This window comes from Hymenobacter frigidus (assembly GCF_014640435.1).
In the GTDB taxonomy this organism is placed as follows: domain Bacteria; phylum Bacteroidota; class Bacteroidia; order Cytophagales; family Hymenobacteraceae; genus Hymenobacter; species Hymenobacter frigidus.
Map to the genome: position 1 here is coordinate 1 of NZ_BMGY01000037.1, position 41,512 is coordinate 41,512.

Genomic DNA, 41,512 nt, shown 5'->3' on the forward strand with positions numbered 1-41,512 from the left:
GTCCTAAAGTGGGCGTAGTCAAAACCACAAACTTAACCAGACGAATTATTGTTTTTTAACCACTAGGGCTAAAAACCCGGAATGTGCGTCAGCCCTGTTTAAGAAAGCCTTGGTCATCTTTGGCCAGCCGACCCGGTGAGCACCTACCAGCGCAGGTGCCCATCTGCAAACCTCGTCCCAACTACGTCCGGCGTAGCTAGACCACCTCAATGGCCTACTTTAATTTCTGTGTGAAATTTGGATGGGCCTACGCCCCGGCAATTACTCCACTGCTAAGTACTGTATCAGTGAGCCGTAGCGCAGCAGATACATCCCCGCAGGCAGTCCGGTCAATGGTAATAAAACTTCAGTAGCTGCATCTGAAACTGCTTGAGTACGCACCAATCTGCCCTGCGAATCAAATACCTGATATTCTGTCACTGGTACGGTAAGTATCCGCCCAGATACCTTCACCGAGACCTTATCATGGGCCGGATTAGGATAAGCCTGCAGTTGCGAGGTAGCGCGAGCAGCGGTTTGGGTCACTGTTCGCACGGGCGAATAGGAGATGGTAGCGTCAAGGTCCGTCTGGCGCAGGCGGTAATACAGCGTTTTATGGTTGGCGGGTAGCTTAGCATCAACCCATTCATAGGCAATGGGGCTGCTGCTAGTGCCTGCTGCTTTTAGGATGCCCAACGATGTAAATGCCTGCCCGTCGGTGCTGCGCTCAACGGCGAAGCTGGCGCTGTTCCGTTCCGAGGCAGTAGCCCACGCCAGGTGTACGGCGTCGGGGCCTGTGGCAGTGGCCATAAACTTGACCAATACCACGGGTAATGGTGCTTGATTGGCTGTGATGGACATATTTCCGGCCGATACGGTAGGAGCGGTTTGGGAGCTCAGGGCAGCACTGCCTGTTGGCATGACCCACGACGACGCTCCGCCCCCACCCGCAGTGCCGACGAAGTCGCTGCTGCCGCCACCGCCACCGTAATAGCCGCCGCCGCCGCCGCCGCCGCCACCGGCGTTGACGCCAAGGGCTCCGCCGCTGCCCCCGTTGCCCTGGTTGCCCGGTGCACCCACCCCCACGCCGCCAGCAACGCCGCTGGCGATGTCGCCGCCCGCACCCGCCGCAGTCTGCGTGGCGCCGTAGCCGCCGCTGGTGCCGGTTCCATTGCCGCCGTTGGCTAGATGCAGGCCCGCTGCCCCACCTGCGGAGCCGCCGCCGCCGCCACCGCCGCCCGCCGCCACCAGCATCGCATTGCGGCTGGATAAGTAATCACCGGTGCTATTCGCGCTCGGGCTGTCCCGCCGCAGGTCAGTGGCACCGCCACCGCCACCTTGGTTGTTGTTACCAATCGCACCGCCATTGTAGCCTCCTGCTGCTGTAGCTCCTACTACCCCGGCGGCACCTGCGCCACCAACAAGCACGGTGAGAACTTCACCGGGCACAACGGTCATGGTGGCCTTCACCTGCGCACCGGCTACGGCTACGGAGCCCGAACCGGTACCGCCGGCGCCACCGGCGGCCACCACTGTTATGCTGTACATACCCGTCGGCACAGTGTAGGTCTGGGCGCCGCCGGTGTAGATGAAGGTTGTGGTCGTCTGGGCCAGAGCTGCCGGGGCTAGTAACAGCAACAGCAGGAATTCCGGCCGTACCCGCGGAGCACAATCCCGGACAAGCCGTATGGAAGAACACGCCATCTTATTTAGCTGAGCCCGGTGCAATAATGCCTCGAATTTGCTTGACACTTTATGACAGAGTATTGAATTAATCATTGTTTGATATGAGAAAAGAATAAGCTGTAATTTCCCGGTACAAAGTTAATTTCAAGCCTTGTGCGGGACTATGAGCCTACTCAAGTGGCAAGTTGATTATCGTCAAGTCCATGTCCTGCGAGTTTATGTCAACCTTTAGTTGACCAGTATCTCGTATGAGACATTGGACTTTCGTTCGCCCAACTTATGCGCACCTCTCCGTTTTCGCACTCTTTGACAGAAGTGCTCATCAACCAAGCTCCCGAATTTCTGGGCATCTATGATGCTAGGCAGCAGTCGTTCACGCGCATCAGCACCGCCGGAGTGAAGCTATTGGGCTTTGAATCAGAGGAGGGTTTTTTGTCTGGGCCGGACCCGCAACTGCGCACACCGCATTTTTCGGTGGCCGACTGGACCGCTTTGCGCACCGCTGCCCGTCTGCACGGCCGGCAGGATACCAACACGGACGTTGAGTGCGTTGATGGCAGTGTCTTTTCGGCGTGCATCGAATTGACTTATTTTGAGGAGCAGGACACTGCTTTTTACCTCGTTCGCATCACCAAGCAGACCTGCTTGCTCGAGGTTGAAAACAAACTGGCGCAGAGTGTGCGCCGCTACGAAGCCGTAATTGCCAACGCTACAATTGGTATAATTGTCTGCAGCAGGGCAGGTATCATCGTGTCGGCCAATCAAATGGCGCATCGGCAATTTGGCTACCCCACGGAGGAGCTGAATGGGCAGCTTATTGAAGATTTGGTGCCCGGCGCTACGGACCATTACGAGCGGCTGCGCGATAATTTTGTGACCAGACACCAAGTGGATGCAATGAATGCCCAACGGCACGAAACGCAAGCCCGACACCGTGACGGTATAATGTTTCCGGTTGAAGTAAGTTTGTGCTGTTTTTCCCTCGACGACGAATTATACATCGTGTCTTACGTATTGGATACTACCTCAAAAAAAGACAGCGACCAAGCCCTCGTGGCGCACCGCCTCCGGGTAGAGCGCCTCAACATCGAGCTGGAGCAGAAGGTGGCCGACCGCACCGGTGCCCTAACCACCACCTTGGCGGAGCTAGCCAAAGCCCTGGCGGCTGAGAAGAAGTTGGGAGAATTAAAGTCGCTCTTTGTGTCCTTGGCCTCGCACGAGTTCCGCAGCCCGCTCACCGTCGTACTCTCTTCGGCGTCACTGCTTGAGCAATACCCAACCTTTGAGCAACAGCCACAGCGACAGCTCCACGTCGACCGCATCCGCCAGTCGGTACACCACCTGAATAACATTCTGGAAGAGTTTCTCTCGGTGGCGCGCATCGAAGAAGGCCGAATACTGGCTCACCCCAAGCGCGTTAGCGTAGCGGCGCTGCTGCTCGATATCGTGGCCGACGTACAGGGCCTTCTCAAAACCGGCCAAACCATCGTCCGAGAGATAAACTGTCCCGAACCAGTTTGGCTCGACCCTTCGCTGCTACGCAAGATTATCGTTAACCTGCTGTCCAATGCCCTCAAATATTCGGGCGAAAACTCCGTGGTAACCCTGCGAGTCGACTGCAGCAACAATACACTTACACTCAAGGTAATAGACCAAGGAATTGGCATTTCGGCGGCTGACCAGGCCCATTTGTTTGAGCGTTTTTTTCGGGCCCGCGATGTGGCGTATGTATCTGGCACGGGCCTCGGGCTCTACATCGTTGCCAAATACTCAGAAATGATGGGCGGCACCATCGACCTGCAGAGCACATTGGAGGTTGGCACAACAGTCACCCTGCACATTCCTTATGAAGACCATCTTACTTATTGAAGACAACGCGCTGATTCGTGAGAATACCGGTGAGATTCTTGCGCTGGCCGGCTACGCCGTGCGAATGGCCGAAAACGGGAAGATTGGTATTGAGCAAGCCTTGGCGAACAAGCCCGATTTAGTAGTGTGCGACATCATCATGCCGGTGCTGGACGGGTACGGGGTACTGCAGGCCTTCAATCTGAATCCGCTTTTAGCTGGCATTCCGTTCATTTTTCTTACGGCCAAAACTGAGCAATTCGATTTGCGCCGCGGCATGGCGCTGGGGGCCGATGATTTTCTGACCAAGCCTTACGAAAACAGCACGCTACTAAGCGCCGTGGCCGGGCGACTCAACCGGTTTCAGCACCTGCAACCTGAAAGCGAGCGGCCCGTTGACAATCAACATAACTTTGTGGCCGGCGCCAGCAGAGTTGGCCCACTCACTGGCCTTGATACGAGCCTTAAGCCGTATCCAGTGCCGCGCAAGCACCGCATTTATGCGGAAGGCGACGAAGCCACTCTCCTGTATTTCGTGCAGGCGGGACGGGTCAAAACTTGCCGTAACACGGCCACTGGCAAGGAATTTATTACGGCTTTCTACCAGCGTGGGGAGTTTTTTGGCTACCAAGCCATACTGCAAGGCACCGTTCACCGCGACTCGGCCGTTGCAACCGAAGATTCTATCCTGCTACACACTACTGCCGATTACTTTCGGCAACTCATGCTGTACAACTCCGAAGTCAATCAGCAGTTTGTGCGCATGCTCGCTAACCGGGTTGGCGAATACGAGGAATCGCTGCTGGGCCTGTCTTATCATTCCCTGCGCCAACGCGTGGCCAGCGCGCTGCTGCGTTTCAACGAACAACGGCGCACCAATACTCCCTCGAATCCACTCATTGTGCTTGCACGCGAAGACCTTGCCGCCATCATTGGGACGGCCCCGGAGTCGCTAAGTCGCATCCTGAGCGAATTCCAACAGAAAGGCATAATCGAACTGACCCGCAAGTCGATTGAGCTACTACAGCCGGAGCAGTTACGCCTGCTCAAGTAAACGGTCCGAACAGCAAAAGAAGCCTTTTGGAAGAAGTGCTCCTTTGCTGCCGCAGACTGTTTTTACAACAAAGTGATGCGTTTTACAATCCTGCCCACTGGCGTTTCGATTACCGCTAGGTAAAGACCTGCCCGGCAGTGAGTCAACGGTACAATTAGCTCATCTGCCGTAACCGATGGCACCAACGCAGTGGCAATCAGACTACCGATAGTATTATAAATGCGCACCTGCTGAACAACAAAGTCCGCATGACGCCAGCTAATGGTAATCTTATCGTGGGTGGGGGTTGGGTAAACCGTAACCGCCTCGTTTAGCGGCAAGGCACGAACGGTGAACGTTTCCCCCGACTGTCCTCGGCCTCCGGCACCGGCCGCAGTCCATGCTCCCGTGCTGGCGCCACGGGGGACTACTGCTTCCACGCTCGTGGCCGTGGCTCGTAAAACGCGGGTAGCTTGCCCTCCCAATAGAATGGTGTCATTCAGCCCCTCCTCTCCAAAGTTGCGCCCGGTGATGGTAACCGATGTGCCAACCGGTCCGTGAGCAGGACTGAAACCTGTGATAACTGGGACCGGAATAATATGCAAGGCCGTTGCCGTAGTGGCCTGCCCACCGGGCGTTTGCACCTGAACGGGGCCGGTTTGCGCGGCCATCGGCACCTTCACTACCAGGCGCGTGGCCGAAGCTTGTAGCACCTGGCCTACATGTCCTCCCCCGAACGTAACCACGTTGCGCGAACTGCTACCGGCGAAGTTGGTCCCCGTCAAGGCTACGGTGGCGCCGGTGCGTGCCCGGCCCGGCACAGTGCTGCTTATGGCAGGCGGATACCAGACCATGAAGGACTGCGCGCTTTCCACCTGCCCGCCCAGGGTTCGAATGCGGATTTTGCCGAGGGTGGCGCCCATTGGCACTTCTACTTGCAAGCTGTTCGGGGTGGCCTGGAGCACCCGGGCCGGAATCCCGTTGAAGGTAACGGTGTCCTGCGCGGCTACAGCCGAGAAGTGCGTACCGGCTAAGACTACCGCGGAGCCGGGTTGTCCCTCGCCAGGGGTTACGCTGGCAAGCGTAGGGGGTTGGAACACGGTGAAGTTGGGACTACGCGTCCCGCCGTCAGCCGTTGTCATGGTAAGCGCGCCGGTGGCGGCACCGGCAGGTACCCGCACCGTGAGGGTCGTACTGGTAGCACTTTGCACCGAAGCCACGACGCCGTTGAACGCGACATGGTTGTTCGTTGCGGTTGGGGAAAATCTGCGACCCGTGAGTGTCACTAAGCTGCCAAAACGGCCCTGGGCCGGCGCCATGGCGGTGATGAAGGGCGAGGCCAGCACATCCGGGTACTGGAGGGCTACGGCCGGCACCACGCTCAGCGGCATGTCATAGATGCGATTGGTGGTGGTGTTGGTTCGGACGGGTTCGTTGTAATCAAAGAAAATGTCGGCGAAGTTGTCGATGCGCGTACGGGCCGGCAAGGCCACTTTGGGCGTGATGCTAAACTGCACAAAGCCGTTGCTGCCCGCCGGATTACTGGCACTATCCGGCAGCATAATATTGTCGAACATGAACGTGAGGACTGGGCGCCGATGGCCGGAAAGGGTCATCCGGTACGGGTGTGACACCGCCCCGACCTGCAGCGTGCGGAGGTCCAGGTCGGCGGACAGCGTATCCACTACCGCCACTCGGTACGCGACGTCGTTGCCCGTATTCTGGAACCGTACCTGGTACCGAAGCGGCTCCCTGGTGGGCGTGTAGCGCTGCGCCGTGCGCCCCGTCGGCACCACTTGCTTGTCGTTGGGGTCGTACGAATCGAGAATCGGCTGGCAGTCTTCCGCCACTTCCGGTTGCGGGTCACCGGGCGGCATCGACCGCATGGCCGGGCTGGGCAAGGTATTGGCCCGCAACGCGGGCAGCTCGACGGTGGCACTGGCTACCGGACCGTACGGATGGTTGGCCGGCTGGTCTACTTCTACCCGCACGACCGGCCCGGTAGCCGTCCAGCGCAGGACCAGACTGTCGCCAGCGGCCAGGGAAATATTGCGCATCATCGCCAGCTGCGCATCCTGAAAAATGCGCAGCCCCAGGCTATCCGTGGTAGGGCCGCTACCCTGGTTCCTTGCCACGAAGCGCACTTGGCTGCTGCCCAAGACTTTGCCCGTGACGACCATGGATGCCCCGTTCCAACCCGCCGGCGCAGGGAAGGTGTTCACGGGCCGAATCCAGGCGCGGGTGCATACGGTAAGGCCGCGGATGGCGGGGTTGCCGCACACCACCGAGTCCTGAATGGTGATAATGCCGCGCTGGTTTGGCTGCAGGGCCCCCACCTGAAACACGTAGTCGCCCGCCGCGTTCCGGGTGTGCGGCACATCGGCCCGTACCAAAACCACTTCCGGCGGCAACGCCACGGTCACCGTCGCATTTGGCGCGGCCGCGAAGCCGGTGTTGGCGTAGCTCACGGCCGTGGTGTTGCGGAAACAGCGTCGCCGCCGATTCGACGCCACGCTCACCGTGAGATGAGGCGCGGTGCTGACCTGGTTGCCAAAATTCGGTCCGCTGACCACGTTGCCGTACGAGCGGAAGGAAACCGTCGTTGGGCCGGAGCAGAGCTGCTGCACCTGCCGGCCCGGCTGCGGCGATGGCAGCAATTGCTGCACGGTAAACCTACCGGTATCCACGGCTATCGTGTAGTGGCCATTTTCATCGGTCAGGCTGTAATTACTGCTTGGCTCGGCCACCACCACTGTGTTCGGCAGCGCCGGCTCGTTGGCTTGCTGCACGCAATCGTTGTTCAGGTCATTGAATACCTTGCCGCTAATCAGGTTTTCGGGGGGGCTGGTAGTGGGCACGTAAAACCGCAGCGCATCGTGCGCCCACATGGCGCTAGTCAGCCGGGTACCGCGTTGATTGATGGTAATGACCGCAGGATTAGCCCCCACTGCCAGCTTCACTTGTCGGGTGCTGTTGCCCTCAAACATGGTGATGTAGTTGTTCCTTCCGATGCTAGCGTAGACGTTGCCGGCCCCATCCACGGCTAGGCCAGCGTCGACGGGAGACAGAGAAGGAGAGCCTTGAAAAGAAGGCGGAAACACCGAGAGGAACTCGCGTAGCACCTGGCCGCTGGGACTAAATTTTTGCACGCGGTGGCCGGCGCCGTCCTGTACGTATACGTTGCCACGATAGTCCAATACCACCCCGCGTGGCGCATAGAACTGCCCCGGGCCGGGGCCACCACTGCTGCCGCCCGCCCCAATCAGCTGCAGCAGTTGTCCCTGCGCATTGTACTTGCGGACGGCGCTCCAGTAATCGAGCACGAACAGGTTGCCGGCCGCATCCACGGCCAGGTCCATGGGCCAGTAGCCATTGGAGTTGGTCTGCGGATTGGGCAGCAAGACTTTGCTGACAAATCGCCCCTGCGGGTCAAACTTCTGTACACGAGGCGGGAAGCTCATGCCTTCCAACCCGTACACGTTGCCCTGCAAGTCGAGGGCAAAGCTTGTTAGCCCGCCGAATTGCCCATCGGCCTGGCTAGACGCGCCAATCACGGCGATTTGCTGGCCCGCGGGGTTTATCTTGACGATGCGCGGCTGGTTTTGGTCGATATAATAAATGTTGCCCGCTTCATCCTGTCGCATTCGGTTGCCAAACACCAATTCGTTGCCCCATTTCTTAAGCAACGCCCCACTGGCGCTCAGCTTGCGAATCGTGCTAATGCTTTGGTCCCGGTCAGAGGCGTCGAGGACGTACACATTGCCACCACCATCCAGAGCCAGGGCCGCGTGCGCGCCGTTGAAGGGGCCGCTGCCTGCACCAAAAGCGCCCAAATGCACTCCCTGGGCATTGTAGCGCTGAACAGCATTTAGCCGCGAACTGACGACGTAAAGATTATTGGTCGCGTCGATTTCTAGCCCTATTGTTTGGCCAAAAGATGTCGACCCCGGGAAGCTCAGTGAGAGCGTATTGAGCAGTTGCCCGGTGATGCTGAGCCTGACCGCGGTAAAGTTTTTATTCAACACGTACACGCTGCCGTCGGGCGCGAGCTTTACATCCGATGGCTGCACCAAGGCCTGGGCGCCGCCGGGGGCGTACACCCACTGCACCTGCCCGCTGGCACTTAGTTTTTGCAGGCGGTTATTTCCGGTATCTGCCACGTAGATGTTGCCCGCGGCATCGACTGCCACCCCTTCGGGCTGCTGAAACTGTCCTGGGGCCGTGCCCGCCCCGCCAATCTGCGTGAGTGAGTCGCCGCCCGCGCTGTACTTGCGCACAAAAGACGCCGCCCGGTTCACCACAAAGACATTGTTCTGCCCATCCAAGGCCAGGGAACGGTAATCGGGCGTGCGCGTTGCCGAACGCAACGGAATAGTTTGCAGGTAGCGCCCCGTTGCATCGAGCTTCACCAACCCCACGCGGTCCAGCACGTGCATGACCCCGGTGGCGCTCACCTGGATGTCCTGCGGAAAGTCGACCGGCGTGCCCATCATCCGGTCGAGCCGGAAGTTGCGCAGCTGAGCGGACGCCGAGGTAACCGTGGCCAGCAAACAGGATAGCAGTAAAAGTTTTCTCATTCGGGGATTTAAAGCTCCTGTAGAAGCTTCGCACTTGCGCCAAGGAGTGTGTAGGCGGGCGAAGGCAGGCTCGTAAGGCCTTGTTATTGACCTATGAGCAAATGTAGGGGAACCGCATTATTGAGCACGGGGTCAAGCTAGACGAACCACTAGCGCGGTTTCGGGAGAAACATTGGCAGCAGCGAGGGGGGCTAGAGATACGCTAAGTAGTATTCAAATTGCCGGCTGCGCACGGTTAGTTTGCAGGAGGTGCGTTTTTCGAAGCGAATACGTTGCTGCTGCACCTCTGGCGAGTTGCTGGGACTGCGGTTCAAAACTACAAAGCACGATTTAATGGGCAGCGGCAGGCGCAACAGGGCCAAAGTGCTTTCCAATTGTTTGAGGGCATCGGTGAGGCGGTTGCCTTTCAACTCGACATACAATTCTTGTTGCACTGCCGAAACGCTAAACACGTAATCGCACCGATGTACACCGGGGGCGGCAGGAATAAACGTCTCAGGCCGCAGTTCTTCTACTTCGTACTGTTGAGGGTTGTGCAAGATAAACTTGCTGGCTCCGCCTAGCGAATCGGTGGCTACGATGGTACGGTCGGTACGCACCCGGCGGTGCTGGGCGGGAATTTTCATGAATGAATAGCGGGGTCCAAGGCCATTAGGTCGCCAAACTGGTCGGCGGTCACGTCGGATACGCTGTCGAGCGAATCCGCCCGCAGTAGCCCCGTTTCTTCGTCAATCATCAGTGTGGCCCGCCCGTTTTCCAGGCCGTACACCCGGAAATCGGCTAGGTGCAGCCGCAGCTTTTTGGGTACAACGGCATCGAGCTTGGCCAAGCCCGCCGCATCGTCGTGGAGGGTGTCGGCGAGTTGGCCGGCATAAATGAGGTTGTTAAAGGCGGTGAGTAGGTAAGGGGTGTGAGTGGTAAGAAATAGTTGCAGCGGCGCGGTACGGACATTGTACACAGCAGCCATTAGTTGTGCCAGGGTATTTTGGGCTGTGGGGTGCAAGTGAGCTTCTGGCTCTTCAATGATTGCGATTTCAGGTTCCGTTCGGGCAGCTAATGCTAGGTAGCGAAGCGCCAACACAACAGGTAATACTTCCTGCTGGCCAGATGAGGATACAACCAGTGGTGTTTTAGTGCCCTGTGCTTGGATAAGAAAGTCTTCCTCGTTCTCACGTTTGAAGTCTGCTTGCAGAACTTCCTTTGTAAGGGTATCAACCAACGAATTGCGCAAATCTTGGCGAGTGAATGGTTCACTGCGCTTAAAGGTGCTGTAAAACTGGCGAAAATTGTTTAGAAAAGGGTCCGTAGAAAATGGACCATCCGCCTGTGGTTCGGTCGCCAAGGAATAGGTGGCTCGACTCGCTGGAACGAACATTAGTGTACTAGTTCCAAAGGGCCCCAATGCTAGCGCCGCCGCTTGCTTGAAACGCATGTATAGGGCCGTATCTAAGAAAGCAGCTTCTTCTGGTGAGGAGCTGACGGGCGATGAAACCGCTTTGCGTGCTTGGTCAAACAGGGCGGGGTAAAAGTTGGAAAAAGTGACGTCCAACTGTTGCTCATTGCCGGTCAATTGAATAAAATTATTTCCATCGGTGTAGCGTAAAACAGTGTTCTCCTGAAATGCTGTCCGCTCAAACATCATAGAAAAGCCGGCCGTGAAAAGCGCTTCTAAGTCTGCAACTACAAACTGTGGCCGAAGTGCTTGCCGAAGCAAGCTATTGATGCAGCCTTTGAAGAAATACAGGCACTTCACGCAAATACTTTTTCCACTAGCCTGCGCTCCGATAAAAATATTAATGCGCCCCAATTCAATATCGATTTCATCGATACCAGCGAAATTTCGGATAATCAGACGTTCAGCCATAGCTATAAAAGTAAGCGCGTTTACTCCCCCAGTTTTCCCAGAATCTCCAGCGCGGCCGTGGCGATGACCGTGCCCGGGCCATACACGCCGGCCACGCCGGCATCGTAGAGAAATTGGTAGTCCTGGGCCGGAATCACGCCGCCGGCTATCACCAGAATATCCTCGCGGCCGAGCTGCTTGAGCTCCGTGAGGAGCTGGGGAAGCAGGGTTTTGTGGCCGGCGGCGAGGCTGCTCACGCCCACCACGTGCACGTCGTTGTCGGTGGCCTGGCGGGCTACTTCGGCGGGGGTTTGGAATAGGGGGGCGATATCGACGTCGAAGCCCACATCCGCGAAGCTGGTGGCGATGATTTTCGCGCCGCGGTCGTGGCCGTCCTGGCCCATTTTGGCTACCAGCATGCGGGGGCGGCGGCCTTCGCGGGTGGCAAATTCCTCGGCGGCGGCGCGGGCCTGTTCAAAGGCGGCGTTGTGGCTCATTTCCTGCGAGTACACGCCCGAAACGGTGCGCGTGGTGGCCTGGTGCCGCCCGTACTGGGCTTCGAGGGCGTCGGAAATTTCGCCGAGTGTGGCGCGGGCGCGGGCGGCGGTAATGGCCAGGGCGAGGAGGTTGTGGGACGGAACCTCATTCTCCTGGCCCCCCTCTCCCGCAGAGAGAGGAGGGCCAGACGATGCTGACGTGGAATCGGCAGGCACCCCCTCTCCGCGGGAGAGGGGGCCGGGGGGTGAGGTCCCCAAGCGGATTCCGGCCGCTTCCGTAATCGCGGCCAGGGCCACTTTCACGGCCGTGGTGTCGCGGCTGGCGCGGATGCTTTTCAACCGCGCAATCTGGCTTTCGCGCACGGCATCGTTGTCGATGTCGAGCACTTCAACCTCGGTTTTCTCGGAGGTCTGGTACTTGTTTACGCCCACGATGATTTCCTTGCCCGAGTCGATGCGGGCCTGCTTGCGGGCCGCCGCTTCCTCAATGCGCAGCTTGGGCAGGCCAGTCTCGATGGCCTTGGCCATGCCGCCCAATTCCTCCACTTCCTGGATGAGCGCCCAGGCCTTGTCGGCCAGCTCGTGGGTGAGGGTTTCCACGTAGTAGGAGCCGCCCCAAGGGTCTACCACCTTGGTCACGTCGGTTTCGTGCTGAAGGTAGAGCTGGGTGTTGCGGGCAATGCGGGCCGAGAAGTCGGTGGGCAGGGCAATGGCCTCATCCAGCGCGTTGGTGTGCAGGCTTTGGGTGCCGCCGAGCACGGCCGCCAGCGCCTCAATGGCGGTGCGGGCCACGTTGTTGTACGGGTCCTGCTCGGTGAGGGAGTAGCCCGAAGTCTGGCAGTGCGTGCGCAGGGCCAGGCTTTTGGGGTTGGTGGGGTTGAATTGCTGCATGAGCTTGGCCCACAGCAGGCGGCCGGCCCGCAGCTTGGCAATCTCCATGAAGTGGTTCATGCCAATGGCCCAGAAGAAGGACAGGCGCGGGGCGAATTCGTCAATCTTCATGCCTGCGGCCAGGCCGGCGCGCACGTATTCCAGACCGTCGGCCAGGGTGTAGGCCAGCTCCAGGTCGGCCGTTGCGCCGGCTTCCTGCATGTGGTAGCCCGAGATGGAAATGGAGTTGAATTTGGGCATGTGCGCCGCCGTGTAGCTGAAAATATCGGCGATGATGCGCATGCTCGGCGCGGGCGGGTAGATGTAGGTGTTCCGCACCATGAACTCCTTCAGAATATCGTTCTGAATGGTGCCGGCCAGCTTCTCGGGGCTCACGCCCTGTTCCTCGGCCGCCACAATGTAGAAGGCCAGCACCGGCAGCACGGCCCCGTTCATGGTCATCGACACCGACATCTGGTCGAGCGGAATCTGGTCGAACAAGATTTTCATGTCCTCCACCGAGTCGATGGCCACGCCGGCTTTGCCCACGTCGCCCTGCACGCGGGGGTGGTCGGAGTCGTAGCCCCGGTGCGTAGCCAGGTCAAAAGCTACGCTCAGGCCTTTTTGCCCGCCGGCTAGGTTGCGGCGGTAGAACGCATTCGAGGCTTCGGCCGTGGAAAAACCCGCGTACTGGCGGATGGTCCACGGGTTTTGCACGTACATCGACGCATACGGCCCGCGCAGGTACGGCGCTTGCCCGGCGCCGAAATCCAGGTGGTCGAGGCCGGCCACATCGTCTGCCGTGTACACCTTCTTAATAACGATACCCTCGGGCGTAGGCGCGGCGGTCGTTTCCGGCACTGTGGAAGTTGTCGGGGCAGGAGCGGCGTTGTAGGGAATCGAGGAGAAATCGGGCTTCATGGGATAATTAAGGAGTAAAACAGCAAGTCATGCTCAACTGCGCGGACGCCAGATGAACTTGACGTTCCTTTAGAAGCTGTTTGAGTTAGCTAAAATCATTCTAAAACGGTCATGCTGAGCGCAGTCGAAGCATCTCTACCGCTTCGCTTGAGCCGGTGCAACGAAGCGGTAGAGATGCTTCGACTGCGCTCAGCATGACCGTTTTATTAACTTAAACATCTTCTTAATGACCTGGCAGGTTACCGCCCTTGCAGGCGGGCCAGCACCTGCTCCGTAGTGTAGCCCTGCACCTTCATTTCTTTGAAGCCAAACACCCGCACGGCCTCCTGCATGGTAGCCAAATCGGAGCTGAGTAGGGCGGGGGGGATGAATACCTGCTTCTCTTTTGGAATCAAATTGATGAAGCGGGCGAAGCGCTGGAACTGCTCGGGCGTGGCGTACATCAGCGTGGCTTCCTCGGCCGAGGAGTAGAGTAGCGACAGCGTGCCCGGCGGGTGGCTGGCGGCCAGCTCGGGCCGCTCGTTCTCCTTCAGCATTTGCACAAACGATTCAAGAATCACCTGGTTGGTGTTGGCCCCGAGCAGTACCACGGCGGCGCGCTTGCTCTTGCGCTCGCGGCGCTCAAAGTGCAGGGCCGTGGCCAGGCGCAGTACTTCGGTGGGATAGGCAGCGCGGGTCACATCAAATGAGGCCGAGCGCAACAGCTTTTTGGGGTGGAAGGAGAACTGTTCGGTGTGGTCCTGGAAGCGGTTGGTGCCCACCACCACTTGCTGGCCGCTGGCAATGCGGCGGAACGTCTCGGTGGTCACGGCCTTTATTTCTTCAAACATCTGGCCCCGCATCTGGGGCAGCCCCCCAGCCGCCTCTATGCGCTGAAACACCTGCCAGGCCTCCTGGGCCAGCTGGTCGGTGAGCGTTTCGATGAAGTAGGAGCCCGCGGCGGGGTCCTGCACCCGGCCCAGGCCCGCCTCCTCGCGCAGCAGCACCGAGAGGTTGCGCGCCAGTCGACTCGAAAACTCGTTGGCTTCGGCAAATAAGTAGTCGAAGGGCGCGACCGACAGCGAATCGGCCCCGCCCAGCACGGCGCTCATGGCCTCGGTGGTGTGGCGCAGCAGGTTGTTGTGCGGAGCCAGCGTGGTCTGGGTCCACGATGAAGTCAGGGTGTGAATGCGCAGCCGCTCGTTGAGCTCAGCCGGCAGCCCGAAGCTGTGCAGCAGCGTGGCCCACAGCCGGCGCAGGGCCCGCAGCTTGGCTATTTCCAGGAAATAGCCGGGCATCACGGCCACGTGCAGGTGCAGGGCCGCGGCTACTTGGCTGGCGCTCACTTCCTCGTCGGGCAGCTCGGCCAGCAGCGTGGCGGCCGTGTTCAGGCTGAAGGCAATTTGCTGGGTGGCCGTGGCCCCGCGGTTGCCAAAAAAAGCCCCGTTCACGGCCAGCGCCCGGAAATCGGGCATGCCCGTGGTCAGGCTCACGCAGCGCCGCAGGGCCCCGCGGTAGTCCGAAAGCTCGGCTCCTTCGGGCATTGTGTTGGGGGCAAAGCGCAAAAAGCCGCGCAGCGCCGTGCCGGGAGCAGTTTCTATCAGCTGGCCCAGCAGCGTGTCTGGGGTTTCCGTCACCGTATAGCCCACGAAGGTGCGGGCCAGGGGCAGCAGCTCGGCCAGGTAGTACACGGCAAACGTGGCAGCGTCGCTGATGTTGAAGTGGATGCCATCGGCCCCTAGCGCCAGCGCGGTGGCCGCCAGCTCAATCTGCTCGCGGCCGTCGCCGTCGGCCGGTACGTTCAGCGTGGGCACGTTCAACCAGGGCGTAACCGGGTGGGGCTGGGGCAGTGGCGCGCCACCCAACGCCGCCAGGGCCTCGCGGTGGTAGAAGGGCTCCAGGGCAAAGCCGTCGGGCAGGGGCCAGCGCAACGTGGCGGGGTCCTGGCCTTTCAGGTCGCGGGCCAGGCGGGCCTGCCAGTCGGCCGTGGTCACCGCCGGAAACTCAGCAAAGGAAACGGACGAAGCCGCGGAAACATCGGACATAAATTCTGGGCGCTTTAGCCAACGAGTGCGACAGTGCCGAGCCACCATGGGCCCCGAGCCGCAAACAGGCCGAAAGATACGGCCGGGCCCCGCATGACGCGCACACAAGGCCTAGCCATATCCAGGACCCAAGCCAGTGGCGTAGCTTTGAGCCCCGGTAGCGGGATTGGGCTATTTTTAAATTCTTTTCATGCGTTCTGTTCGATTTATCTCCTTTTGGGCGGTCCTGGCCGTTGCCACCACTGCTGGCTGCCAGCGCGCCGCCTACCAGCCCAAGGCCACGTTTGCGCCCCTCACTAGCCAGCCGGTGGGCAAAGCCCAGGCCGAAGACCCCGCCGCCGCCGCCCTCATCGCTCCGTACCACGACAAGGTGACGGCCCAAATGACGGAGGTACTGGGCAACGCCCCGGCTCCCCTCACCAAAAACCCCGGCGAGTCGCCCCTGGCCAATTTCGTGGCCGACCTGCAGCGGGTGCGCGCCAGCCAGGTGCTGGGCGAGCCCATCCCGCTGGGCGTGATGACCAACGGCGGCCTGCGGGCCGGTTTCGCCGCCGGTCCCGTCACCCTGGGCTCGGTGTTTGAGCTGATGCCGTTCGAGAACGAGCTGGTTGTACTCGATGCTCCCGGTGCGGTAGTGCAGCAGCTGTTCGACTTTGCTGCCCGCAGCAAAATGGCCGTTTCGGGCGCTACCTACGCCATCACCTTCGACGGCCAGGCCAGGGATATCCGCATCGGCGGGCAGGCTTTCGATGCTAACCAGGACCGCCTCTGGCCCATTGCCATTTCCGACTACCTCGCCACCGGCGGCGATAACATGGGCTTTTTCAAGGCGCTCCCGGCCCGCCACACCAACGTGCTGCTCCGCACCGCCATCGCCGACCACATCCGCAGCCTCACCAAAGCCGGCCAGCCGGTCACGGCCAGGGTCGAAGGCCGGGTGAAAAGCAATTAGAAATTAAAAATTGAGAATTAAAAATGAGCAAAGGCCCAAGGGTTTTGGTCTCAGATTACACTTCGATTTTTAATTCATAATTTTTAATTCAAACCACATGAAGCGCCGCGAATTCCTCCGCAATTCCCTCCTTGGCACTGCCGGCCTCACCACGCTGGGCAGCTTGGCCAGCTCGGCCGAAGCCGCTACCGCTGCTAAAGCGCCAGTGAAGCTCACCATTCTGCACACCAACGACATGCACTCGCGCATTGAGCCTTTCCCCGACAACGGCGGGCAGTGGGCCGGGCTGGGCGGCATGGCGCGGCGCGCGGCCCTCATCAAGGACATTCGCAGCAAGGAGGCCAACGTACTGTTGCTCGACTCCGGCGATATTTTCCAGGGCACGCCGTACTTCAACTTCTTCGGCGGCGAGCTGGAATACAAGCTCATGAGCCAGATGGCGTACGACGCCAGCACCCTCGGCAATCACGACTTCGACAACGGCCTGGAGGGCCTGCAGCGCCAGCTGCCCAACGCCACTTTCCCATTCCTTATTGCCAACTACGACTTCTCGAAAACCTCATTGGCTGGCCGTTTCGCGCCTTATAAGGTGTTTGAGAAGCAGGGCATTCGCATCGGCGTATTTGGCTTGGGCATTGAGCTGAGTGGCCTAGTGGCCGATAAAAACTTCGGCCAGACCCTGTACCTCGACCCCGTAGCCAAGGCCAAAGAAATGGTTGCTCAGCTGCGCGGTACCGAAAAATGCGACCTGGTTATCTGCCTCTCGCACCTCGGCTACAAGTACGAAAATCCCAAGCTCGACGACCGCAAGCTGGCGGCGCAGGTTTCGGGTATCGACCTCATCCTGGGCGGGCACACCCACACATTCATGGACGCGCCGGAGCCCATCACCAACCTCGACGGGCCGCCCACTTACATCAACCAGGTGGGCTGGTCGGGCATCAACCTGGGCCGGCTCGACTACGAGTTCGCGCCCGGCACCCGGCACGGCGGGCTGGTGCGGGCCCACGTGCTGCCGGTGGGCGATATTGGATAAGGACCGGGTGGGGCGGGGCCGTTATTTGTCGAGCTTAACGGTTAAAAAACGATGTGGGCCGCATGGTTTGCCCTCCTGCTAGAACTAGTGAAAAAGCAAGGCAAAAGCAGCTTTTTTTCTCGATAAGTTTTCCACAATTTTGTCCCCCCTTAAGGAAAATCGGTGGTCGCGGGGCAGCCTGTTTCCTTCCCTTTTCCGCCCCGGCTCGGTGCCGATTCTTAATTAATTCCACTCATGCTCAAAGATTTTCGCACGGTTTGGGCTGGCTGCTTGCGCAGCATCTCGGCGGAAATCGGCGAACAGAGCTTTCGGACGTGGTTTCAGCCCATCGTGCCCGTGGAGTTGAAGGGCAACGTGCTGACGATTCAGGTGCCAAGCGCGTACTTCTACGACTGGCTGGAGGAGCATTACGTGGACGAGCTGCGCCGGGCGCTGTTTCAGGAGCTGGGCTCCGAAGGCCGCCTCGAATACAGCGTGGTGGTAGACCAGGGCAACGAGCAGACGCCGCCCCGCGCCCTGCACCTGCCCCCGCCCCGCAAGCAGGCTGCTCCCGACCCGCGCGACGCGCCCCAGACCATGCCCACCGCGCCGACGATGGGCAACCCGCTGGCCGGCAGCGCCCGCGCCGGCTCGGCGCGCTACGTGGCCTCGGGCACGGTGCGCACCACGCCGCGCGGCAACAATTTTGGCAACAGCGCCGGCAATGCCGATACCCTGGCTCCGCCCCGCAACCCCTTCGATACGGCCCGGCCGGTGGACGGCAACCTCGTGCCGTCGCAGCTCAACGGCTCGTACACGTTCGATAACTACATCGAGGGCGACTGCAACCGCCTGGCCCGCTCGGCCGGCCTCGCGGTAGCCAACAAGCCCGGCACCACCAGCTTCAACCCGCTGATGGTGTATGGCGGCGTGGGCCTCGGTAAAACGCACTTGGTGCAGGCCATCGGCAACCATATCAAGGCCACCGCGCCCGAGCGGTTCGTGCTCTACGTTTCGGCTGAAAAGTTTACTAACCAGTTCATCGACAGCGTGCAGCGGGCACAGGTGCAGGACTTTGCGAATTTCTATTTGCAGGTCGATGCCCTGATTTTGGACGACGTGCAGTTTCTGGCCAATAAGGGCAAGACGCAGGAAATGTTCTTCCACATCTTCAATCACTTGCACCAGTCGGGCAAGCAGATTGTGATGACCTCCGACCGGCCGCCCAAGGACCTGCAAGGCCTGGAAGACCGCCTGCTGAACCGCTTCAAGTGGGGCCTCACGGCCGATGTGCAAAGCCCTGACTTTGAGACGCGGGTGGCCATCATCCGCAACAAGATGGAACAGGACGGCATCGACATTCCGCCGGACCACGTGGTGGACTACCTCGCCAACTCGGTGCACACCAACGTGCGCGAGCTGGAGGGCGTAATCGCCTCGTTGGTAGCCCAGAGCAGCCTCAGCCGCCGCGACATCGACCTGGAGATGGTGAAGCAGGCCCTGCGCCACATCATTGAGGAAGTGGAAGCCGAGGTGAACCTTGACTTTATTCAGAAGACCGTGGCCGCTTATTTCGGCATTTCGGTGGAGCTTCTCAAGGATAAAACCCGCAAGAAAGAAGTGGTGACGGCCCGGCAAGTTGCCATGTACTTCGCCAAGCACCACACGGCGCACACGCTGAAAACCATCGGTTTCCACTTCGGTGGCCGCGACCATACCACCGTCATGCACTCGGTGCAGACGGTATCAGACTTAGTGGATTCGGACAAGAAATTTCGTGACCAGGTGGACGAGCTGCGGAAAAAATTTGCGAAGAACTAGCGCTCCACAACGGGGAAGTTCAGTAGCATTTCCATAAAAAGAGGACGGGGGTGAAGACGCACATTAGCATCTTCACCCCCGTCCTCTTTTTATGGAAATGCTTGTTTAAGCGGTTGTAGTTGGCGCGACTTCCTGCAAGGGTAGGTTGTACTTGGCGGCAAACGCCCGCACTTGCTCGCGGAAGCGGGTTTTGCGCATTTTGCCTTTCACCTCGCGCAGGTTCAGGGCGTAGATTTCGCCATCTTTCTGGCGTACTCGCAGCACGGCGGGCTTCAATTCGAGCGCCGAGATATTTTCGGCGGCGAATACTTGCTTTGGACGAAACAGGCCATTTTTGTGCACGATGTAGCCGGGCGTGAACTCCAGGTAGCTCTGGGTGCCAAAGATGGGGGCGTTGTTGACCAGCACGTAGCCCAGGTACACGAAGGTGAACACCAGAAATACCCAGTGCAGGAAGTGGTAGTCCTGCGCGCCGTAGTCGCTCCACATCCCAAATAATACGTAGGCGAGCCAAAACAGGCCGATGGCGAGCTGGCCCCAGAACGGGACACGGGAGGTGTTGGCAGGGCGAAGACGGATGCGGGTGGTACCAGTGGGCATAGGGCAAATTTAGGACGAAGTTTTTACTGATTGCGCGTGCTGGCGCAAAGTCTAAATAAGAACGTCATGCTGAGCGCAGCCGAAGCATCTCGCCTGGGGTGGTAAATCTTTTCTTGCGATTGGATTACTACTCCGAGCGAGATGCTTCAGCTGCGCTCAGCATGACATTCCTTATATATTGTCGAGCAAAAACTAGCCGACAAATTTCGCGTCCAGCGTCATTTTGGGTACGGCGCTCAGTGCTTTCGATACGGGGCAGTTGGCCTTGGCGTCTTCGGCGTGCTGCTGGAAGTCCTCGGCTGTGATGTTACCGCCGCTCACGTGGCCTTCGGTGCTCACGTGGATGTGCTCGATGACGGGGTGGCCGTTGTTAGGGTTCATCGTCACGGTGCTGGTCGTGTTGATGGTGTGCACCGTGTGGCCATGCTTGGTGAGCACGCTGGTCAGGTACATGGTGTAGCAGCCGGCGTGGGCCGCGCCGATGAGCTCTTCCGGGTTGGTGCCCTGCTTGCCTTCGAAGCGGCTGCCAACGGAGTAGGGAGCGTTCAGCGTGCCGCTTTCGGTGCTGAGGATGCCGCTGCCTTTGATGTCGCCGGTCCAGGCGGCGGTGCCTTTGTGGTCTGCCATGATGGGGGAGTTGGTGGTTTGGTGGGTTGGTGAAGTAAGCTTTCGCCGACCGGTGTACGGACGGCTACAAAGCCTAACGGCGGCAAGCTACTCAAGTTGCTGAGCGGTGCGTTCGCAAACTCGGCCAACGTACCTTCGCCGCCCCTTCAATGGCGTTTTACTTCGGATTATGGGATTGAAATCGGCCCTGAGCCGGCCGCTGGCGGCCTACGTGGTGCACCGTGACCAGCAGTGGCAGTGCGACCCCGTAGGTACCCAAACGCGACTGCTGACCAAGCTAACGGCCACGGCCGCCGGCACCGCTTTCGGCCGCGCCCACGACCTGGGCGGCGTGCGCACCCCCGCCGACCTGGCCCGGCAGGTGCCTGTGCGCGACTATGAGGCGCTCAAGCCCTGGTTCGACCGTACGCAGGCCGGGGAGGCCGACGTGCTCTGGCCCGGCCAGCCGCTGTACCTGGCCAAAACCAGCGGCACCACCTCCGGCACCAAGTACATTCCGATAACCAAGGAGAGCATCCCGAACCATATCAACGGGGCTAAGGATGCGCTGCTGCACTACATTCATGGCACCGGCCGCAGCCAGTTTCTCGATGGCAAGCTCATATTCCTGTCCGGCTCGCCGGAGCTGGAGCGGCACCACGGCATCCGCACCGGCCGGCTCTCGGGCATTGCCAACCACCACGTGCCGGCCTACCTGCGCCGCAACCAGCTGCCCAGCTACGCCACCAACATCATCGAAGACTGGGAAACCAAGCTGGAACGCATCGTGGACGAAACGCTTGGGCAGCAGATGACCCTGATTTCGGGTATCCCGCCGTGGGTGCAGATGTACTTCGACCGCCTCACGGCCCGCACCGGCCGGCCCATCAAGCACCTGTTTCCCGATTTCAACCTCTTCGTGTACGGCGGCGTCAACTTCGAACCTTACCGCGCCAAGCTCTTCGAGAGCATCGGCCGGCCGGTTGATAGTATTGAACTGTTCCCCGCCTCCGAGGGCTTCCTGGCCTTCCAGGATGAGCCCGGCAACCCGGGCCTGTTGCTGCTCCTGAACAGCGGCATCTTCTTCGAATTTGTGCCCGCCGAGCGGTTCTTCGAGCCCGACGCTCCCCGCCTCACCATTGCCGACGTGGAGTTGGACCAGCAATATGCTGTCATTCTCACCTCCAACGCCGGACTGTGGGCGTACTCGCTCGGCGACACCGTGCGCTTCGTGAGCTTGCGGCCGCACCGCGTGGTGGTCACGGGCCGCATCAAGCACTTCCTCTCGGCTTTCGGCGAGCACGTCATCGGTGAGGAAGTAGAACAGGCTCTGCGCGAAGTCATGGCCCAATCCCTAGAAGTCGAAGTCATCGAATTCACCGTGGCCCCGCTCGTGAGCGACGACCCCGCCACGCCCTCACGCCACGAGTGGCTGGTGGAGTTCGCCCGCCCCCCGCAGGATGCCGCCGCTTTCGCCGCCGCGCTGGATGCTGCCCTGCGCCGCCGCAATTCCTACTACGACGACCTTCGCAAAGGAAATATCCTGGTGCCGCTGCAACTCACGCCGCTACCGGCCGGGGCTTTCCAGCGCTACATGAAAAGCCTGGGCCGCTTAGGCGGGCAGAACAAGGTGCCGCGGCTGGGGAACGACCGGAAGGTGGCGGAGGGGCTGACTAGCGCCGGTTAAAATCCGTAACTTTAGCCATGCTTCGTCTCGATAAAACCGTTACCCGCAAAACAACTTTACACGCCGACCAAAATGCGGAGGACCGGGCTCACTGGCAGAAAATGTCTTTTGCTGAAAAGCGGGAAGTAGTAGAACATCTGCGCCATCAGGCTGAAACTCTTCGGGCCCTCCGTGAACTGGGCCGCCAGCAAGACTTTAGCAGAAACGCAGTTGACTTAACGAATAGTGAGTTGTCACACTGAATGCGATTCGCTTTCGACCTCGATAACACGCTCATCCGTTGTGGCCACGACTTCCCGTTGGAAAATCCCCAACGCCGCATCTGGGCCAAGCTGCTGGGCGGCGAACGGCTTCGGCAAGGAATCAAGCCATTAACCGACCACTGCCGCCAGCATGGCTGGGAAGTATGGGTATACACTACGTCCTACCGCAGCACATGGCACATCCGTAAGCTATTGTGGCTGCACGGCATCCGCTTGGATGGCGTGGTAAACCAGCAGCGGCACGACCGCGAAGCGCGGGTCCGCTGCACCAAGCATCCGCCCAGCTTCGGCATCGACTTGCTGGTTGACGATTCGGAAGGCGTGCGCATTGAGGGCGAGCGGCACGGCTTCCGAGTGTTGGTGGTAGGGCCCGAGGATACGCAGTGGACCGAAAAGGTAAAGGCCGCGCTGGAATCCCACTAACTTAGCCCGATGCCCAAGCTTCTTCTGCTTCTCAAAATCTTTAATACGGTAGCTGGCGGGGTGATTTTTGCCGCCGTAGCATTTCTGGCTTTCGCCTTCTACTTAGGAAACCGAGAAACCCACCAGCTTCTAAAAGAGCATTTGGTAGAAAATTTCTTGCTGCGTTTCGGAGCATTTGTTCTGTTTGGTTTTGCTTTAAGCCTTGTTCCAATCCTTATCAATGTGCTGGTAATTTGGTTTACTCCTCTGCCTTTCATCAATGCGCGCCGGTTCGCACTTAAAGCTGCAACACTGTCTATTATCGGTGCTTTGGTAGGGACGGTAGTTTTCTTTAGCCACTAGACTTTCATGAATTCTGCCAAACCCGCCCTCCACGTCCTCTGCCACGCCTTCATCGAGCAGCGCATCGCCGCCGCCCGCACGGCCATGCAGGCGGCTCAGGAATCGTCCAGTTCCGAAACCAAGAGCAGCGCCGGCGATAAGTATGAAACCGGCCGCGAAATGGCCAATGCCGAGCGCGACCGCAATGCTGCCCACATGCAGCAGGCCCAGCAGCTGCAAGCCGAGCTGGGCCGCATCAGCCCCGACGCTCCGTGCGATACCGTGCGGCCCGGTGCGCTGGCACACACCAGCCTGGGGTTTTTTTACATCAGCATCAGCGCGGGCAAGCTGGAGGGGCACGACGTATTCGCCGTATCGGCCGCCGCGCCGGTGGCGGTGGCGCTGAAGGGGCTGCGGGCCGGGCAGGAAGCCGCGTTCAACGGCAAGGCGGTGCGGGTGCTGGCAGTGGAGTAGGGGCGATTCTGCGCGTCCGCGCGTGAACGATACCTGAACTACCTCCTAACGCCTCCATGCGCGGACTCGCAGAGTCCACGCTACAGCTACTTCCACTCGCCGCCGCCGTCGGCGGGCCTGTCGGCGTCGGGCTTGAGGAGGCGGAACTCGACGCGGCGGTTCACCTTGGCGTCGGCGTCGGTCAGTTCATCTTTCAGCGGCTTGGAAGAGCCGTAGCCGAAGCTCTCGATGCGGTTGGGCGCGAGCTTACCCTTGCGCTCGATGTAGCGGCGGATTTCCTCGGCGCGGTCTTGCGAGAGCTTCTCGTTCACGTCGGGGTCGCCGCTGGTGTCGGTGTGGCCCGAGATGCTGAGCCGGAACGTGGGGTGGTCGACCAGAAACAGCGAAATGCGGTCCAGCGTGGTGTGCATATTAGATAGCACCGTGGCCTTGCCCTGCTCAAACTCCAGGTTCTTGAAAATCAGCGGCAGCTTGTAGTTGATGCTGTTTGTGAGCAGCGTCATCACCGTGTCGCCTTTCAGCGCAAACTGCTTCTCCACTGAGAAAAAGTCGTTGCTCTGAATCAGCATGGCGTAGTGCGAGCCCTCAATCAGCTCAAAGTCGAACGTGCCGTCGGGCCGGATGAACTTGCTGGCCACCTCAATGCCGTTGTCGGTATCGATGATGCTCACAATGCCCTTCAGCGGCTTGCTGCTCACCGAGTCGATGAGCGTGCCCTCCACTTTAGTAGTGGCCAGCGGCTGGGCCTCCATCGGCAGCGGGAAGGAATAGAGGTCGAGGTTGTTGATTTCCTGGGCCTCGGAGCGAGCGTAGTAGAGGTTCTTGCTTTCGCGGTCGATGGTGAAGTAGTACTCCGAACCTTTACCGTTCACCAACGGGCCAATGTTGCGCGGCTCCTGCCAGCGGCCGCCCACGCGGTAGGTTTTATAAATGTCGAAATCGCCGAAATTCAGTAGCTGCCCGCGCGAGCTGAAGTACAGCACGTGGTAGAGCGGGTGGTAAAACGGGCTCACCTCGTTCTCCCGGGTATTAATAACCGGCCCGATGTTCTCGGCCGGGCTCCACTGCCCGTTGCGCAGCTTGCGGGTGTAGTAGATATCGGACAGCCCGAAGCCGCCCAACCGGTCGGAGGCAAAATATAGCGTGTCCTCATTCTGCGAAAGCGTGGGCTGCGAGTCCCAGGCCGGCGAATTCACCTGGTTGCCCAGCGACTTGGGCGTGCTCCACTTCCCGTCCTTACCCCGCGTGGCTGTGAACAGGTCGCAATTGCCGTGGCAGGTGGCGCACTCGCAGCGGGCGAAGAAAATGGTGCGGCCGTCCTTGCTCAGGCACGCCGAGCCCTCGTTGTTGGGCGAGTTGATGGGCTTGGGCAGCGGCTCGGCATCGCTCCAGCTCACGCCTTCCTTGCGCGAGGTGTACAGGTCCTCGTCTACCACGCCGGTGAGGCCACGGCGCTTGCGCTTGCTGCTGAAGATGATGAGCGAGTCGTTGCCGGCCAGCGCCGGGCCGTAGTCGGGGGCCTTGCTGTTGATGGCGTCGCCCATGCTCGTGTACACGCCCTTGGGCGGGTGAAACGTGTTGAGGTTCTTGCGGTACTCCACCAGGTCATAGTACGTTTTCAGGGGCACGTACAAGGCCTGATTTTTCTGTTCCAGCGAGTCGTAGTAGAGCTGAATGCGTTTGATGTCGCTGCGGCTGTGCTTGAGGGCCAGGCGGTAGTAGGCCTTGGCTTTCACCGTCTGGCTGTCGCGCTCCAGCAGCTGGCCCAGCCGCCAGAGCATGTCGGTATTCCTGGCAAAGTTGGTGGGCCCGAACCGGGCCACGTAGCTTTCCAGCAGCACCCGGGTCTGGTGGTACTGGCGGCGGCGCTCGGTCTTGGCAATGGCGCGCAGGGCCTTTTTATCCTCAAAATAGGGGTAACGGTTAATGTCTACGAAGTCGGGCGTACCATCGGGCCGCAGGCGCAGCTTGCGGCTCGTGCGGCTGTTAAGGCCGCGCACGCGGTAGGTGCCGGCTGGGCTGGTCGGCCGGGCTGCGGGCGCGGGCTTCGTAGTCTTATTGGCAGGCACGGCCGCCGCTTTTTTGGGCGCGGCGGAGGCCCCGCCGCTGGTGGTATCGGCTGAGGGCGAGGCGGCGGCCGGAATGCGTTTGGTGGGCCGACGCTGGGCCTGCGCACTGGGCACGGTCGCGAGCCAGCCGGCCGTGCTCAACAGCAGCAATAGGAGGCAACGACGTACTAATGCCGACAAGAGTAGAGTTTTGGACATAGAATAGTGCGCAAGTTGCCAACAAATTAGGGAATTAGCCAAAGCGACGCGTTGGCCGCCCGGTCCAATGCGCCGCTTTGGCGGTTCTGGCCCCCTGGCACGGCCCTTGACGCACAAACGCGCCGCCAACGTGTATCTTGTAGCCTCCTACCCGGAGGACTGTAAGCTGCCAATCTGGCACCTGTGGCCCACGCTTCTGCTTCATTCCCGTTCATGCATTTGGCAACTTCCTATTCATCCGCTAAAGCGTCGTTTCGGACGCTTGGCAACACTAATTCTCAGCCCGAAGCCATTGCCATTATGGCCGCCGACCCCGACCACCTCCTGCGTAGCGACGATGCGCCGCCCACGCTGCCCCTACTGCCCGTGCGCAACACCGTGCTGTTTCCAGGTGTGGTGCTGCCCGTGACCGTAACGCGCAAGAAAAGCGTGAAGCTGGTGCGCAAAGCCTATGCCGCTGACAAGCTGCTCGGCGTGGTAGCCCAGCTCAACCCCGACGCCGACGAGCCGACCACCGACGAACTACATCCCGTGGGCACCCTGGCCCGCATCCTGAAGCTGTTGGAGCAGCCCGACGGTCAGATTACCATTATTTTGCAGGGGCAGGTACGCTTCAGCATTGAGGAGCAGCTGAGCTTCGCGCCCCTCACGGCCCGCGTCAGCTATTTCTCGGAAGTGGCGCTGAACCCCGAAATTCCCGGCGAGTTTGGCCTTTTGCAGGCCCTGCGCGAGGCTGCGGCCAAAGTGCTGGAACTCACGCCCGAGATTCCGATGGAAGCCCGGGCCATGCTCGACGGTATTCAGTCGCCGGCTTTCCTCACGCACTTTTTGTCGAGCAATGTGCAGCTCGACCTGCCCGCCAAGCAAAAGCTGCTGAACCTGGCCGACCCCGAACAGCAGGCCCGCTTGCTGCTCGAAGCCCTGCTGAGCCAGGCCGAGCTGCTCGAAATTAAACAGGACATTCGCTCTAAAACCCATACCGGGATAGATGCCCAGCAGCGCGAGTACTTCCTGCGCCAGCAGCTCAAAACCCTGCAGGATGAGTTGGGCCAGGACGGCCCCGACGAGGACGTGCACCGCCTGCGGGCCCGCGCCGAAACCAAGAAATGGCCCGAAGCCGTGGCGCTCCACTTCAAGAAGGAAATGGAGAAGCTGGCCCGTACCAACCCCATGGCTCCCGACTATTCGGTGAGCATAAACTACGTTGAGTTTCTGCTCGATTTACCCTGGGGCGAATACACCAAGGATAAATTCAACCTCAAGCAGACCAAAAAAATCCTCGACGCCGACCACTTCGGCATCGAGAAAGTGAAGGAGCGGATTCTGGAGTACATCGCCGTGCTCAAGCTGAAGCAGGACCTGAAAGCGCCAATTCTGTGCCTGTACGGCCCGCCCGGCGTGGGCAAAACCAGCCTGGGCCGCAGCATTGCCAACGCCATGGGCCGCAAGTACATCCGGATGAGCCTGGGCGGCGTGCGCGACGAAGCCGAGATTCGCGGGCACCGCAAAACCTACGTGGGGGCCATGCCCGGCCGCATCATTGCCCAGATTAAGAAGTCGGGCAGCTCGAACCCGGTCATCATCCTCGATGAGATTGACAAGGTGAGCTCGGACTTCCGCGGCGACCCCAGCTCGGCCCTGCTCGAAGTGCTGGACCCTGAGCAAAACGCCACCTTCACCGATAACTATCTGGAGGTGGAATACGACCTGAGCAAGGTCCTGTTCATTGCCACGGCCAACTCGCTCGACACCATCCAGCCCGCCCTGCGCGACCGCATGGAAATCATCGACCTCACCGGCTACACCCAGGAGGAAAAGGTGCAAATTGCCCGCAAGCACCTCTGGCCCAAGCAACTGAAGGAGCACGGCCTGGGTGAAGCCGAGGTGAAAATCACCGATGCCGCCCTGCACCGCGTGGCCGACGACTACACCCGGGAATCGGGCGTGCGCGGCTTGGAGCGCAAGCTGGCCGCCGTGACCCGCAACCTGGCCCGCCGCAAGGCCGGTAAAGAGCCCCTCCCCGCCGTGATGGAGCCCGCTGAAATTCGCAAAATTCTCGGCGCGGCCATTTTCGACCGCGACCAGTACCAGGACAACGATACTGCCGGCGTGGTAACGGGCCTGGCCTGGACCAGCGTGGGCGGCGACATTCTCTTCGTGGAAAGTCTACTGAGCCGGGGGCGCGGCAAGCTCACGCTGAGCGGCCAGCTGGGCGATGTGATGAAAGAGTCGGCCATTACGGCGCTGTCCTACCTGCGCTCGCGCGCCGATGAGATTGGCATCGATTACCGCCTGTTCGAGCAATACGACCTGCATATTCACTTCCCCGAGGGAGCCGTGCCCAAGGACGGCCCCAGCGCGGGCATCGCCATTTTTACCAGCATGGCCTCGGCCTTCACCCAGCGCCGGGTGCGCCCGCGCTTGGCCATGACCGGCGAAATCACCCTGCGCGGCAAGGTGCTGCCCGTGGGCGGCATCAAGGAAAAGCTGCTGGCCGCCCGCCGCGCCGGCATGAAGGACATCATCCTTTGCCCCAAAAACCGCAAGGACATCGAGGAAATCCAGGAGGACTACCTCAAAGGTCTCACCATTCACTATGCCGACCGCGTGGACGACGTGCTTCGCGTGGCCCTGCTCGATGAGTTGGTGCCGCACCCACAAAAGCTGCCCGTGCGCGACGAGCCCGTGCCATTGCCCGGCCCCAGCGTGGAGGTGCAGTAAAGAACCCGATTGCTCGTCCCAAGCGACCATTTACCCGTTCGGAACGAGTAAATGGTCGCTCTGGGGTACTTTTTGACCATGCAGGTGCGTTGGGAGCGGCAGGAGGCCCTTCTTCTCGCTTATCTTAGATTAATGAAGCACTTTTCCGCTTGTCGCGTCGCTGGTTTTGGCCTGTTGTTGGGAGTATTGGGCGCCCGGCCCCTTGCCGCGCAGCAGCTGGGTGGGCGCACCGTATTTCCATTCCTGGACTTGCCTACCGGCGCCCAGCAGGCGGCTCTGGGCGGCATGAACGTGTCGGCCCGCAACAACGACCCCACCATGCTGTTTGCCAACCCGGCGCTGTTGAATCCGGAAATGGATGGCCGCCTGGCTCTGAGCTACGTGGCCTACGTGGCCGATATCAAGCAGAGCACCGCCGCCTACGTCTTCAATACCCAGAAGTACGGGCGCTTTGGCGTGGGCGTCACCTACCTCAGCTACGGCAACTTCGAGAGCTACGACGCGGCCGGCAACAGCCTCGGCACGTTTGGCGTGAACGAGTACACCGTGGGCGTATCGGACTCCTACACCAAAGGCAAATTCACCTTCGGGGCCACCACCAAGCTAGCCGTATCCAGCATCGCCGGCAGTCGCTCGCTGGCCGGCGTGGGCGATGCCGGCGTGGTCTACAAGCATCCCACCACGGATTTTACGGCCGGCCTGGCCGTGAAAAACGTGGGCTACCAATTCTCGCCCTACCCCGGCACCGAGCGTGGTCCCCTGCCGCTCGATGTACAGCTTGGGGCTACCATCAAGCCCGAGCACATGCCGGTGCGCTTCTCGCTCACGGCCCATCACTTGCAGCAGTGGAACATTCAGTACCTCGACCCCAACGCCCGCGGCCAGCTCGATGCCAGCGGCAACGAGAAGAAAGCCACCAGAAGCTTCGGCGATAACCTGGCTCGGCACTTCACCGCCAGTGCTGCCCTGGTGCTGGGCAAGGGCTTGAACCTCCGCGTGGGCTACAACCACCTTATGCGCCGCGAGCTGCGCCTCGACAACACCAGCGGCAGCGCCGGCCTCAGCTTTGGCGTGATGCTTAAGATTAGCACCTTCCAGATTGATTACACGCACGCCACCTTGCAGGCGGCTGGTTCCAGTGAGTATTTCACGTTGTCGCGCAATCTGGATTCGCTGTTTAAGCGGAAGGAATAGTCGCACCGCACTGTTTCTGATTTGAAAAGAACTGTCATCCTGAGCGTAGTGAAGGACCTTATTACCGTAGAACTGTTTGCAGTAATCAAAACGGTGCAAGCGCGATAAGGTCCTTCGCTTCGCTCAGGATGACAGTTCTTTTGCCCCCAACCCATCTATCCACTTACCCACCCCATGCTCAACGACACCTTTCTGACCCCGGCCCAAATCGTGGCCGAGCTTGATAAGTACATCATCGGCCAGCACGAGGCTAAGCGCCACGTGGCCATCGCCCTGCGCAACCGCTGGCGCCGTCTGCACGCTCCAGCCGACATGCAGGCCGAAATAGTGCCCAACAACATCCTCATGATTGGGGCTACCGGCGTGGGCAAAACCGAAATTGCCCGCCGTCTGGCTCACCTCGCCGATGCCCCCTTCGTGAAAGTAGAGGCCAGCAAGTTCACCGAAGTCGGCTACGTGGGCCGCGACGTGGAAAGCATGGTGCGCGACCTCGCTGAGCAAAGCGTGAGCCGCGTGAAAGCCCGCCGCCAGGAAGCTGTGAAAGCCCAGGCCGCCGACGCGGTGGAAGAGCTGATTCTCGATGCCCTCATTCCGGCCATCAGCCAGCCTGCCGGGGCCAAAACCGGCGTCGGCTTCGGCAGTGGGGGAGGGGACGACATGCCGCAGTCCGACGCCGAGCTCAACGAGCGCACCCGCGAGCGGTTTCGCCAGAAAATCAAAAACGGCGAGCTCGAAGACCGCAAAATCGAAATTCAGGTGGCGCAGGCCGGCCCCAGCGTGGGCATTATGGGCACCCCTCCCGGCATGGACGAAGGTACCCTTTCCGGCCTGCAGGACATGCTGGGCAACATGATGCCCAAGAAAACCCGCAAGCGCAAAGTGACCGTGGCCGAAGCCCGAAAGCTCCTCCTCGACGAAGAGGCCGCCAAGCTCATCGACATGGACGACGTGAAGGATGAAGCCATCCGACAGTGCGAAAACGCCGGCATCATCTTTATTGATGAAATCGACAAAGTAGCCAGCAGCGGCGGCAAAAGCGGCGGCGGCGGTCCCGACGTGAGCCGCCAGGGCGTGCAGCGCGACCTGCTGCCCATCGTGGAAGGCTCGGCGGTGAGCACCAAGTACGGCATCGTCAACACCGACCATATCCTGTTCATCGCTGCCGGCGCGTTCCACGTCAGCAAGCCCAGCGACCTTATTCCCGAACTCCAGGGCCGCTTCCCCATCCGCGTGGAGCTGCAAAGCCTGACCAAGCACGACTTCTTCCGTATCCTCAAAGACCCCAAAAATGCCCTGACCAAGCAGTATGAGGCCTTGCTGAAAGCCGAAGAGGTAGCCCTCACCTTCGACGATGCCGCCCTGGAGCGCCTCGCTGAAATTGCCTCCGAAGTCAATGCCGAGGTCGAGAACATCGGAGCCCGCCGCCTGCACACCGTCATGAGTCGTCTGCTCAACGATATTCTCTACGACGTGCCCGACAAGATTGGCCCGAACGCGCACATCCAAATCACTGCCGCCTTGGTCGACGAGCGCCTGAGCGACATGGTGAAGAACCGGGATTTGAGCCAGTATATTCTGTAGGTGAGAGCAAAAAGGAAAATAAAAAACCCCGACCAATTTGGCTTGTCCTTACCCAAAACTTTTGCAAAGCGCCGGCCAGTAGGCCGGCGCTTTTTTTTGCGTGTATGTCTTGTCCGGCTATATGTTGACACTTTTCCGAAAGATGTCATGCAAAACCCCTCTGAGCCGCGCGTGCGGCGTAGTCAACGTGACTACAGTTTGCCCTTTAAGCTGGCCGTGGTGGGCGAAGTCGGCCGCGGCGAGCTGAGCTACAAACAAGCCCAACGGCGCTACGGCATCCAGGGCCGCAGCACGGTCCTGACCTGGTGCCGGCGCTACGCCAGCCAGTTCGTGACTTTTCAGGCTGCCGGGCCCATTTCCCCCGGCACCGCCCCCGCCGTGGACCCGACCCCGGAACAGCGCATCAAGCAGCTCGAAACGCAGTTGCGCGAGCAAAAGCGCTTGGCTGCCAGAGAACTAAAAGATGCCCAGGACCTGAATTTGTTGCTGCGCACGATACTGCAAGTGGTGGTGGAGGACCACGGCATCCCGTTGCCAAAAAAGTCTCTCCGGCGGCCGTTCGCCGCCTGGGGACCGAAAAAACCTTGAGCACGCAGCGCAGTTGCCAGCTCTACGGCGTGAGCCGCCAGGGCCTCTACCAACGCCGCCAGCGTCAGGCCCGGCAGACGGTGCGCGCCGAGCAGGTCTTGGTGCAGGTGCGGGCCGTGCGCACCCAGCTGCCGCGCCTGGGCACGCGCAAGCTGCGGCATAAAATCCACCCCGCTGCTGCGGGCGCAGGGCGTCGCCTGCGGGCGCGATGCCTTGTTCACCCTGCTGCGCCAACACGGGCTCTTGATTGCCCCCAAACGCAGCTACACGAAAACGACCGACTCGCACCACCGCTTCCACTGCCACCCCAACCTGGTCAAGGACGCGCCCAAGCCCACGGCTCCCAACCAACTATGGGTCAGTGACATCACCTGCCTGCCCACCCGGCAGGGCACGGTCTACCTGAGCTTGGTCACCGACGCGTTTTCCCGGCGCATCGTCGGCCACCACGTCCACGCCAGCTTGCACACGGCCGGCTGCCTGGCCGCCCTGGACCGGGCCGTGCGCGGGGCCGGCCGGGCCGCCACCGACTGCATCCACCATTCCGACCGCGGCAGCCAGTACGCCTCCGATGCCTACCAAGCGGCCCTGAAAAAAGCCAGGCTGCGCTGCTCGATGACCGACGGCTACGATTGCTACCAGAACGCGCTGGCCGAACGGGTCAACGGCATTTTAAAAGATGAATTCCTCTTTGTGCTGCCCGACGACGGGGCCCAGGCCCGCTTGCTGGTCGACTAGGCCGTGCACCTCTACAACGAGGAGCGCCCCCACCTGGCTCTAAACTATTTAACCCCCAACCAAGTCCATCTGCAAGCAAAAAGCCCCGCCGGAAAATCCAAGCGGGGCCCTTGCCTTATTCCTGTCAACAAATAGCCGGACGAGACAGTAGAGGGTAGCTTGCGAGCATGAGTATTTCGACGGACTTTGGGGACGCGTCGCAGTGGGCGCACACGCACTTTGGTGAGGTAGGGCTGGGCGACGTGCGCCGCAACCGGCGCGTGGTGAGGCTGGCGGCCGGCTGGGCGCGGGAGCCGGGGGCGACGATTCCGCGCCTGAGCCAGGGGCAGGCCTACGCCGGCAAAGCCGCCTACCAGTTGCTGGGCCACGCGCAGACGACCCCAGAGGCGCTGCAAGCCCATCACCGACAGGTCGTTACCAGGCAGCTGCAGGCCCCCGGCACCTACCTGCTGGTCGAGGACACGACGGAGTTGAGCTGGCCCGGGGCCGCCGAGCGCCGGGCGGGCCTCGGGCCGGTGGGGCCGGGCAAAGCCTATAGCCAGGGCGTGCTGCTGCACTCGCTGGTGGCCGCCGCCTGGCCCGCCACCGACCCCGACCCGGTGGCCAAACGGCCGGCCCTGCCACTGCTGGGCCTGCTGGACCAGCAATACCATGTGCGCCAGCCCGTGCCCGACGCCGAAAAAGCGCACCCGAACGGCGGTTCCCGCCCGCGCCAGGGCCGCGTACGCGAGTCGGCCCTGTGGGGGCAGCGCCTGCGGGCGGTCGGCAGTCCGCCGCCGGGCACGCGCTGGGTGGTCGTGGCCGACCGCGGGGCCGACATCTACGAGCACTTGCAGCAGTGCCAAGCCCAGGGGCTGGGCTGTGGTGCGGGCCGCCCAGAACCGGGCCCTGGTGGCCGGGGCGGACAAAACGGCCGCCGGCCGCCTCTTCGAGCAGGCGCGGGCCCAACCCAGCGCCGGCACCTTTGCCCTGGCCCTGCGCGGGCGGCCCCGCCAGCCGGCACGCGCGGTGGTGTTGCAGGTAAGTTTCAGCCCGGCCCTGGCCCTGCGGGCCCCGCAGCGGCCGGGCGGGGCCACGGGAAAGGGAGCGCCCGTGCCCGCCAGCGTGGTGCGGGTCTGGGAAGAAACAGGACCCGGGGCAGCCCCCGGCCTGGAGTGGCTCTTGCTCTGCGACCAGCCCGTCACGGACTTCGCCCAAGCCCTGACCTGCGCCCGCCAGTACGCCAGTCGCTGGCTGATTGAGGACTTTCACAAAGCCCTGAAAACGGGCCTGGGGGCCGAAAAGCTGCAGCTGCAAACGGCGGCCCGGCTCTTCGCCGCCGTGGCCCTGCTGAGTGTAGTGGCCCTGGCCCTGGTGGACTTACGCGAGAAAAGCCGGCTCGAGCCGGACTTGCCCGCTGAAGCGGCCGGCCTGACGGCCATCGAGTTGCGGGTGTTGCGCCACCAAAGCCACCGCCCCCTGGATACAGTGCGCGCCGTATACCTAGCCTTGGCCGCGCTGGGTGGGCACCTGGGCCGCAAAGGGGACGGCCCACCCGGCTGGCAAACCCTCTGGCTCGGCCGCCGGAGCCTGCGCCTGCTCGTGGAGGGCGTGAACATGGCGGCGCAACTGCTTGATGAATAACAGACAAAAAAGCACCGACCTGCCGGCCGGTGCTTTTTGAGTTTTGGGTAAGGACAAGACCAATTTGGCCGGGGTTTTTTATTATGGGTAAAAACGAGGGCTTAGTAGCCTTTGTTCTGCGCCAAGTTAGGGTTCTGCTGCGTGTCGACTAGCGGAATTGGGAAAATGGCTTTGTCATCGCCATAGTTAATCCGGCTCGAGTTACGCTTATTGCGCATCAGGTCGTAGTAGCGGTGGCCTTCGAAAGCCAACTCCAGGCGCCGCTCAAACAGGATGGCATCAACCAAAGCCTGCTTGGTGAGGAAATTGGCAATGGTGAAGCTGGGGTAGGCAGGAATGAGTGGTAGCGAACGACGACGCACCGTGTTCAGCAAGGCAATAGCATCGGTGTTGATTCCAGCATCGGCTTGAGCCAAGCCTTCGGCACGGTTTAGCAGCACTTCCGAGTAACGGGTAATCGGCACGTAGTCAAAAGAAGCGTTGTTGTACTTTAGCGTGAAAACGTTGACTGCAGCAGTAGCTGGGAACGCAGGCGGGTCGAGCAACAGCGTGCGGCGACGGTCCTTGCTGCGGAACTGAGTAGAGTCAATCCGGGCATAAGGCGTGACCGAAATGTCGGCTCGGCGCAGGCGGGCGTAATGCTGGCCCAGGGCGTTGTTGGTGTTGGGGTTGTCAGCAGAGTTCATGGCTACCGAGAAGATGGACTCGGAAGTCTGATAGCTGATGGCGTTGAACGGCGTGGCTGGGCTGGCGTTGAGGGTGTGGCGGGCCCCGGTGATAACCGTGTTGGCCATTGCGGCGGCTTCAGCGTACTGGCCTTTGTAGAGGTACACACGCGACAGCAGGGTACGGGCAGCATCTTTGGTGGCGCGGCCGGTTTTATCAAAAGCCGTTGTGTAGGTCTCCGGCAGGCCGGCAATGGCGTCGTTCAAATCTTGCTCAATCTGCGTATACACCTGCTTCACCGTGGAGCGGGCCAGATTCTGGCTCGCGTCGAAGGCGGTGCTGGCGTCGGGAGCCGTGAGTTGCAGCGGCACCCCAGGGTGCGAGGCATCAGCCGTGAAGACGTAGGGCTGTGCGAACAGATTCACCAGATTGAAGTACACCAAACCGCGGATAAACTTGGCTTCAGCAGTGTACTGCGCTTCCAGAGCGGGCGTGGTTTTACCGGTATTCTTCACAATTTGCTGCAGGAAATAGTTGGCACCGTACAGCGTGCGGTAGCCACCAGTCCAAGCATTCTGAGCAATACCGTCGTTGGGCTGCTGGTTGAAGGTCGATACGGTGCCGAAGAAGCCCGCGGGGTTGGTGTCGTCGCTCCGTACGTCGCCGTAGATGAGGGCCCGGCCGCCGAGGAATTCGGCGTTCTGCAGCTGGTCGTACATACCCACGGCCGATTTGGCAATGCGGTCGGGGTTAGCAAAAGCATCCGTATCGGTCAGTGCGGTGGGCGGGTCCTGGGTCAGAACGTCGCAGCTGGCAGCCGAAGCGAGTATCAAAGCGCCGAGGGCGGCTTGACGCAATTTAGTGTTGTGAAACATATCTAGAGAGGAGAGAAGCAAAGATTAAATTCCTACGTTCAGGCCGAAGGTGAAGCTACGAACCGGGGGCACCGAGCGACCGTCGACGCCGTAGGCGATGTTTGCACCGCGGTTGGTGTTTACCTCGGGGTCCAAGCCTTTGTAGCCAGTGAAGTTGTAGGCGTTCTGCACCAGCGAGTACACGCGCAGGCTGTTCAGGCCCAGGCGTTTAATGAGCGGCTCGGGTAGGTTATAGCCCAGGCTCAACTGACGAACACGCAGGAAGTCACCTTTTTCCAACCACCGGGTCGAAGCTTGGGTTGAAATGACATCGCGTAGTACCAACTTCTGAATATCGGTCTGCTGACCAGGGGTGGTCCAACGGTCCTTGATTTCCTCTTCATTGTTCTGGAGGCTGTTGCTAAGCAAGGCCTGCCGGTAGCCGTTATAAATCATGTTGCCGCCGCTGTACTGCAGGAAGATGCCCAACTCTAGGCCTTTGAAGGCAAACGTGTTGTCGAAGCCGCCATAGAAGGTGGGGTAACCCGTTTTGTTCGTGTATTTGAAGTCAGCCGTGGTGATTGCCGTCGTCACGTCGCCCGAAGCGGTGAGCCAGCGGCCCTGCGTAGCACCGGAATTAGTGGTGAAAGCTGCGTCGTATTGCTTGATGTTGCCATCCTTGTCTAAGAACTGGGCATTGCCGTTGGCGGGGTTCACCCCAGCCCATCGGGGCAGGAAGTAAATGGCCAGGCTGCTGCCGAGGCTTGCGCGTTGGTTAACCGATATAATGTCGTTCGGGGTAGCCAGCTCCGTTACGCGGTTCTTGAGGATGGTGCCGTTGATGTTTGAACTCCAGGTGAAGCCATTATCGAGGCGCACGTTCACCGTGTTCAGGGTCAACTCCACGCCGCGGTTGTACATCGAACCCACGTTGCGGTTTACCGAAGCATTGGGAATACCCGTGGTGCGAAGCACTGGTGCTGCCAGCAGCAGGCCGCTCACATCGTTGTTGAAGAAGTCGAACGTTACGTTTACGCGGTTGCCCAACAACGCAGCGTCGAAGCCGATGTCCAGCTTTTTTGAAGTCTCCCATTGCAAGCCAGGGTTGCCAACCTGCGAAATGCTGAAGCCGTTCACGTCGGCGTACTGGCCACCGCCGATGAGGGTACGCGAAGCGTATGCGGCAGTTTGTGGGTTCTGGTTTACCTGGGCATTACCAACCAGGCCGTAGCTGGCCCGTACCTTGAAGTCGTTGATGGCCGTGATGTTCTTCATGAAGCTTTCCTGCGACACGCGCCAGCCCACCGAGCCGCCGGGAAAATACCCGCGCTGGTTGTTGGCGCCAAAGCTCGAAGCCGCATCAGCCCGCAGCGTGAACGAAGCATAGTAGCGGTTATCGAAGTTGTAGTTTGTGCTGCCGAAGTACGATTGGAAGCCCGAGTTGAACTCCGTGCCGCCACCCGTTAGCGTGCCCGAATAGAGGCCGTCGAGAATAGCCTGGAACTTGTTGTCCGAGAAGTCGTTGGCAACGCTGTAAATACGCTTGGCACGGTTCTCCTGATATTCAATACCGGCAGTTAAGCCAATCGTATGCTTCTCGTTGAACGTACGGTCGTAGTTGGCGTAGTTCTGCCAGTTGTACTGGGTGAGGGTAGTGTTGTAGTCCTGCACAAGGCCCGAGCCCACCTGACGGCCGAGACCACCCAGGATGGGGCTGTTGTACTGGTCTTCGAAGTTGTTAGTGTAGTCGATACCGTACTTGGTTGTCAGGCGCAGGCCACTTACAGGCTCAACCGTAAAGTAGCCATTGCCCAAAATACGTTGTGAGGTGTTATCGTTGCGGTTTTCGCGCAGAGTACCTGGAATGTGGAAGTAGGCGTTGGGCGCATAAGTGCTTGGAATGGCGTTGTTGCCGTTGCCCAGGTTGCCCAGCGTGTTGAGGTAGTATGTCCCATTAGAGTTGTAGGCCGGTACGTTAGGGGGAGCCGTGTAGCCTGACACGGTCGCACCGGCAAGCGCGTTCTCGCCGTTGATACCTTGGTTGTAGGTTTTGGCGTAGCTCAGACTCACGCCACTCTTCAACCATTTCTTAGGAGTTAGGTCCAGGTTCATTCGTCCCGAACCACGACGCAGACGGTTGCTGATAATAATGCCTTTCTGGTCGTTCCAGTCGCCCGAGCCGTAGTACGAGGCAAACTCGTTGCCGCCCGATAGCGCCACTTGATAGTTCTGCTGGGTACCGCGCTGGAAAATCTCTTTAATCCAGTCGGTGCGGTCGGGTTGGCCGTCGCCGTTCACGTCGATATTGGCCGCAATGCCACCGGCGGGAATGCTGGTGTTGCCTACGTTTCCGGGAGCCCCCACGCTGCCAGCGCGGGCGTTAGCGGCCTTTTCGTTGGAGATGGTATTAAAGTCGTCTCCATTGAGAACCCTGGGGGTTCTAACAGCATCCTGGAAACCGTAGAAGGAGTTAAAGGCGACACGGTTCTGGCCCGATTTGCCACGCTTGGTAGTGATAACTAACACGCCATTGGCGGCACGTGAGCCGTAGATGGCTGCGGCCGAGGCATCTTTCAATACATCTACTGACGCTATATCGTTAGGGTTGATATCGGCCAAAGGATTGTAGCGGGCACCAAGGACGTTGGCTTGGTCCGAACTGTTCAGCGGAACACCGTCGAGTACAATTAGAGGCTGCGAACTGCCCGAGATGGAGCTTGCGCCGCGAATGCGAATCACGGCTTGGTCACCCAAGGTGCCGCTGGTTGTGTTGATGTTCACACCGGCCATACGGCCCTGCAAGGCTTGGTCAACGCTGACCACAGGCTGAAGCAATAGTTTCTCTTCTTTAACCTGCGCAATGGAACCCGTGATGTCTTTCACATCCTGCGAGCCGCCGTAGCCGGTTACTACCACTTCGCTCAGCTGCTTCACGTCGAGCACCAATGAAATCGCAATGGTGGATTCGCTGCCTGCGGGACGTTCTTGGCTAATGTAGCCTACCGAGCTGAAGGTGATGGTGGCACCCGACTCGGGTATGCTGAGGGTGTAGCCACCGTCCGAGTTGGTCGAAGCACCATTGGTCGTGCCTTTCACCAGCACCGTCACGCCGGGTAAGCCCTCGTTAGTTTTTCGGTCAGTTACCCGTCCGGAGATGCTGCGCGTCTGGGCAAACGCTCCGTTGAGAAGGGTAAACATGAGCACCAAGCTCATGAGTATGATTTTTTTCATATTAAAGAAAAGAAATGGATAAGAGAGTTTGATGGAGAAACTGTGAAGGTGGGATTTCACTGTCAAAAATAGTTCAGGAACACCAGATTTTGATGAATTTGTCAACGAATCTATTTAGTGATTGAAAAAAGACCTCCAAATGAAGCGAATTAGAAAATCAACAAAAAGTTCAAATAAGACTGAAAATGCAGGTGCGGCGCTCCATTTTTCATCCTTCAATGGAAGTCCTGCTCTATGGAATCATCCGCACGTGAATAGTGCCCTAGCGGATTACCCACCGGCGCGGCCGGCCGATTGGTCTCGATAATTTACTTAGGACTTACGCAAAAAGCAGGGTTGGTTTGATTAATTCATGTCGCATATACTCATCCAAAAACGCTTGTTTGAGTTGATATACCGTCTGTTGGGTCTGGTAGGCGGCTTGTTTAAGCCGGGTCCAGGCCCGCACGGCCAGGGCGATGTGGTTGCGCTGGCTGCGGGCCAGCCGGCACTGGCAGGCCTGCACGCCGGTGAGTTGCTTGAGTTCGCGGTGAAACTGCTCAATCGTCCAGCGGACGCTGCTTTCTTGTTCGGCAGCGGCCGTGTCGCGGGGCTCGGCCTCGTTGGTCACGAGGTAGTCCGTCCGGTGGGTGGACACCAGTACGCGGAAAAGTTTCAGTTTGCAGTCTTTGGGCATCCCTTTTACTTTCAGTACTTTGCCTCGTTCCACTTCCGTGGCCGACCAGATGAGCAGCGCCACCGGCTGGTAGGGCTGCCGGCCGCCGGAGTCGTCGACGAGGCGGTTGCTTTTCAGCGGGCAGTAGAACGTTTTGCCTTCGGCCAGCAGCCACTTGAACAGGGCCGTGGTGGCGTACCAGCTGTCCATCAGAACCGTACGGTAGGCAACACCGCGCGGGGCCAGCTGGCCCAGCATGTCGGCCACGTGGTCGAGCTTGGTCTTGCCGTCCACGTCGGGGGCGAAGAGGCGGTAGTCAATGAGCCAGAACTGGTCGGTATCGGGGTTGACGTACACGCAATTGACCAGGCCGATGCCGGCAATCACGCCGTGGGCGTTGCCGCTGTACTGGCGACGGACCAGTTCGATGCGCCGGCTGTGGTGCTTGTCGAGCACCGTGTCGTCGAACAAGACGTAGCCCCGGGCGCTGAGCACCACCTGCGGGCGCACCTGCTGCCAGAGCTGGCGTGGCGTGAAATGGTGGGTCTTGAGAAAGTAGGCCACGTTGTCGTGGGTGAGCCCGTCCAGGTGGTCGGCCAGGTACGTGCCCGTATAGTTCACCTGGCTGCTCACCAGAAACTGCCCGTAGAGTTGCGCCGTCACTTTCATGGCTTTTCCTTTCAAGTTACACCTTTTGCGTAAGTCCTATTACTGATGTTACGCACGGAGTAAGGTGAGTTGATGGTACATGGCTTTCAGGCCGACGGTATAGAGTTGGGCTTTAAGGCGAAAATGGCCGATGCCGCATTTGAGCTTGAGCACCTCCAGTTTGGTGTAGGCCAGCACGGCGGCGAAGAAGTGCGTGGCTTGCGTGGTCAGGGTTTTGGTGGGTGATTTTGCCATCGAGGCGTTCTGTTTGAGCGACTTGTGGTATTCTTCCACACAAAAAGCTTGATGCGCTTTTCCACCGTCTCTGGTAAATCGTGGTCAACCGGGCCTGGTCCAGGTCGGTGTCGCTGCTGACCAGATACAAAATACCCCGGCTCCCGTCTTGGTTTGTAAAGACTTGTCTGGTTACGAGCACCGCCTCTTGAACGGACCGCAAATAGACGCGCAAGGGCTGCGTATCGGCAAACACCAGCGACTGCACGGGTTGGAACTGGCCCTGCGCGCGGTCGGCTTCGCTCAGGGCCACGGTGCGGCTGCTTTCGAGGGCAAAAAGAAAGTGATGGCCCAGGGCCCGCACCAGGGTCATGTTCTCGGCCGAGGCGTACCAACTGTCGGCCAGCAAGTAGCGGTAGGCCACCTGTTGCTGGGCTACGCGGAGCATCTGCTGCAAATACTCATTCTTGGTGAACGGGCTCTGATAACTCGTTTTCTGCGTCTTGGGCTGGTAGACGGGCACGGTTTTGCGCACCAGCTCGACGGCGATGGGCAGGGCCAAGTCGGCGGCCTGGTAGAGCAGGCTGACGAAGTTCAGGCCCTTGACGTAGCGCTGCTGGCTGTGGTCCCAATGGGTGCAAATCAGCTCGTTGGCGTCAGTGTGCGCCTTTTCCAGCACCGAATCGTCCACGATGAGCACGGCAAACTCTTCGGTCGGCCGCTGGGCTTCGGCCTGCCGAATCAGGGGCTTGGCCTGCCGCCAGATGTCGGCCGGGCCGTAGGTGGTCTGGCTCAGCCAGCGCGTGATGTGGTCGTGGCTCAACGCCCCGTCCAGCAGCCGCGATAAGCCCGTGGCCGTCGTCGGACCCGTCGAACTCAGCAAATAATCCGTGTACAGGTCCAGCGTGCAAGTCATCATAAGCTACTAAACGGGCTAAGATGCCCAACGACTGCGTAACATCAGTAATTTAATTGGCCTAGCCCTTTAATACCCAAGGTAAATACGGAGCCTGTTTAGGGTTTCTCATCAGGGGGTATTTTACGCAGCAAAAGGACCGCAAAAGCCAGAAAA

Annotated in this window: 26 protein-coding genes and 3 pseudogenes; 16 read left to right on the forward strand and 13 right to left on the reverse strand. The window is 60.0% G+C overall.

Going from position 1 to position 41,512, the window contains the following annotated elements; translation table 11 throughout:
• Positions 1-261 precede the first annotated feature (261 nt).
• The gene (locus tag IEW17_RS16025) at positions 262-1,617 is read right to left on the reverse strand and encodes a glycine-rich protein (protein WP_188563073.1); all 1,356 of its coding nucleotides are present in this window, start codon (positions 1,615-1,617) and stop codon (positions 262-264) included.
• A 327-nt stretch (positions 1,618-1,944) separates the two neighbouring features.
• Here IEW17_RS16025 and IEW17_RS16030 point away from each other — a divergent pair, with 327 nt between their 5' ends.
• Together IEW17_RS16030 and IEW17_RS16035 are read left to right on the forward strand one after the other, a co-directional pair.
• Complete coding sequence (locus IEW17_RS16030) at positions 1,945-3,534, forward strand: sensor histidine kinase (RefSeq protein WP_188563074.1); 1,590 nt, start codon at positions 1,945-1,947, stop codon at positions 3,532-3,534.
• A complete protein-coding gene (locus IEW17_RS16035; RefSeq protein WP_188563075.1) occupies positions 3,512-4,567 on the forward strand; it encodes a response regulator in 1,056 nt (351 codons plus the stop codon). The genes IEW17_RS16030 and IEW17_RS16035 overlap by 23 nt, the downstream gene beginning before the upstream one ends.
• Before the next feature lie 62 nt (positions 4,568-4,629).
• Here IEW17_RS16035 and IEW17_RS16040 read toward each other — a convergent pair whose 3' ends face one another.
• The 5 genes from IEW17_RS16040 to IEW17_RS16060 form a co-directional block, all read right to left on the reverse strand.
• Positions 4,630-9,123, reverse strand: coding sequence for a DUF7619 domain-containing protein (locus tag IEW17_RS16040; protein ID WP_188563076.1), 4,494 nt, complete (start codon positions 9,121-9,123; stop codon positions 4,630-4,632).
• Positions 9,124-9,314: 191 nt separating this feature from the next.
• On the reverse strand, positions 9,315-9,749 hold the full coding sequence (locus IEW17_RS16045; RefSeq protein WP_188563077.1) for a hypothetical protein: 435 nt from the start codon (positions 9,747-9,749) through the stop codon (positions 9,315-9,317).
• Complete coding sequence (locus tag IEW17_RS16050) at positions 9,746-10,987, reverse strand: AAA family ATPase (RefSeq protein WP_188563078.1); 1,242 nt, start codon at positions 10,985-10,987, stop codon at positions 9,746-9,748. Before IEW17_RS16050 ends, IEW17_RS16045 begins: the two co-directional genes overlap by 4 nt.
• Positions 10,988-11,007: 20 nt before the next feature.
• Positions 11,008-13,254: a methylmalonyl-CoA mutase gene (gene scpA / locus IEW17_RS16055; protein ID WP_188563079.1), complete on the reverse strand. Its 2,247-nt coding sequence runs from the start codon at positions 13,252-13,254 to the stop codon at positions 11,008-11,010.
• 239 nt (positions 13,255-13,493) lie between these two features.
• Positions 13,494-15,278: a methylmalonyl-CoA mutase family protein gene (locus IEW17_RS16060; RefSeq protein ID WP_188563080.1), complete on the reverse strand. Its 1,785-nt coding sequence runs from the start codon at positions 15,276-15,278 to the stop codon at positions 13,494-13,496.
• Positions 15,279-15,468: 190 nt separating this feature from the next.
• On the opposite strand from IEW17_RS16060, the gene IEW17_RS16065 reads away from it, so the two are divergent.
• From IEW17_RS16065 to dnaA, 3 genes are all read left to right on the forward strand, one after another.
• Entirely contained in the window at positions 15,469-16,230 is a 762-nt protein-coding gene (locus tag IEW17_RS16065; RefSeq protein WP_188563081.1) for a 5'-nucleotidase C-terminal domain-containing protein, read from the forward strand.
• Positions 16,231-16,327: 97 nt separating this feature from the next.
• On the forward strand, positions 16,328-17,266 hold the full coding sequence (locus tag IEW17_RS16070; RefSeq protein WP_188563082.1) for a bifunctional metallophosphatase/5'-nucleotidase: 939 nt from the start codon (positions 16,328-16,330) through the stop codon (positions 17,264-17,266).
• 234 nt (positions 17,267-17,500) lie between these two features.
• Positions 17,501-19,066 carry a chromosomal replication initiator protein DnaA gene (dnaA, locus tag IEW17_RS16075; RefSeq protein WP_188563083.1) on the forward strand — a complete coding sequence of 522 codons (1,566 nt, stop codon included), beginning with the start codon at positions 17,501-17,503 and terminating at the stop codon, positions 19,064-19,066.
• Between the two features lie 105 nt (positions 19,067-19,171).
• Here dnaA and IEW17_RS16080 read toward each other — a convergent pair whose 3' ends face one another.
• Both IEW17_RS16080 and IEW17_RS16085 read right to left on the reverse strand, forming a co-directional pair.
• A complete protein-coding gene (locus tag IEW17_RS16080; protein ID WP_188563084.1) occupies positions 19,172-19,666 on the reverse strand; it encodes a hypothetical protein in 495 nt (164 codons plus the stop codon).
• Positions 19,667-19,858: 192 nt separating this feature from the next.
• Positions 19,859-20,293, reverse strand: a complete 435-nt coding sequence (locus IEW17_RS16085; protein WP_188563085.1) for an OsmC family peroxiredoxin — start codon at positions 20,291-20,293, stop codon at positions 19,859-19,861.
• 169 nt (positions 20,294-20,462) lie between these two features.
• On the opposite strand from IEW17_RS16085, the gene IEW17_RS16090 reads away from it, so the two are divergent.
• Genes IEW17_RS16090 through IEW17_RS16110 form a run of 5 tightly spaced genes read left to right on the forward strand, consistent with a single transcriptional unit; the run spans position 20,463 to position 23,440 of the window.
• Positions 20,463-21,959 carry a GH3 family acyl-acid amido synthetase gene (locus IEW17_RS16090; protein ID WP_188563086.1) on the forward strand — a complete coding sequence of 499 codons (1,497 nt, stop codon included), beginning with the start codon at positions 20,463-20,465 and terminating at the stop codon, positions 21,957-21,959.
• A 17-nt stretch (positions 21,960-21,976) separates the two neighbouring features.
• Positions 21,977-22,201, forward strand: a complete 225-nt coding sequence (locus tag IEW17_RS16095; protein ID WP_188563087.1) for a hypothetical protein — start codon at positions 21,977-21,979, stop codon at positions 22,199-22,201.
• Positions 22,202-22,645 (forward strand): hypothetical protein, encoded by a 444-nt coding sequence (locus IEW17_RS16100; protein ID WP_188563088.1) that lies wholly within the window; start codon positions 22,202-22,204, stop codon positions 22,643-22,645.
• A gap of 9 nt (positions 22,646-22,654) precedes the next feature.
• A complete protein-coding gene (locus IEW17_RS16105; protein WP_188563089.1) occupies positions 22,655-22,987 on the forward strand; it encodes a hypothetical protein in 333 nt (110 codons plus the stop codon).
• 6 nt (positions 22,988-22,993) lie between these two features.
• Positions 22,994-23,440, forward strand: coding sequence for a 3-oxoacyl-ACP synthase (locus IEW17_RS16110; RefSeq protein WP_188563090.1), 447 nt, complete (start codon positions 22,994-22,996; stop codon positions 23,438-23,440).
• 86 nt (positions 23,441-23,526) lie between these two features.
• Here the strand turns inward: IEW17_RS16110 and IEW17_RS16115 are convergent, their stop codons facing one another.
• Positions 23,527-25,707, reverse strand: a complete 2,181-nt coding sequence (locus tag IEW17_RS16115) for an OmpA family protein (RefSeq protein ID WP_188563091.1) — start codon at positions 25,705-25,707, stop codon at positions 23,527-23,529.
• A 300-nt stretch (positions 25,708-26,007) separates the two neighbouring features.
• Here IEW17_RS16115 and lon point away from each other — a divergent pair, with 300 nt between their 5' ends.
• From lon to IEW17_RS21025, 6 genes and pseudogenes are all read left to right on the forward strand, one after another.
• On the forward strand, positions 26,008-28,428 hold the full coding sequence (gene lon / locus IEW17_RS16120; RefSeq protein ID WP_188563099.1) for an endopeptidase La: 2,421 nt from the start codon (positions 26,008-26,010) through the stop codon (positions 28,426-28,428).
• A gap of 132 nt (positions 28,429-28,560) precedes the next feature.
• The gene (gene porQ, locus IEW17_RS16125; RefSeq protein WP_188563092.1) at positions 28,561-29,622 is read left to right on the forward strand and encodes a type IX secretion system protein PorQ; all 1,062 of its coding nucleotides are present in this window, start codon (positions 28,561-28,563) and stop codon (positions 29,620-29,622) included.
• A gap of 174 nt (positions 29,623-29,796) precedes the next feature.
• Positions 29,797-31,203, forward strand: coding sequence for an ATP-dependent protease ATPase subunit HslU (gene hslU, locus IEW17_RS16130; RefSeq protein ID WP_188563093.1), 1,407 nt, complete (start codon positions 29,797-29,799; stop codon positions 31,201-31,203).
• Between the two features lie 147 nt (positions 31,204-31,350).
• Positions 31,351-32,664: pseudogene (locus IEW17_RS16135) on the forward strand (IS3 family transposase).
• A gap of 32 nt (positions 32,665-32,696) precedes the next feature.
• Positions 32,697-32,891 (forward strand): annotated as a pseudogene (locus tag IEW17_RS21020) (IS4/Tn5 family transposase DNA-binding protein); the annotation flags it as partial.
• Between the two features lie 289 nt (positions 32,892-33,180).
• Complete coding sequence (locus IEW17_RS21025) at positions 33,181-34,152, forward strand: IS4 family transposase (RefSeq protein ID WP_229749060.1); 972 nt, start codon at positions 33,181-33,183, stop codon at positions 34,150-34,152.
• A gap of 101 nt (positions 34,153-34,253) precedes the next feature.
• On the opposite strand, the gene IEW17_RS16150 is transcribed toward IEW17_RS21025, so the two are convergent.
• The 4 genes and pseudogenes from IEW17_RS16150 to IEW17_RS16165 form a co-directional block, all read right to left on the reverse strand.
• Entirely contained in the window at positions 34,254-35,693 is a 1,440-nt protein-coding gene (locus tag IEW17_RS16150) for a RagB/SusD family nutrient uptake outer membrane protein (protein WP_188563095.1), read from the reverse strand.
• Between the two features lie 24 nt (positions 35,694-35,717).
• Complete coding sequence (locus IEW17_RS16155; protein ID WP_188563096.1) at positions 35,718-38,903, reverse strand: SusC/RagA family TonB-linked outer membrane protein; 3,186 nt, start codon at positions 38,901-38,903, stop codon at positions 35,718-35,720.
• Between the two features lie 319 nt (positions 38,904-39,222).
• A complete protein-coding gene (locus IEW17_RS16160) occupies positions 39,223-40,227 on the reverse strand; it encodes an IS701 family transposase (protein WP_188563097.1) in 1,005 nt (334 codons plus the stop codon).
• Positions 40,228-40,275: 48 nt separating this feature from the next.
• A pseudogene (locus IEW17_RS16165) lies at positions 40,276-41,359 on the reverse strand (IS701 family transposase).
• Positions 41,360-41,512: the final 153 nt, after the last annotated feature.

What these genes read in the sequence shown, in the direction of transcription:
- IEW17_RS16030 (WP_188563074.1), top strand. Translation starts at nt 1,945, where the DNA reads ATGCGCACCTCTCCGTTTTCGCACTCTTTGACAGAAGTGCTCATCAAC.
- IEW17_RS16035 (WP_188563075.1), top strand. Translation starts at nt 3,512, where the DNA reads ATGAAGACCATCTTACTTATTGAAGACAACGCGCTGATTCGTGAGAAT.
- IEW17_RS16040 (WP_188563076.1), bottom strand. Translation starts at nt 9,123, where the DNA reads ATGAGAAAACTTTTACTGCTATCCTGTTTGCTGGCCACGGTTACCTCG.
- IEW17_RS16045 (WP_188563077.1), bottom strand. Translation starts at nt 9,749, where the DNA reads ATGAAAATTCCCGCCCAGCACCGCCGGGTGCGTACCGACCGTACCATC.
- IEW17_RS16050 (WP_188563078.1), bottom strand. Translation starts at nt 10,987, where the DNA reads ATGGCTGAACGTCTGATTATCCGAAATTTCGCTGGTATCGATGAAATC.
- scpA (WP_188563079.1), bottom strand. Translation starts at nt 13,254, where the DNA reads ATGAAGCCCGATTTCTCCTCGATTCCCTACAACGCCGCTCCTGCCCCG.
- IEW17_RS16060 (WP_188563080.1), bottom strand. Translation starts at nt 15,278, where the DNA reads ATGTCCGATGTTTCCGCGGCTTCGTCCGTTTCCTTTGCTGAGTTTCCG.
- IEW17_RS16065 (WP_188563081.1), top strand. Translation starts at nt 15,469, where the DNA reads ATGCGTTCTGTTCGATTTATCTCCTTTTGGGCGGTCCTGGCCGTTGCC.
- IEW17_RS16070 (WP_188563082.1), top strand. Translation starts at nt 16,328, where the DNA reads ATGAAGCGCCGCGAATTCCTCCGCAATTCCCTCCTTGGCACTGCCGGC.
- dnaA (WP_188563083.1), top strand. Translation starts at nt 17,501, where the DNA reads ATGCTCAAAGATTTTCGCACGGTTTGGGCTGGCTGCTTGCGCAGCATC.
- IEW17_RS16080 (WP_188563084.1), bottom strand. Translation starts at nt 19,666, where the DNA reads ATGCCCACTGGTACCACCCGCATCCGTCTTCGCCCTGCCAACACCTCC.
- IEW17_RS16085 (WP_188563085.1), bottom strand. Translation starts at nt 20,293, where the DNA reads ATGGCAGACCACAAAGGCACCGCCGCCTGGACCGGCGACATCAAAGGC.
- IEW17_RS16090 (WP_188563086.1), top strand. Translation starts at nt 20,463, where the DNA reads ATGGGATTGAAATCGGCCCTGAGCCGGCCGCTGGCGGCCTACGTGGTG.
- IEW17_RS16095 (WP_188563087.1), top strand. Translation starts at nt 21,977, where the DNA reads ATGCTTCGTCTCGATAAAACCGTTACCCGCAAAACAACTTTACACGCC.
- IEW17_RS16100 (WP_188563088.1), top strand. Translation starts at nt 22,202, where the DNA reads ATGCGATTCGCTTTCGACCTCGATAACACGCTCATCCGTTGTGGCCAC.
- IEW17_RS16105 (WP_188563089.1), top strand. Translation starts at nt 22,655, where the DNA reads ATGCCCAAGCTTCTTCTGCTTCTCAAAATCTTTAATACGGTAGCTGGC.
- IEW17_RS16110 (WP_188563090.1), top strand. Translation starts at nt 22,994, where the DNA reads ATGAATTCTGCCAAACCCGCCCTCCACGTCCTCTGCCACGCCTTCATC.
- IEW17_RS16115 (WP_188563091.1), bottom strand. Translation starts at nt 25,707, where the DNA reads ATGTCCAAAACTCTACTCTTGTCGGCATTAGTACGTCGTTGCCTCCTA.
- lon (WP_188563099.1), top strand. Translation starts at nt 26,008, where the DNA reads ATGGCCGCCGACCCCGACCACCTCCTGCGTAGCGACGATGCGCCGCCC.
- porQ (WP_188563092.1), top strand. Translation starts at nt 28,561, where the DNA reads ATGAAGCACTTTTCCGCTTGTCGCGTCGCTGGTTTTGGCCTGTTGTTG.
- hslU (WP_188563093.1), top strand. Translation starts at nt 29,797, where the DNA reads ATGCTCAACGACACCTTTCTGACCCCGGCCCAAATCGTGGCCGAGCTT.
- IEW17_RS21025 (WP_229749060.1), top strand. Translation starts at nt 33,181, where the DNA reads ATGTGCGCCAGCCCGTGCCCGACGCCGAAAAAGCGCACCCGAACGGCG.
- IEW17_RS16150 (WP_188563095.1), bottom strand. Translation starts at nt 35,693, where the DNA reads ATGTTTCACAACACTAAATTGCGTCAAGCCGCCCTCGGCGCTTTGATA.
- IEW17_RS16155 (WP_188563096.1), bottom strand. Translation starts at nt 38,903, where the DNA reads ATGAAAAAAATCATACTCATGAGCTTGGTGCTCATGTTTACCCTTCTC.
- IEW17_RS16160 (WP_188563097.1), bottom strand. Translation starts at nt 40,227, where the DNA reads ATGAAAGTGACGGCGCAACTCTACGGGCAGTTTCTGGTGAGCAGCCAG.